We start from the raw sequence: 55118 nt of genomic DNA on the forward strand, positions 1-55118 counted from the left end.
GACGCCGAAGCCGTTGGCCTGCAGCCTGCGCATCAGCCCAAGGGCCAGCTGGTCGTTGTAGGCAAGCACTGCGGTGGCCTTGCCCGTGGCGACCTTGTCCGCGGCCCGCGCCCCGCCGTCCATGGTGGGTGCGGCGGATTCGACCTTGGTGATCCGCACGTCGAGCTCCAGGCCCGCCTGTTTCACGGCCCCCCAGCGCATGGAGTCGGCCCAGGAGGCCTCGGGGCCCGCGAGGTAGGAAACCTCTTGGTGTCCCAGTTCCCTGAAATGCTCGATCGCCCGGCGCACCCCGCGCACGTTGTCGGTGATCACGCTGGCCACGCCCTTGACTCCGCGGTTCATCACCACCGTGGGCTTTTGCTTGGCCATGGCGCGGATGGCCGCATCGGACATGCGCGAGCTGCTGAGCACGATCCCGTCCACGATGTCCATGGACCGTTCGATGGCCTCGCGCTCGATGACCCCGGATTCCCGGGTGTGGGCCAGAAGCATGGTGTAGCCGTTCAGGGCGGCCTCCTCCTCGGCCCCGCGGATCATCTCGAAGTACACCGGGTTGGAAATGTCGGCCACCACCAGGGCAATGGTCCCGCGCCGGCTTCGCCCCTGGGCCATGGGGCGGCGCACGCTCACCGACTGGTAGCCGATCTCGTCGGCCACCTTCCGGATGCGTTCGGCCGTGGCGAAACTGACCCGCCCCGGGCGGGCAAAGGCCCGCGAAACGGTCGATGCTGAAACTCCCGCGATGCGCGCAACATCGTAGATGGTTGCCGGGCGGGGTTCTTCGGGTCTGGGGATCACACCCCTATCCTTGCGCGCCCGGCCAATAGTTGAAAGTCTGTGGCAACTAGTGGCAACAATTGGCTCCCCGCGCGCTGTGGCGTACATCATCAATGCAACCGTCAATGTGGCCGGGAGGTGCCTTTGCAGGCACCGCCTCGCAAGGGCAATGGGGCAACGTCGCCTCCTCGCCGGCCGGAAAGTAGCCTCCAGAGATGAAACTTCGCTTATTGCGAGCCGTCGCCCTGGCATCAGCAGCCGTACTTGGCCTAAGTGCGTGCACCGCTGGTATCTCGGGCACCGCAGAGGAGGGGAAGACCATGGTCCTTTCCCTCAACCAGTCAGAAACCCACCCGTCCTACATTGCCCTGACCGGCTTCGGCGAACGACTGAAGCAGGCCACCGACGGCCGCTGGGACATCAAGGTGTACCCCAACGAAACCCTCGGCGCCCAGCAGGAAGTCATCCAGCTCGTCTCCGACGGCGCCGTCGACATGCTCATCGCCTCCGGCACCCAGCTGGAAAACCTGAACCCCGAGTTCGCGACACTGAATCTCCCGACGGTCTTCAACAGCATCGACCACCAGATCTCCGTGCTGCGCAACCCGCAGATCGTTGGCGAGCTGTTCTCCTCGCTCGAGGAATCCAAGAACCTCACGGTCCTGGGCGGACTCACCCAGGGCGACAGGAACCTCTACACGGCCCAGGGCCCCATCAGGACGCCGGAGGACCTGGCCGGCATGAAGATCCGCGTCCAGGAATCCGACATCCACATCGCCATGCTCAATGCCATGGGTGGTTCGGCCACCCCGATGTCCTACGGCGAGGTCTACACGGCAATGCAGTCGGGCGTGCTGGACGGTGCGGAAAACAACGAGGTCTCGTACACCACCCAGAAGCATAACGAGGTTGCCAAGTACGTGGCCCGCACCCGTCACCTGGTGGGCCTTGACTACATGCTCATCAACTCGGAGCTCCTGGAGACGATGAACCCGGAGGACCGCAAGATCCTGGAAGCCGAATGGCAAAAGACCGTTGACGAGCACGTCAAGCTATGGCTGACGGACACGCAGGGGGCCATCGACAAGGCAACCGCGTCCGGATCCAAGTTCAACGACGTCGACGACGAGGCATTCCGCAAGGCCTTGGCCCCCGTGGTCGAAGGCGCCCTGAAGGGCGAAAAGGCCCACGCGCTGTACGAGGACATCAAGGAGGCCGGCAAGTGAACGCAATCAAGGCAGTTCTCGATGTCACGCTGAAGTGGCTGTGCGTCATTCTCTTCAGCTTCCTCGTGCTGGTGGTCTGCTGGCAGGTCTTCAGCCGCCAGGTCTTGCACGACCCGGCCACCTGGACCACGTCACTGGCCCAGTACCTCTTTGTCTGGCTGGCCCTCTTCGGTTCCGCCTACGTCTTTTCCGATCGAGGCCACATCGCCGTGGACTTTCTGGTGCGCGCCCTCAAGATCAACGAGAAGCGCACCACCGAGGTCTTCGTCCAGGTCGTCATCCTGCTCTTTGCCGTGTTCGTCCTGGTTTACGGCGGCATCCGCGGCGTGGACCTGACTTGGTCCCAGAAGATCTCCGGGCTGCCCCTGAACATCGGCGCCATGTACCTGGCCCTGCCGATCTCCGGGGTCGTTACGGCCTTCTATGCCATCTACCACTTGGTTGAGGCGCTGCACGGACGCGGCCTGCCCAACGACAACGACGAAGAAATCCGGGAGGCGATCTAGCTTTGGATGCAGCACTTGTAGCAGGCATTGTCCTGGTTGTCGGCATCGCCGTGCTCTTGCTGGCACGCGTCCCGATCGCCGTCGCAGTCGGCATCTCGGCCTTCCTGGCCGTGGCCGCGGTCATCGGCGTGGAAAAGGCAGCCTTCGTCTCCGCGCAGCGGATGTTCACCGGCATCAACTCCTTCACCCTCTTGGCCATCCCGTTCTTCATCCTGGCCGGCGTGCTGATGAACAACGGCGGCATTGCCGGGCGCCTCATCGATGCGGCCAAGGTCCTGGTCGGCCGCACCCCCGGCTCCCTGGCCCAGACCAACGTCGTGGCCAACGCCCTCTTCGGCTCGGTTTCCGGTGCCGCCGTTGCCTCGGCCGCAGCGGTCGGCGGAGTCATCGGCCCGCGCCAGCGCAAGGAAGGCTACGACAGGAACTTCTGCGCGGCCGTCAACATCGCCTCGGCACCCTCGGGCATGCTGATCCCGCCGTCGAACACCCTGATCGTTTACTCGCTGGTCTCCAGCACCTCGATCGCCACGCTCTTCGTGGCCGGCTACATCCCGGGCATCCTGTGGGCCCTTGCCTGCATGCTGGTGGTTTGGCTCTACGTGCGCAAGCGCCCTGAGCTGAAGAACCATACCAAGGTCGCGCTGCCGGTGGCACTGTTGACCATCTGGCGCGCGGTGCCCTCGATCCTGATGATCGTCATCGTCATCGGCGGTATCCTCGCCGGCGTCTTCACCCCGACGGAGTCGGCGGCCATCGCCGTGGTGTACTGCCTGATCCTGGGCTTCGTCTACAAGGCCATCAAGGTCGCCGACCTGCCGCGCATCCTCATCGATGCCACGATGACCACCGCCATCGTCATGCTTCTGGTCGGCGTTTCCACGATCATGGCCTGGGTCATGGCCTTCTCCGGCATTCCGGGCGCCATCTCCTCCGGGCTGCTAGGCCTGACTGATTCCCCGACCATGATCCTGATCCTGATCATGGTGATCCTACTGATCGTAGGCACCTTCATGGACCCGACCCCGGCGATCCTGATCTTCGTGCCGATCTTCCTGCCGATCGTCACCACCTTCGGCGTGGACCCGATCCACTTCGGCATCATGGTCACGTTCAACCTGTGCCTGGGCACCATCACCCCGCCGGTGGGCAACGTGCTCTTCGTGGGCGCCCGGGTGGCGGGCCTGCGTGCCGAGCCTGTCATCAAGGCCTTGGTGCCGTTCTTCCTGGCCCTGGTGGCGATGCTCTTCGTCGTCACCTTCATCCCGCAGCTGTCCATGTGGCTGCCGGACGTGCTGGGCCTGCTGGCCGAGTAACGACGAGCGCTTCAACCGCCTTGGCGCCGATGCGGTGCCGGAACCATTTACAGGTTCCGGCACCGCACTCTTTTAAGCCCGGATTGCGTCAAGGAATTGAGCCAAGACCTCCCCGGTCGTCGGGGGTTCTCGGCGAAACCGGCGGCGGGTTTCCGGCGCCCTTTCGGGCTTCGGCCTTGCGCGCCGGTTAAGGCGGCGCAGCATGTCAAAGTCGCTTTTCCGGAGGCCGACCGGCGCTTTTGGCAGGCGGAAGCCCCGTGGATCGAGGGCAATATATGGCAACCACGTGCACTTTCGCAGTGATTCACGTCACAGTGGATCTGCATCCAATGGCGGGCGTCACAACGGCCCCGTCATTGGTCCTCGGACCCTGACTCAACGGAGAGCTCACCATGACTCGAATGTTCCCGCCGTCTTCGAAACGGCGCCGCACCGCGGCGGCCCTGGCACTGCCCCTAATACTCACCCTGGGCGCGACGTCCGCAAGCGCACTGCCGCCGCAGGAGGGCAGTGGCAAGCCCGCCCCCATGGCGGTTGAAAAGAATGAAGGCAACCACGGCAAGCCGCCGACGATCGGTGTCCGCGTCAAGGACACCATCACGGTCAAGGGCCGCACCTTCAAGGACCTCAACGCCAACGGCAAGCTCGACGCCTACGAGGACTGGCGGCTTTCCGCCGGCGAGCGCGCGGCGAACCTGGTGTCGCTGATGACGCTGGAGGAGAAGTCCGGCCTCATGCTGATCGACACGCTCAATGCCGCCTGCGACCCCGTCACGAAGGAGCGTGGCGCCCTTGACCCGGCGGCGGCCGGCTACATCAACGACCAGAAGATGCACCGCTTCATCTTCCGCAACACCGTCACCAGCGAGGACAAGGCCGTCTGCGGGGCAACCGGCGACGGCTTCCAGGCCAGCACGTCCCTCACTCCGCAGGAAGCCGCCACGTACATGAACTCCATCCAGGAGCTCGGCGAGGCCACCCGCCTGGGCATCCCGATGCTCTACAAGTCCAATGCACGCAACCACATCGACCCGAACGCGCGGGCCGGCATCAACGAATCCGCCGGCGCCTTCACCGCCTTCCCCAAGGAGGCGGGCATCGCCGCCGCGGCACTCGGCGCGGAGGCCGCGAGCACCGGGCAGGCACCGACCACCGGAGACATGTCGGTGGTCGAGGACTTCGCCAACGTCATGGGCGATGAATGGGAGTCCATCGGGCTGCGCGGAATGTACGGCTACATGGCCGACCTGTCCACCGAGCCGCGCTGGTACCGCGCCCACGAAACGTTCACCGAAGACGCGGACCTCAACTCCAACATCATGTCCACGCTCGTCCAGTCCCTGCAGGGACCGCTCGACGCCGAGGGCTCCTCGCTGAGCCCTGACACTTCCGTGGCGCTAACCATGAAGCACTTCCCGGGCGGTGGACCGCAGGAGCTTGGCCTGGATGCCCACTATTCCTTCGGCAAGACCCAGGTCTACCCGGGTGACGCCTTCGCCGAACACCTCAAGCCCTTCGAGGCGGCCATCAAGGCCGGCGTTTCCTCGATCATGCCGTATTACGGCGCCCCGGTGGAGGTCACACACAACGGCGTCACCTACGACCAGACCGGCATGGCCTTCTCCAAGCAGATCGTCAATGACCTTTTGCGCGACGAGCTCGGATTCAAAGGCTACGTCAACTCGGACACCGGCATCATCAACGACCGAGCCTGGGGCCTGGAGGACAAGTCCGTTCCCGAGCGCGTTGCAACTGCCATCAACGGCGGCACCGACACCCTGTCCGGCTTCCACGACGTCAAGACGATCACCGACCTGGTCGATTCAGGGCTGCTGACCGAGGAGCGCATCACGCTCGCCGCCACGCGATTGACCGAACCGATGTTCAGCATGGGCCTGTTCGAGAACCCATACGTCGGTGAAGCCGCTGCCGGCGATACTGTCGGCAGTGCCACGAACCGCGAGGTGGGCCTGGACCTGCAGCGCAAGTCCGCGGTCCTGTTGCAGAACAAGGAAACCGCCGACGGGGACAAGGTCTTGCCGCTGAAGCCCGAGTCCGACGTCTACGTCCTGGGAGACATCTCCGCGGACAAGGTCGCAGAGTACGGCTACAACGTCACCAACGGCAACACCAAGGACCCCGCGGCCCGGCCCAGCGCCAAGGACAGCGACGTGGCCCTGCTCAACATCACGGTGAACAACGCCAACACCGGCTCCTACGTCAGCAACAGCCCAGAGTCCGGCATGAACCCCGAGCACATCAACCCCTCCGTGCTGGAGGGCGTTGAAGGACTCGACGGCCAGAGCCCCTACGGTGCGGCGGACGCCTGCGTGACCCAGGGAGCACCGACCTGCACCGATGACGGCCTGCGCTTCGGCGGGTCGCTGCCCTGGGAGTCGAGCATCCTGGACTTCACGTCCATGGCCGAGTCCGAGTCGTGGAAGATCACCCCGTCGCTGGACACCATCAAGCAGGTCATGAGCGAGGTCGAGGATCCGTCCAAGGTGGTCCTGCACGTGTACTTCCGCCAGCCCTTCGTCATGGACGAGGCCAGCGGGCTGCGCGATGCGGGCGCGATCGTGGCAGGGTTCGGCATGAGCGACACCGCGCTGATGGACATCCTCTCCGGCAAGGTCGCCCCGCAAGGCCGGATGCCGTTCGCGCTGGCCGGAACGGCCGAGGCAATCCGCGAGCAGTACAGCGACCTGCCCGGCTACAAGGAGACCGCGGACGGGGAACTCTACCCGTTCGGCTTCGGCCTGGGGTACTGATCCCCATCGAGTAACCAGTCACCACGATGGATGGCGTTCGTCCCCCGGGGCGGGCGCCATCCGCCATGTGCACGGCACGGCAGACGGACCTCCGTCCACAGGCTGCCCCGGCGTGCGGCCGGCCGCTAGTGCTCGGGGTGCAATTCCGAATGCGGCGCCTGCATCTGGTGCAGCAGCCGATGGACCTCGGGATGGGTCAGGGTCCAACGGCGGTAGCGGCCGTCGGCACGCACGCTCACCACGCCCGCCTTGTGCAAGGTGGCCAGGGCTTGGGTGACGGTGTTCGCGCCCAGCGCCGTGGCGGTGGCCAGCTGGCTCACCGAGGAGTCCGGGGCGGCGTGCATGGCGATGAGGATCTTCATCCGCGTGGCATCCGCAACCAAGGCAAAGACATCGATCCACTCGGGCATGTTCGGTTCCGAGGCGGCCACCGCGTCCGCCCCGATCTTGCTGCGTTCCGTTTCCGGCACGTGGTCCCCTCCTTCCCTTCGTTGCGGGCTGGTGCCCAAGCTCACCGGACCCATCCCCCGAACCCTTCATCTGTCTGCCCAGACAGATGTACAGTAGGGGCGTTGCCGCATCCCGTTTGCCCGCCGGCGACCCGGATGAAAGGCCCAAACCCCGAACGTGCGAAATCCACAACGCCTGACGACGCTGGCCTTTCTTGCCTCCATTCTATTGGCCGTGACCGCATGCGCGCCCGCGGCACCCGGGACCGCCGGTGCGGAGCCCGCCGGGTCCTCCCTGGCACTGCTCACCGCGGCCTTGCCGGAGACGCTCAACCCGCTGGCGGGGTTCGACAACAACGGCACGGGCAAGGTCAACGAATCGCTGTACACCCTGGCCGGTTCCCCCGACGAGTTGCCCCGGATCGTACCGCTGTTGGCCGCGGCGGAACCGACGGTCTCCGCCGACGCGCGCACATGGACGGTTCCGCTGCGCCGAGACGCCCGGTTCAGCGACGGGACCGACTTTGATGCCGCCGATGCGGTGGCAAGCTACAAGGCCATCATGGATCCGGCGAGCGCCTCGCCGATCTTCGGCAGCCTATCGAACCTCCGGCGCGTGGAGGCGCTGGATTCGCACACTGTCAGGTTCACGCTGCACGAGTCCCAGGTGTCCTTCAAGTCGGCCATGCTCGTCGGCATCGCCCCCTCCGAGGCCATCGTGCCCGGCCAGCGTGTCGAGGAATCGGCCTTGAACCGTGCACCCGTGGGCACCGGCCCCTACCTGGTGGACTCGATCGGCCCTTCGCGCCTGGTCCTGTCGGCCAACCCGGATTACCGCGGTGGTGAAGTCGCGCTCAAACGTGTCACCTACGAGGCCGCACCCGATGACAACGCGCGTGCCCAACGCATGCTGGCCGGGGAATTCGACGGCACCACACTTCCCTCGCGGCTGGCCCAGACCTTTGCCGCGAACTCCGAATTCGATCTGGTCACGGCCACCTCCGCAGACTGGCGCGGGCTCTCACTCCCGGCGGACAATCCTCTGACCGGCGACCCGAAGGTGCGCCTGGCGCTGAACCTTGCCGTGGATCGGCAAGCGCTGATCGACGGCGTCCTGGCCGGTGCCGGGCGACCGGCACACACCTTCGTGCCCGCCGAATACGGCGATGCCTTCGATCCCGGGGCCGTCTTCGCCCGCGACCCACAGCGCGCCGCAGAATTGCTGGATGAGGCGGGCTGGGCTGTCGGCGAGAACTCGATGCGCTCCAAGGACGGGAACCCGGCCGCGTTCACCCTCATGTACAACCCCGGGGACCAGTTGCGCCGCGACCTGTCCCTGGCGTTCTCCGCCCAAATGAAGCAGCTCGGCATCGATGTCTCGGTCGAAGCCGCGACCTTCGACCAAGCCGAGCCCCGGGCCGGCACCGACGCGATCATGCTCGGCGGCGGGGACACCCCCTACGACGTGGACACCCAGCTGTACAAAATGCTGCATTCCTCCTATCCGGCAACCGGTGCTTACTACGACAACCCGAGCAGGTATGCCGACCCGGCCATGGACCGAGCGCTGGAAACCGGGCGCACCACCCTAAATGCGGCCAAGAGGGCCACCGCGTACCGCGAGGTCCAACGGCTGTACACGAGCGAACCGTCCATGGTCCTGCTCGCGTTCATCGACCACACCTACGTCCAACGCGCCGCCGTCGCAGATACCTGGCAGGGCACCGGGACCCTGCTGGAGCCCCACGACCACGGCACCGCGTGGGGCCCCTGGACCAAGATCGGCCAATGGGTCCCCCGGCAATGAGCATGCAGGCACCGCCGGCGCTCCTGACCCTGGGGCGCATACGTGCCCGCAAGGTTCTCTCCCTGCTGGGGCGGCGCACGCTCGTGGCGGTTCCGGCCACGGCCGGGATCACCGCCGCGGTCTTCTGGCTCGCCTCCCTCGCCCCCTTCAACCCGCTGGCCCTGTACATGGGCTCGCAATACGAACACGCGACCCCGGCGCAACGCGGTGAACTGACCGCGCAGCTGGGGCTCAACGATGCCTGGTACGCGATCTGGTGGCGCTGGGTTTCCGGCATCTTCCGCGGGGATTGGGGCACCTCCCGGGTCTTCGGCCAGCCGGTGGCACAGGTGGTGTCCGAACGGCTTCCCTACACCGCCTTGCTGGTGGCCTCGGGGCTGCTCGTGGCCATGGCGCTCTCGGTGGTGCTGGCGGTGGGTGCCGCCCGCCGACCCGGCTCGGCCGCTGACGCCGTCGTGCTCGGCCTCGTCCACCTTGCCCAGGCCATCCCGCCGTTTGTGCTGGGACTGGCGGCCATCGCCGTCTTCGCGATCGTCCTGGGGTTGCCGGCCGGAGGCGCCGCGTCGGGAGGGGTGGACCCCACCCTCGGCGACATTGCACTGCACCTGGTCCTGCCGGCGGGCGTGCTGGCGGTGACCCTGCTGCCGTGGCTGGTGTTGAACTTGCGGGCCTCGGTGCTCGAGGCGCTGGATTCCGATGCGGTGCTGGCCGCGCGCGGACGCGGGCTGGGCGAGTTCACGGTCCTGCGCACCCACGTGTTGCCGGTGGCACTGCTGCCGTTCATGACGGTGGTGGGTTCGAAGCTGGGCGAACTTGTCACCGGGGCGCTACTCGTCGAGGCGGTGTTCTCCTGGCCGGGCCTGGCCTCGGCCACGGTGTCCTCGGCGATCGCGGGAGATTTCCCCTTGCTGGCCGCGGTCACCGCCCTGACCAGCGCGGCGGTATTTGCCGGGTCCGCGCTGGCAGACGCCTGCTACCTCTTCCTCGATCCGCGGGTCAGCGATGTCTAGGCCCCGCCTGCTTCCCCTTGCCCTGCTCGGCCTGGCCGTCAGCTATGCCGTGTTGGTCCCGTGGCTGCAACCGCTGGATCCGCGTGCGGTGGACCTGTCCGCGGTGCTGCAGGCACCCTCGGGCCAGCACTTCTTTGGCACCGATACCTTGGGCCGGGACGTGTGGACCCGTTCCGCCCAGGGCCTGCGGATGTCCCTGTTCCTGGCCCTTTTGGCCTCGGGGTTCTCCACCGTGCTCGGGGTGGGCGTCGGGCTGTTGGCAGCGTGGCGCGGCGGGCTTGTCGACCGCATTGCCATGCGCTTGGTTGATGCGACGAATGCGTTGCCGCACCTGTTGCTGGCGGTGGTGATTGTCGCCTTGTGGCGCGGGCAGTGGTGGGCGATCGTGCTGTCCATTGCATTGACGCACTGGACGCAGGTGGCACGGATCGTGCGTTCGCGGCTGCTGGCCGAGCGCACGGCAGACTACGTGCAGCTCGCCCGGGCCTCCGGCGCGGGGACACCCTTCATCTGGTTCACCCACCTGCTTCCTGCAGTGGCACCGCAGGCCGCCATTGCCCTCGTGCTGCAGCTGCCCCATGCCATTTGGCATGAGAGCTCGCTGTCCTTCCTGGGCGTTGGGCTGCCGCCCGAATCCGCATCGCTGGGCCTGCTGCTGGACGACGCCCGCGGCGGGCTCCTGGCCGGCGCCTGGTGGCTTCTGGTCTTCCCCGCCGGGATGCTGGTCCTGGTCAGCTGGTCCACCGCCGCCCTGGCGGGCACGGCCGGAACGCGGCGCCTGCGCAGCGGGCCGGCCCGTGCCTTCAGCAAAGGCTCCACGACGCAGCCGGCAACGGCCCCGGCCGTTGCGCGCGCAATCCCCCACACCGATCCGGACCAATCCCTGGACGGCTCGGCAATCCGGGTCTCCGGCCTGGGCCTCCGGATCCCCTCGACCACCGCCCCCGGGGCAGCGTCCCTGGTGCTCAAGGGGATCGACTACCGGGCCGAGGCCGGGCGCATCAATGTCATTATTGGCGCCTCCGGGGCGGGAAAGTCCCTGCTGCTGCGCACCCTGGCCGGGCTGCCGCCCGCCGGCGCAAGTTTCACGGGCAACATCACGGTCGGCGGACGCACGCTCGACGCGGCGGGGCTGGCCGCGGTGCGGGGCACCGCAACCGTACTGGTTCCGGGCTCGTCCGGCACCGCACTGAACCCCGTGCGGACGGTTGCCTCACAGATGCGCCAAACGCTCAAGGCCGCCAAGAGGCCATCTTCCTCCGCCGATGCCCTCGCGGCACTGGCGGCGGCGGCCATCGACGGATCCTTGGCCGCACGCTACCCGCACGAGCTTTCCGGCGGGCAGGCGCAGCGGGTTGCACTCGCCCTGGGCGTTGCCGTCGGCGCGCGGATCCTGCTGGTGGACGAGCCCACCAGCGCCCTGGATTCCGACACGGTTGGCCACGTGGAAACGCTGCTGCGGTCCCTGGCCGCAGCGGGAACCACCATCGTGATGGTCACCCACGACCTCGAGCTGGCCCGCCGCATCGCGGACCACCTGGCGGTGGTTCAGGAAGGGCTGGTCGTTGAATCGGGCCCCGCCTCGGAGGTGCTCGGCAACCCGGCGCATCCGGCGACCGATTCGCTGCTGGGGGCGTTGGCATGAGCCTGGAGCTCGCGGACGTTTCCTACACCCACCCCGGCACCGCACCGACATCCGGGAAGCTGCTCGAGGCGTTGAACCTGCGGGTCGGAGCAGGCGAAATCACGGGGCTTGGCGCCCCCTCTGGGGCGGGCAAATCGACGTTGCTACGCATCGCCGCGTTGATGACGCCCGCGGCTTCCGGGGCCGTGCTCGTTAACGGCCAGGCATTTGCACCAGGTACCCCGGTCCCGCCTCGGGTGCGCCAGTCCATTGGCATGGTCCTGCAGTCCCCGCGTGCCGCCGCCGATCCTCGGCTGCGCCTTGACGCATTGATTTGCGCCCCGCTGGCCATCCGCGACCGCACCCTGCGCCCGCAACCACGTCGCCATGCCAAACTGCTGGCCGAGCTGGCCGAGGCGGTGCAATTGGATCCGGCACTGCTGCGGCACTATCCGCACCAGGTCTCGGACGGGCAACTCCAGCGGGCCATGGTGGCCCGTGCCCTGGCACTGGATCCGGAGGTGCTGATCTGTGACGAGCCAACCGCCCAACTCGACGCCGGGACCAAAGCCGTCATCCTGGAGTTGTTGTCCGTCCGCGCCGCGGCCGGCGCCGCCGTCCTCATCGCCTCGCACGACCGCGCCGCGCTGTCCAGGGTTGCCCACACCATGGTGGACCTCGCAGACGTCAACCACGCCGGATGCCCTTCCTGACGGGCACGAGGCTCAGGGCTTGTCGGCGGTCGATTCCGACTCGTTCCTCCCGGGATCGGGACCAGCCACCCGCACCGGCAAGGGAGCCTGCCAACGCCGGGAGCCGGGCCCGGCGTTCCGGGCGGGGTCGCCAACCGCCTTCAGAAGGAGCTTCACGTCCGTGCTCAACGCCTCGTAGAACGGAACCTCGATCCATCGCCGAACGGCGCCCAAAGCACCAAGAACGACAAAACCAGTCAACAATTTGTCGGCCAGGGAATGAACCAGGTTCGACCCCAAGACGGCAAGGTACAAGGAATTGCCCATCGCCGCGAGATTCCGGGTTGTCGACTCCGATGCGTGGCCGGTTCCGCCGTTGAACAGCAGGACCAGCAAGGCGGATGCGACCAGCGAACAGCTGAGGGCAACGAGGACATTGAGCAACACGTACCTGGGGAAGGTTTGGCACAGTCGAAGGCGCCGCGCACCGTATCCCCACACCAAGGCGCCGGCAATGTTGACCAGCGCGAAGGCAATCGACGACGAGTCGGTGATGGCCAAGCCAATCGCGTTGGTGGTCAGCCCCACGGCCACGCCTGCCCAGGGGCCAAGCACAATGGCGACGATGGCCGTGCCCACCATGTCGAAATAGAGCGGCAACCCCAACCAGGCCACCAGCGTGAATCCCAGGACGTTCAAGCAAACACATGCCAGAAGAAGCATGAGTTTCCGACGTCGCGCCGGAACCGCCGCCTCAGCCACGGCCGACTGCGGAGTTGCTGGTTCCGCTTCGGCGTCCGGCATCGCGGCGGGAACTTCCCGCGGGTTGCGCCTGGCATGAAGGCAACGGTGTTCCCACTGGGCGACCTCGGCTTCGGACGCCCCCAGGACGCGCGCAATTTCACCGACGAGCTGTGGGTTGACTCGCGTTCGCCCGGTCCGGAATGCGTCGTAGACCGTGGTGCGGGCGGGACGGGCGTTGCCGGCATCCACGCCGCCGAGCTCCCTGTGGGCCGCAATCCGGCGGACTATCTCGGCATAGGAAATATCACCGGCGGCGAAACGCAATACCTGCAAGTCATGGGCGATTTCATCGTATGAGCTCGCCGGGCGCTCCGCTGCAGGGGGTTCGTCAATCATTCAGTCCTCTTTAGCTACCGCCGCGTGCATGCCGCACAAGGCCCCACCTGAATATTAGGCACCCGGTGACCCCAGCCGGAAAGCCGTTACGTCCCGTTCGGAATATCCGGCTTTGTTCGGGGTTGTTCGAGAACTCGCTGGCCGCGCTTTTCCACTTGTCGCGTCAGCTAGTTTGGTACTTGATGGGGGCACCCGGGCACAGGTGCCGCCCGCCCTGCGGCCCGAAGCCGTGCATCCGGCTCGTTGGACTTCCCGTTGCAGCCTTGGGGGCAGCAGGGGGGATCGGCGCCACCAAGGAAGCAAATCACGCAGTGCACCACGGAGGGGCGATCATGCTTGTTGTCGCGGATCTTGCGGGGTGGCTGGCCCTGGCCAACGGCAGCCGGGGAGCATCCTCGAATATTCCACTTTTCGATATATTCCCCACGTGGAATTTGCCGTTCTGGCGATCGAGCACCAACGTCCGGGTGCCGATATCCACGGCAGTATTCGATGACGGGGAACGTGTGGCCACTAACCGCTTTGAAGCGGCTCGGGTTCAGACCTAAGACGGTCCCGTGACCGTTACCTCCGTACTCGGCACGACCAAACTTGGGGGCGTGCCGAGCACAGAGATGACGATTTTCGACAGGTAGGCGGCCTCCGGGACGGGTTGGGATACCTGGGCGCATACCGCCACGCAGGACGCGCGTTGCCTGCACCGCAAACGCACAGGTGGGGCACGCCCCTAGTACTTGCGCAGGTTCAGCGGCTTTTGGCCCCTCAGGTGGTGGCGCAGCTCGTCGACCACGGACATCAGGACCGCAGTGATGGCCTCGGTGGAGTTCGACAGGGCACGCACGGCGACGCCCGGGCCCGGCACCTTGCTGATCCCCAGATGCACCTCGGTGCGCTGCGCCTTCCCGGTTCGGTAAGCCAGGTCGCGGATGCGCTCGACGTCTCCGGAACCGATGTTCGCATCGATGGCCAGCAGCATTCCCACGTGCGTGTAGTCCTGCAGGAAGAGCAACGAATCCAGCGAGTCCGCTCCCGGGCGCACCAGCAGGTTGTCCAGCACCGCCAGGCGGCCGTCCACGCAGACCTCGGTTCGCAGGCGCACCTCGTCGTAGCGGAAGAGCTTCCCGTCCGGGCTCCACCCCGGGGTGAGCACCTCGCAGAAGAGCAGGCTGGAATCCCGGTGCATGTCCACCGTGGTGAACTGCCGGTAGTCGGCCCCGCGGTAGGCGATGAGCTGGTCGGGCACGTATTCGAGCACCGCCCCGGCGTCCAGGCGCACCACCAGGTCCTGGCGGGCAAAGGTGCCGGGGGTCTTGTACACCTTGGTGGCCGACTGGGTGGTCAGCAGCAGCGAGGCGCCTTCGTCCACAGAGACCTCGATGCCGTAGTTGTCCCCGCCGAGGTAGCCGCCGCCGGGGTTCACGATGGTGTAGCAGACCTGTGCCGTGTCATCAAGGTAGTGCGGCCGCAGGATCCGCAGGGCGCCCTGGTGGTACTGCCGGGTGGCGATCGCCTTTCCGGCGCGGTTCCCCACCTGCAGGCGCAGCTCGCCCACGAGCTTGGTTCCCGCGAAGGGCGAGGGCCCCAGCTCCTTGATGGCTGGCTGCTCGGGCATTCTCGGTGCCATCCTCCCTAGCCCAGGTCCAGCATCAGCACCTCGTGCTTGAGCCAGTCGATGACGGTGTCCAGTCCCTCGTCGGTCTTGAGGTTGGTGAAGCAGAACGGCTTGTCCCCGCGGAATTCCTTGGAGTCGCGCTCCATCACCGACAGGTCGGCGCCCACGTAGGGGGCCAGGTCGGTCTTGTTGATGATGAACAAATCGGACTTGATCATGCCCTGTCCGGCCTTGCGCGGGATCTTCTCGCCCTGGGCCACGTCAATGATGTAGACGGAGAAGTCCACGAGTTCCGGGGAGAACGTCGCGGAGAGGTTGTCTCCCCCGGACTCGACGAAGATGACCTGCAGGTCCGGGTGCTTGGCCTTCAGTTCCTCGATGGCCGCGGAGTTCATCGAGGTGTCCTCGCGGATCGCGGTGTGCGGGCAGCCGCCGGTCTCGATGCCGACGATCCTATCCAGCGGCAGCACGCCGTTGGCCGCCAGGATCTTGGCGTCCTCGATGGTGTAGATGTCGTTGGTGATCGCGGCCATCGACACCTCGTCGTTCAGCCTGCGGGTGATCCGCTCGATCAGCTGGGTCTTGCCCGCTCCCACGGGTCCGCCGATGCCAATGCAAATCGGTTCCATCATGCACTCCTTCTGTCGTAGGTTTCTCGCGCCGCATGTCACTGCCGGTCAGGACATGAACATGCGGGCGCGCAGGTGTTCGTGGCGCATCTGCGCAATTTCCAGGCCAGGGGCAGCCGCTCCCAGGTCCTGGAGGTCCAGGGCGAAGATCTTCTCCACGGCCGCCAACACCGGGGCGTGCATGGCACGCAGCACCCGCTGCCCGGCGTTCTGCCCAATGGGGATCCCGCGGATCGCGTTCTGCGTCAGCGAGGTCACGGTGGAGAACAGGTAAGCCGCAACGGTGTCGGCGCACGGGGCGCCGGCGCCGCGCGCGCCCAGGGCAAAGGCGATGCCCGGGTGCCCGAAACAGGTGCCGGAGGCCACCTGCTCCCGGTAGTCCTCGAGCTCCTTGGTGGGGAAGACGCTGGTGGCCACGTGCAGCATGCGCGCGCCCATCTTCACCCCTGCCTCGCGGATCTGCCGCGGCACGGCCGAGGCATGGACCAGCGCATCAATCCGCGCCAGCTCCTCTCCCCCGGCAGCCTCGTGGGCCAAGCGCACCGCCAGCCCGTCGGTGTAGGCCAGGGACTGTGCGATGAACTTCTCGAGCCACAGCGTGAAGCTGGCCTCATCGTGCACGGTCCGGGCGTCCAGGTAGCTTTCCAGGCCCAGGGAGTGGCTGAAGGCGCCGGTGGGCAGCGCCGAGTCGGTCAGCTGCAGCAGCGTCAGCAGGTGGCCCGGCCCGGGGCTAGTGGGTGTGTTCGGCATGGCGGAACGGCACCGGCATCACGCGTTCCTGGCGCTGGAACGGCGTCTTGTGGTGCTTGAGGAAATCCTCGACGGTGTGGTCGTATTGCACCACCATCACCGCCGCGCCATAGTCGGAATCGGCGTCGAAGAACTGCGCCTGCAGGTGGCGGTTGCCCAGGGCGTGCGCCACCTGCCCCATCTCGAAGACGCTGCCCGGGGCAATGACCAACACGTCGGTGGGAAGCACCGAGACGGTGATGATTTCCTTCTCGTTGCGCAGCAGGATGTCGCCGTCCTGAAGGTCCGCGCCCGGGGCCAGGCGGATGCCCAGCTCCCGGCCGTGGTCGGTGGTGACGCGCTGGATGCGCTTGACCAGGGCTGCGGAGGGCAGCACGACTTTTTCCTCGTGCAGCTTTGCCAGTTCGGCCTCGGGGACATCGCGTTTGTTGCCCGAAAGCTGCTCGATGATCATGGAACTCCTTTGAAATGCTCGACGTCGGCTTAGAAGAGGAAGTAGCGCTGGGCCATGGGCAGCACGCTGGAGGGCTCGCAGGTGGCCAGCACCCCGTCCACGGTGACCTGGTAGGTCTGCGGGTCGACTTGGATGTCAGGGGTTTCCCCGTTGAACTTCAGGTCGGACTTGGTCAGCGTCCGGATGCCTGAAACCGGCCGGATGACCTTGCGCAGCCGCAGGCGCTCGGGCACGCCCTCCTCGATGGCCGCCTGGGACAGGAAGGTGATCGAGGAGTGGTGCACCGCGGTGCCCAGCGCGCCGAAGTTGGCGCGCAGCGTGCGCGGCTGCGGGGTGGGGATCGATCCGTTGGAGTCCCCCATGAGCGACTGGACGATCAGCCCGCCCTTGATGACCATGTCCGGCTTCACCCCGAAGAACGCGGGATCCCAGAGCACCAGGTCGGCGAACTTGCCTTCCTCGATGCTGCCGATGGAATCGGCGATGCCGTGGGCGATGGCCGGGTTGATGGTGTACTTCGAGATGTAGCGCTTGAGCCGGAAGTTGTCTCCCACCTCGGGGTCGCCCTCCAGCTTGCCGCGCTGGCGCTTCATGGCGTCGGCGACCTGCCAGGTGCGCAGCACCGTCTCCCCGACGCGTCCCATGGCCTGGGAGTCGGAGGAGGTCATGGAGAACACGCCCATGTCGTGCAGCACGTCCTCGGCCGCAATGGTCTCGGCGCGGATGCGCGAGTCGGCGAACGCTACGTCCTCCGGGATGTCGGCGTTGAGGTGGTGTGCCACCATGAGCATGTCAAGGTGCTCGTCCACGGTGTTGTTGGTGTACGGCAAAGTGGGGTTGGTGGAAGCCGGCAGCACGTTGGGCAGCCCCGCCATGCGGATGATGTCCGGTGCGTGGCCGCCACCGGCACCCTCGGTGTGGAAGGTGTGGATGACCCGCCCGTCGATGGCCGCGATGGTGTCCTCCACGAAGCCGCACTCGTTCAGCGTGTCGGCGTGGATGGCGATCTGCACGTCGAATTCGTCGGCGATCTTCAGCGAGTTGTCGATCGAGGAGTGGGTTGCTCCCCAGTCCTCGTGGATTTTCAGGCCGATGGCGCCGGCGCGGATCTGTTCGGCCAGCGGGCCTCTGGCGCTGGCGTGACCCTTGCCCAGGAATCCGATGTTCATGGGCAGGTTTTCAACAGCCTGCAGCATCCGGGAGAGGTGCCAGGGGCCCGGGGTCACTGTCGTTGCCTTCGAGGCATCGGAAGGCCCGGCGCCGCCGCCGATCATGGTGGTGACCCCCGAGGCCAGGGCCACCGGAACCTGGTCGGGGCTCACAAAGTGGATGTGGGTGTCGATGGCGCCGGCGGTCAAGATCTTGTGCTCGCCCGCAATGATGTCGGTGGCCGCGCCGATGGTGATGTTCACCCCGTTGGTGATGTCGGGGTTGCCGGCCTTGCCGATCTTGAAGATGTGGCCGTCGCGCAAGGCGACGTCGGCCTTGTAGATCCCGGTGTAGTCCAGCACCACCACGTTGGTGATGACGGTGTCCGGGATGTCCTGATCGCGGGTCATCTGGCCGTTTTGGCCCATGCCGTCGCGGATGACCTTGCCGCCGCCGAAGACGACTTCGTCGCCATAGTTGGTGTAGTCGTGCTCGATCTCGGCCAGCAGCTCGGTGTCGGCCAGGCGAATGGCGTCGCCGGTGGTGGGTCCGTACATCTCCGCATAGTGCTTGCGGCTCATTTCAAAGCTCATGCTTGGTCCTCCTCCGGGGTCTGATCCTTCGAGGCCGCATCGGCCTCGGCCTTTTCGCTTTCCTCGGTGGCGCGCCGAACCTCTTCGGGGTGCGGCGGAAGCGATTCGTCCACGGGGTCCACGCCGAAGTCGGTGTGGAAGCCCACCGATTCCCCGCCCAGGTTGGGCAGATCGATGTCGTAGTCGGCGACCAATTCCGCTTCGGTGACCGGGTTGATGCCGGCGGAGCCGCCGATGGCCTCGGTCTCCACGGCCGGGATGGTCTCGCCGACCGGGCCGTTCACGCGGTCCTGGAACCCATAGACGTGCCGGCGCCCGGCGAATTCGACCAAGTGCACGGTGCGTGCATCGCCGGGTTCGAAGCGGACGGCGGTGCCGGCGGGGATGTCCAGACGGAAGCCGCGGGCGGCCACCCGGTCCAGGTCCAGCTGCGGGTTGACCTCGGCAAAGTGGTAGTGCGATCCGACCTGGATGGGACGGTCGCCGTGGTTCACCAGGTTCAGGATTCGGGTTTCGAGCTCCGAATTGCAGAGCACGGGTTCGTCACGCAGGATGTATTCTCCCGGTTTCATGTTCTTCTCTCCCTTGCCTAGCGAATCGGGTTGTGGACGGTGACGAGCTTGGTGCCGTCGGGGAAGGTCGCCTCGACCTGCACGTCCGAAATCATGTCGGCGACCCCCTCCATGACCTGCTCCCGGGTCAGGATGGTAGTTCCGTAGCTCATCAAATCCGCCACCGTGCGCCCGTCCCGGGCGCCTTCAATCAGTTCATAGGTCAGGATGGCCACGGATTCGGGATGGTTGAGCAGCAGTCCGCGGGATTGACGTCTGCGCGCCAGGTCGGCGGCAACAACCACCATGAGTTTTTCGTGCTCACGCGGGGTCAAATGCATCTAGGGCTCCAGTTCTCAACAGCGGTAATAAAATGCGCCACCCGTTATCTTCAACCGGCGGGCAGATGCGCCGGGAGGTCCGTGGATAGGGCAAGAATAGCAGAAGAAAACCGACACCTATCTACGACTTGTGGTAGCGCGGCAGCATGGCGTTCCACCCCCGGTTTCGCGAGCGTAAACCGTAAGTTGACCAGCCCGCATTCGGTCTAACGTAGATGTAGCGATTCGCGTCCGGGAAGCAGGTTGCGCCGAACCCTGCCCGAGGCAAGCAAAACCTCCATCTCCGGGCCCGCAATAAACACTTGCCTCAGGGCTCAGCCCGTTCTGCGGCCAGTAATCGTTCCAGTCCGTCAGCCCAGCGCAATTGGAAGGCACTGGTGTGGCGCGTCCGGAAGCGGTCAATCCCATCGTGTACCTGTTCCGAATCCCACGTTCCGGTCCGGAGCAGGCCCAAAATCTGTCGATCGATACGGTCCTCGCTGGCCGGATCCAGCTGCCAGTCCAGCGCGGCGGCGCCCAGGGAGGGCCTGACTTCGGCGTCGAAAAGCCTCGGCAAGGTAATCGCGGCCAAGGCCGGAGCTGCCGCAAACAGCGCCGCGCGTTCGCGCGGCTTGCTCCAGCGAAGGGTAAAGAGCAGGTGGTTCACCGTGCCGTCACCGGTGGGAGCGGGGGCGAGCCCGCAAACGACCCAATCAAACATCACCCCGTAGGGACTGATCTTGTCCCAGTTCTTGGGAGCGCGCTGGTAGTTCTCTCCCAGCCTTTCGAGGATCGCGGGCAATTCTTCCGGAAAGATCCTTGGGTAGGCGTTCTTGAGTACTTTCCGCGGGATAGCGACCAGGTCGGCTGCCCGCATGGGGCCGATGCATGCTGCATGGGCACACACCACCGCGTCGACGTGCTTGCCCAGTTCACCGGTCCAGTGCCCCTCGGGCGAGGTGGCCAACCCCGGGGCGCTCATCATCAAGCGGTACAGCGCCGCGACGGGACGCTTGGCCGCGAGCACCCCGGGGCGGTCGGACTCGATAAGTGCCAGGACTGCCCCGGGGTCTCCGCGGCGCACTGCACGCAGGACTGGCGCGTCAGCGGAAGTCACAAGTGGCGGGCTTAGAGGCCCAGCTCGTCCTTGCCGAAGGCATAGAGGTAGGGCACACCCGCCTCGGCCTCGATGCGTTCCTTGGATCCGGTGTCGCGGTCAACGATCACTGCCACCGCCACGACGTTGCCGCCTGCCTTGCGAACGCCCTCGACGGCGGTCAGTGCGGAACCGCCGGTGGTGGAGGTGTCCTCGAGGACCACGACGTTGCGTCCCTCGACCGAGGGGCCCTCGACCTGTCGGCCCATGCCGTAGGACTTCTGGGCCTTGCGGACCACGAACGCGTCGATGGAGCGTCCGGCGTGTCCGGCGGCGTGCATGAGCGCGGTGCCCACCGGGTCCGCACCCATGGTCAGGCCGCCGGCATTGGTGAACTCGATGCCTGCCTCGTCGAGCATTTCCAGCATGACGGAGCCCACCAGCGGGGCCGCCTCGTGGTGCAGGGTGATGCGGCGTAGATCGATGTAGTAGTCGGCCTCCTTGCCGGAGGAAAGGATGACCTTGCCGTGGACCACGGCGAGTTCCTTGATGAGTTCGAGCAGGCGGGTGCGCGCGGCAGTGTTGGTCATGAGTTCAATTCTAGTTTGGTCGACGGCATACCTGTGATCGCAGCGAGTGTGTGTCATTGAGAAGCCGGCATCGCCCGCACTGCCTTCCCTCACTCGCTGCGTGGCCAACCCGGCTACAGACAGGCAGGTGGTCCCCGGGTTAGGGTGGGGTCATGACCGATTCTCGCCCTTTGGGTTACTGGCTTAAATTGGTTGACTCGCTCATCTCCGAGCAGTTCGCCAACTCCCTCGAAGAGCACGGCGTCACCCGCCGGCAATGGCAATTGCTCAATGTCCTGACGCGCGGACCCGCCACCGGAGGCGAGCTGACTGCAGCCCTTGCCCCGTTCTTCGGGGACGTCCAGATCGAAGACGAACCCACCAGCCCATCCGAGCATCTGGCCGAGCTCGTTGAATCGGGTTGGGTTGCCGAGGAAGGGCACACCTTTGCACTCACCGAGCAGGGGTCGGTGTCCCTGAACCGTCTCACAGAGATCGTCGATGCGATGCGCGAGGAATCAAGCGCCGGAATCACGCCGGAGGAGTATTCCACCACGGTCTCATCCCTGCAGAAAATGGCCACCAACCTTGGATGGGATCCCAACCGGCCTCCCGCGGACGCGTAGGACGAATCCGCCATGGTTGGGTTCCCTTGACAGGTTAGGCTAGGGACATGCGCGAACTACAGGCTGCCATCATCAAGGAAATGGGTGTCAAGCCCCGGATCGACCCCGCCGCGGAGGTCCGTGCCCGCATTGATTTCCTCAAGGAATACCTCACCGCCACGCACACCAGCGGGTTTGTGCTTGGCATCTCTGGCGGCCTGGACTCCACCCTGGCCGGGCGCTTGGCACAACTCGCCGCGGAGGAGCTCCGGGCTGCAGGAACCGACGCCAAGTTCGTCGCCGTTCGACTTCCCTACGGAACCCAGCTCGACGAGGACGACGCGCAGGCCGCCATGGAGTTCGTGGCCGCAGACGTGGAACGGACCTTCAACGTCAAGGCGGGTGTCGACGGACTCGAAGCCGCCTTCCACAAGGCTGTGGGCACACCGGTCTCGGATTTCAACAAGGGCAACATCAAGGCGCGCATGCGCATGATCGCCCAGTACACCTTGGCCGGCGAGGAAAACCTTTTGGTCCTGGGCACCGATCACGGCGCCGAATCGGTCACCGGATTCTTCACCAAGTTCGGAGACGGCGGGGCCGACCTCCTTCCGCTCTTCGGTCTGAACAAGCGCCAGAACCGCGAGCTGCTGCGGCATCTGGACTCCCCGAGGCAATTATGGGAAAAGGTCCCCACGGCCGATCTGCTCGACGGCCAGCCTCTACGCACCGACGAGGATGAGCTGGGCATCACCTACGAGAACATCGATGACTACTTGGAGGGACGGGAGATCCCGGAGGCCGCCGCAACCCTGATCGAGGGCAAGTTCCTGCGGACACGGCACAAGCGCACCACTCCCGTCACGATCTCCGACACGTGGTGGAAGTCCTGATCGGTTCCACTACCGCATAGGCTGGAACCCGTGGAAAGCAGCCTGAACGAACCATCCCCACGTCCCGACGCACCAGAGAGTCCGGTCGAGGAATTCCCTGAACCGACCGGCGAGCTGGTGCAGCCCATCATCTTGCTGGTGGATCGCGAGGAACCCTGCCCCGAGGACGAGGGCATCGCCGTCGCGGCGCTGGCCTCGGTCAGCGCCTTGCTGGCAGATCCGCGCCACCCGTATTGGCGGCCATGGGCGCAGGGAGCGTTTGCCAAGAGCGTCCGCCGGGCGGATGCCAAGATGTTCGCCAAGGTCGCCGAGGAATTCCCCGCCCACGCGCTCGCGCAGATTGGGTCCGCACGGGCCATGGGTTTTGCCCCGATGCAGGCCGACTCCCTGCCCAAGCGCCTGGCCAAACTGCAGGTCTCGGGAACCACCTTGCCTCCGGGCGCGCCCATGGTCCCGACGACGGTTCGCATTGGGTTGAACGATTCATTGGGAATGAGCACCGGGAAGGCCGCCGCGCAGGCAGCGCACGCGTTGTTCGCCTGGGTACTGGAGGGAAAGCCCGAGGAGCTCGATGCCTGGCGTGCGGCCGGCTGCCCGCTTTCCATCGAACGCCTTGACTCCAGGGCGTTCAGGAAGAACGCCCGCACTGCCCACGGCCCGGTGATCCACGATGCCGGGCGCACCGAAATCACCCCCGGTTCCGCGACCGCATTCGTCAGTGTCGGCTGACAAACGCCGAGACGCCGGTGACGGCCCGGCCGACGATCAATGAGTTTATTTCGTAGGTGCCTTCATACGTGTAGAGGATTTCAACGTCCCCAAATAGCTTGGCCATCTCGTAGTCGCTGGTGACGCCGTTGCCTCCCAAAAGGGCACGTCCCTTGGCCGCGGACTCGCGTGCCAGGCGGGTGGTGGTCGCCTTGGCCATGGCGGCCTGGACCATTTCGAGATCCCCGGTCCCCTGGATCCTGGCCACGTCCGACATGAGTGAGAGGCTTGCCATGGCGTTGCCCAGAATCTCGGCCAGCGGCAACTGCACCAACTGGAAGCCTGCGATGGGCGCACCGAATTGCGTGCGTGCCAAGGCGTAGTCCCTGGCGATGTCGAAGATCCCCAGTTGGACGCCCGCCGCCTGCCATCCCACCCAGGCACGGGAGTGCTTGAGCAGTTCGTTGGCCGCCGCGAAGTTCTTGGCCCCGGGCAGCCTGTTGGTTTCCGGAACACGTACAGCGTCCAAACGGATGTCCGCGTTTTGCATGATGCGCAAACCGACCTTGTTGGAGATCTTGGTGGCGCTGAAGCCCGGACAATCGGACTCGACGATGAAGGCCTTGACCGTATTGTCTTCGGTGTCGCGTGCCCAAACCAGGGAAAAGTCGGCCATCGTGGCCGCGCCGATCCAGCGCTTGGCCCCGTTGATGACCCATTCATTCCCGTCGCGAGTCGCCGTGGTGGCGAGCCCTCCGGCGATGTCGGAGCCATGCTCGGGCTCGGTCAGGGCAAAGGCACCCAGTGCAGTGAATTGGGATAGTCCAGGCAGCCACTTCTTTTGCTGTTCCGCCGATCCGAGTTCCCGGATCATGCCGACGATAAGTTCGTTGTGGATGCCAACGAGGGCCGAGAGTGAGACATCGGCGCGTGCCGCCTCGACATAGACCAGGCCCTTGAACAATTCGCTGCTGCCATCCAGCTGGATTCCTCCGAGGCCGTGGGCTGCCATCTCGGGCAGGAGGTGGTGCGGAAACTCCTCGCGGTTCCAGTACTCGAGGGATTCCGGGCGCACCCGGTCCTGCAGGAAAGTGCGGATATCCCGCAAGCGTCGACGTTCGGACGGCTCCAGCAGCTGCCAGATGTGCATGAGGTCCACGTCCGGAAACGGGAGTGAAGTGAAGCTTCGTTCGGTGTCGGCAACGGCGATTGTTGCCTGGTTCTCACTCAATGGCATGAGAGGGGTAACTCCTTGTCCGGTGAAATGTTTGGCTCGATGTTTGCGAGCTCTTCCAAACCCTTGGATATCCAAGTATATTTGCCAGTGACTCAAATCACTAGGGCTTCCTACTAATTGGGTGTCCGGGCGAAAGGACGGCAATGACAGTTACCGAAGAATTCCGTGCAGCACGCGACCGACTCCTGGAACTGCGGACCGATTACGACGGCGCCCGCAAGGAATTTCGCTGGCCCGAGTTCACGGAGTTCAATTTCGGCCTCGACTGGTTCGACCAGGTTGCCAAGGATCCACTGCGCGCCGACACCAATGCACTGGTCATCGTCGAAAAGGACGGAACGTCCACGCGCCGCACCTGGGCCGAACTATCTGCCCGCTCCGGACAGGTCGCCAATTGGATGCGCTCGATCGGCATGAAGCGCGGCGAAAAGATGATCGTCATGCTTGGCAACCGCGTGGAACTCTGGGAGATCATGCTGGCCGGCATCAAGCTGGGCATGGTCATGATCCCCACCACCACGCAGATGAACCACGTCGACCTGCAGGACCGGGTTGAGCGGGGCGGTGCGCGCTGGGCGCTGGCCGGGCACGGCGACACCGAAAAGTTCTGCCGGGTCGCCGGCGACTACACGGTGATCCACGTGGACGGCGACGCACCGGTGGGCGCGGTGGACTACACCGAGAGCACCGGGCATCCCACCGAATTCGTGCCCGAGGTGGCAACCAAGGCCGATGAAACCCTGCTGCTGTATTTCACCTCCGGCACCACTTCCAAGGCCAAGCTGGTGGAACACACCCATACCTCGTACCCGGCCGGGCACCTGAGCACGATGTTTTGGATCGGTCTGGAGCCCGGTGACGTACACCTGAATGTTGCATCCCCGGGTTGGGCCAAGCACGCGTGGAGCAACTTCTTCACCCCCTGGATTGCCGAGGCAACCGTCTTCCTCTACAACTACGAACGCTTCGACGCCAAGGCGCTCATGGCCCAGATGGATGCCGAATCCGTCACCAGCTTCTGCGCCCCGCCCACCGTGTGGCGCCTGCTGATCCAGGCCGACCTGACGGCACTGAAGAACCCTCCGGCCAAGCTGGTGTCTGCCGGCGAGCCGCTGAACTCGGAGGTCATCGACCAGGTCAGCCGCGCCTGGGGGCAAACGATTCGCGACGGCTTCGGACAGACCGAAACCACCGTGCAGATCGCCAATCCGCCGGGGATGCCCATCAAGATCGGTGCCATGGGCAGGCCCATGCCCGGCTACGACGTGGTCCTCATCGACCCAGCCACCGGAGCGGAGGGGCGCGAGGGGGAAATCTGCCTGCGGCTGGATCCACGCCCGCTGGGGCTGATGAAGTCGTACTACGGGGACGGGGAGAAGACCGCGGATGCCTTCCGTGACGGCGTCTACCACACCGGAGACATGGCCGAGATGGACGAGCAGGGGGTCATCACCTACGTGGGCCGCGGCGATGACGTGTTCAAGTCCAGCGACTACAAGCTCAGTCCCTTCGAGCTGGAGTCGGTGCTGATCCAGCATCCCGCCGTCGCCGAGGCCGCCGTCGTGCCCTCCCCCGATGCGCTCAGGCTCTCGGTCCCCAAGGCCTTCGTGGTCACCGCCGCGGGCCATGAGCCTTCGGCGGAGTTGGCCGAAAGCATCCTGGGCTACTGCCGGGAACATCTGGCTCCCTTCAAACGGATCCGTCGACTCGAATTTGCCGAGCTTCCCAAGACCATTTCCGGGAAGATCCGGCGCGTGGAACTGCGGAACAACGAAGCGGCACGCCACGACGCGGCCCCTGGGCTCCAGCCCCAGGGCATCGAGTACCGTGACGACGATTTCCCGTCCCTGAAATCCTGATGCACGGAGAGGCTTGGATAAGCTGGGGCACGAATTCTATCCGGAGGGAACATTGAGCCAGCCACTATCGCGCGACCCGATCCTGGAAGCGCAACGCAATTGGGAACGCCGGGGGTGGGAGGACGTTGCCGAGCCCATGGCTGCGATCACGGCCCTGATGAGGACGCAACAGATCCTGTTGCAACGCGCGGAAACGGTCCTCAAGCCATTCGGCCTCACCTTCGCCCGCTATGAGATGCTCGCTTTACTCAGCTTTGCCCGTGAGGGCTCGCTGGCCATGAATCGGGCAAGCGCCCTGTTACAGGTCCACGCCACCTCGGTGACCAACGCCGTGGACCGGCTGGAGAGTGCCGGCCTGGTGGCTCGCACCAAGCATCCGACCGACAAGCGCACCACCCTCATTGCCCTGACGCGGCAGGGCCGCGAACTGGCCGCGGCCGCCACCATCGAGCTTAATTCCCAGGTTTTTGCCGACTCCGGGTTTTCGGACCGCGACATCTCCACACTGATCCGGATCTTCAGCAAATTCCGCCGCGAAGCCGGGGATTTCTCCGGGGACGAGCCGGCTTCCGAGTAGCGGAGGGAAACGGCCCGCCTATTTTCGGCGGTCTAGACGCCGACCAATTCCGGGAGTCCGAGCACGCCGTCGCGCATTGAGGCGACGGCATCGGTGAGCGAGATGAATTCGGTATCGTGCGTGACCATCACGGTGGCCACGGAGAACTCCTTGGTCACATGGGCCAACAGCCGCACAATGGACTCGCTGCGCGTGTTGTCCAGTGCCGCGGTGGGCTCGTCGACCAGCAACACCTTTGGCTCTCCCATCAGGGCGCGGGCGATGTTCACGCGCTGGCGCTGACCGCCGGAAAGCTGGTGCGGGCGCTTCTTGGCGCTGTCGGCCAAACCAACGATTTCCAGCAGTTCCAGGGCCCGGGCCTTCGCGGGCTTCAGCGGCTTGCCGCGCAAGTGGTCGGAAATCATGAGTTGCTCGACTGCCGTCAGCGAGGCCAACAGGTTGGGCTGCTGGAAGATGATGCCGACCTTCTCGCGACGCAAAGTGGTCATCTGGGCATCGTTCAGGTCGCTGGCGGTTGTCCCGTCGATGATGACCAGCCCGCTGGCGGGGCGGATCAATGTTGCCGCGGCCGCCAGCAGGGAGGACTTGCCCGACCCCGAGGGACCGATGAGCGAGAGCATCTGGCCGGCACCGACGCCGAGGTTGACGGCGTCCAGGGCCTTGACGGTGCCCTGCCCGTCCGGGTATTCCAGGGTCAGGTCGATCAATTGCAGGGGCATGTTGGCGGTTGCGGTTATGCCGGTGGCGGCGGTGTTCATTCAAATCCTTTGCGGGGAAGGTGGGGGCAGACGTTGGGAAAGACGCGCGGACGTCATCGTGGCCTGTGGGGCTAGTTGCCGCCCAGGGCGATGAGCGGATCGACCTTGGTGACGCGGGAGACGGCGAGCGCTGCCCCGGCCAGGCCGAGCACAAATACGCCGAGGATGGGTAGCACCGTGGTGGCGGGGCCGAGCAGGAAGGGCGCGGCGCTGGCGGCGAGGGAGCCGCCGAGGATGCCGATGCCGCCGCCGATCCCGGCACCGAGCAGCAGTACGATGCTCGCCTGGGTGATGGCGTCCCGAAGCACATACCCACCGGAGCCGCCCAGGGCCTTGAGCACGGCAATGTCGCGGGTGCGTTGCACGGTCCAGACCGTGAGGAAGGCCAGGATCACCAGGGCGGAGATCCCGTAGAGGAAGCCCTGCATCATCAGCAGCGAGCCGTTTTCGCTCTTGTAGGAGCCCAGCGCGGCGTAGGAGCCGGCGCGGGTGGTGCTGACGGTGCCCGCGGCGGCGTTGGCCGCCTCGCTATCAACCGTTGCCCCGTCCCGGTTGGTGACGGCGATGACGGTTCCGGCGTGGGTGGCGTCTCCCAGGTGGGCGAGGCCGGCCCAGGAATCGAGGTCCGTGTAGGCGACAGAGGTGTGCGAGTACCAGTTGTCCGCGGCAATCCCGCCGACGACCAGGTCGATCCCGGCCATGGAGACGGTGTCCCCGGCCTGAAGCGCCAGGTCCTCGGCCACCGATTCGCCGATGACGACCTCTCCCTCGGCAACCGGCAACGGGGCCAGCGAGCTGCCTTCCGGGATGCCGAAGACCGCGACGTTGGTGGTTCCGGTGCTGGTTTCCGACCCCGCGGCCGAGCCCTGGAAGCGGGTCTGGGTGATGCCGATGGCTTCTGCCGATGCAACACCCGGGCGGCTGCCCCAGACGTCAACCTGTTCCGCGGTGACCTGGCTTTCGGTGAACGAGGCCTTGGGTTCGTTGCCGCTGGCGGCGCCAAAGGCAAGGGTGTCCACCGGGGTGGTCCCGGAGCCGAGGTTTTTCAGGGCAGAGGTTGACTGGTCTCCCAGACCGGCGGTCAGACCGGAGAGCATGACCAGCAGCAAGGTAATGAGCGCAACCACCGAGCCCATGAGGGCGAAGCGGCCCTTGGCGAAGCGGATGTCGCGGATTGCAAGAAACACGGTAGGAGGTTCTCTCTCAGTGGATGGTGCGGGGGGCCTTGCGACCGGCAATTTCCCCCTTCTTATCTCCCATCCTCCGTCTGCAGCCTCCCTTGCACATCGACCATATGGTCGATTGGTGCAGGCTGTCCCATTATTCGGGCATATCCCCATTGACCCACGATATGTACCGGCGCAGCGTCCGTTTGACAGCGGTGTGGGCGTCCTGTTCCAATACGCCGAAGGCGCTGTACATCCGAGTGAACGCCAGTGGCATCACGATGCCAAGGATGCGTTCAACGGCACTGGCGGGCAGCGGGATGTTGTTGACGTAGCTGCGCATGGCGTTTGCCGATGTCCTGTCACCCCCCACGGCAATGGTGTCCCCGCTGACCAGCACCCCGGCACCATTCTGCCCGGCCGGCCAGTGCACGACGCTGCTTCCGGCGAAGTGGCCGCCACATTGGTACATCCAGAGGCCGGGGAGCATCTCGACTTTTCCTTCCCAAAGCCTGATGACCGGATCCGGGCGCCGGATCCACTGCTCATCTGCCGCGGCAACGTACACAGGGACATGTCCGAAGCGATGGCTGTACTGGATCGAGGATCCGGTCAGGTGCGGATGGCTGGAGGCAATGGCCGCCACTCCGCCGAGCTCGTCAATACGAAGTGCACCGGCCACATCGATGAATCCGGGCGGCTCAAAAAGCAGGTTGCCGTCGGGAGTGCGGATCAGCAGCCCGCGATGCCCGATGCCCAGTCGCGGTGTCGTGGTGACGGAGTAGAGGTCGGGTTCCAGTTCCTCGACCAGTATTTTGTACCCCTTGGATTCGAGCTCATCACGGGTGGTCCAGGCCTGGCCCGTCGCGGGCACGTATTGGCGTTCGTCCTCGCAGATCGCGCAGCTCTTGGGCGGGCCGGCGCCATCGCCGTGTTCAATGGCGCAGGTTAAGCAACTGAAGATGGTCATCAGGGCCCCTTTCCCCTCGGTTTGCAGGTCGTGGTCACATCCCACGAACCTCAAGGTGCGTTGAGGTCAAGTCCCCCGGGTGCGGGCGCGTCATAGACGCTCCCGCACCCGGGCGACCTTGCCGCGCTTCGGCTTGCCGGCCTGCCTAGCCTCCCGATTTGTCCCGGATCTCGGTGATGATGCCGGAAAAGTCGCGGCCGGCCCCGCCCTCATCGGCGAACTTGCGGTAGATCTGTGCGGCCATTGGGCCCAGTTGCGCGGCAACCCCCGCAGTCTCCACGGCGTTCAACGCCAGGCCAAGGTCCTTGGCCATCAGTGCACCGGCAAAACCGGGGACATAGTCGCGATTGGCAGGGGAAGCCGGCACCGGTCCGGGGACCGGGCAGTTGGTGGTCACCGACCAGCATTGTCCCGAGGCCGTGGAGATCACGTCGAACAGCGCCTGGTGGGTCAGGCCCAGCTTCTCGCCGAGCACGAACGCCTCGGCGGCGCCGATCATGGAGATGCCCAGGAGCATGTTGTTGCAGATCTTCGCGGCTTGTCCGGCGCCGTGTCCGCCGCAGTGCACCAGCTTCTTGCCCATGACCTCCAGCAGCGGGGTGATGTGCGCGAGATCGCCCTCCTCGGCGCCGATCATGAACGTCAGGGTCCCGGCTTCGGCTCCGACCACGCCACCGGAAACCGGGGCGTCTGCCGACCGGTGCCCGGCGGCCAGCGCCAGCTGCGCCGCCTCGCGGGCCTGGGCCACGTCGATGGTGGAACAGTCGAGGAACAGGGTATTCGGCGGGGCGCTTTCCAGCAACCCGGGTTCGCCCACGCCCCGGTAGGCATCGAGCAGGATGTCCCCGGAGGGGAACATCGTCAGCACGATGCGTGCGCCGGTGGCGGCCTCGATGGCCGAGGCAGCACATGGCACGCCCGCCCCGACGGCGGCGTCAACGGCCGCGGGGACGACGTCGAAGCCCACCACGTCGAAACCCGCCTTGATGAGGTTCACGGCCATGGGCTCGCCCATGTGCCCGAGCCCCAGGAATGCTATCCGGCCCGCGGAGGCGGGCGATTGTTCAGACATGTTCTTCCTCCAGCGTTATTCGACCGCGTCGCTCAGGGCGCGTGGGTTGAGTTTGAGTTCGCGCTCCCCGAGCGAGGCGAAGCAGGCATCAAGGTCTTCCTGCCGCACTTGGGCCAGGGTGGGGGGATTCCACGCCGGGGCGTAGTCCTTGTCGATGACCTGGGCACGAATGCCCTCGGGGAAGTCCCTGGACTCGAGGCAACGCAACCCGACCCGGTATTCCTGCTCCAGCGTCTCTTCGAGGGATCCCAGGTCCCTGGCGCGGCGCAGCGAGGCCAGGGTGAGCTTGAGCGCGGTCGGCGATTTCTTCGCCAGCGTCGCCACGGCGTACTGGGCCTCAGCGTTTCCGTCGTCTGCCAGTTCCTGGAGCGCGGAGACGATTTCCTCGACATCCTGCCGCGCATAGACGTCATCGAGCCAAGGCCGCCAGGCCTCCAGGTTCGAGGCCGGGACGGGCAGGAGGTATGCCGGCAGCACTTCGTCAACCGGCCTGCGCTCAAGTTCCGCGAAGAGCTCCTCGGCGCGGGCGAAGTCGATGAGGTGGTCCGCCAGTCCAAGGTAGAGCACCTCGGCCGCGCCCAGGTGCTCGCCGGTGAGCGCGGCATGGGTGCCGGTTTCCCCGGGGGCACGGGAAAGCAGGTACGTGCCGCCGACATCCGGGACAAAGCCGATGGTGGTTTCGGGCATCCCGCTGCGGGTTCGGCTGGTGACCAGGCGGTGGCTTCCGTGGGCGGAAATCCCGACTCCCCCGCCCAGGACCAGACCGTCCATGTAGGCGATGTAGGGCTTGGGATAGGCATTGATCAGGGAATTCAGCCGGTATTCGGTCGCCCAGAAGGCTTCGGTTTCCCTGCCGCCTGCCGCGATGTCGCGGTGGATCGCCACGATGTCGCCGCCGGCGCACAGCCCGCGATCGCCTGCCCCTCGCACCAGCACCTGGCTCACCGCCGGGTCGCTGGCCCACTCGCCGAGGGTCTGGAGCATGGTCGCGGCCATGCCAGCAGTCAGGGCATTGACGGCGCGCGGTCGGTTCAGCGTGATCACGCCGAGGGATCCGCGCACTTCGGAAAGGATCTGCGGCTCGTCCACGTCGCTTAGCTACCTTCCGGCATGACGAAGCTCGCGCCCTCGCGGATGCCCGAGGGCCAGCGCGTGGTCACGGTTTTGGTCTTGGTGTAGAAGCGGAAGGCGTCGGCCCCGTGCTGGTTCAGGTCCCCGAAGCCGGAGGCCTTCCACCCGCCGAAGGTGTAGTAGGCGATCGGGACCGGGATGGGAACATTGACCCCGACCATGCCGACCTGGACGCGCGAGGTGAAGTTCCGGGCGGTGTCGCCGTCGCGCGTGTAGATGGAGACGCCGTTGCCGAATTCGTGCTCCGAGGGCAGGCGCAGGGCCTCCTCGTAGTCCTTGGCCCGCACCACGCAGAGCACGGGTCCAAAGATTTCCTCCTTGTAGATGCGCATGTTTTCGGTGACGTTGTCGAAGAGGGTGGGGCCGACCCAGAATCCGTCTTCGTGGCCCGAAACGCTCAATCCGCGGCCGTCGACCAGCAGCGAGGCGCCCTCGTCCACGCCGACCTGGATGTAGTTCTCGATGCGTTCCTTGGCGCTTTGGGCCACAACGGGTCCGAAGTCGGATTCCTTGTCCATGCCGTCGCCGACCTTGAGCCCGGCCACGCGTTCCTTCAGCTTGGACACCAGGGCGTTGGCGGTGGCCTCGCCGACGGGGATGGCAACAGAGATGGCCATGCAGCGTTCGCCTGCCGATCCGTATCCGGCGCCCATGAGGGCATCGGCCACCATTTCCAGGTCCGCATCGGGCATGATGACCATGTGGTTCTTGGCCCCGCCGAAGCACTGGGCGCGTTTGCCGTTGGCTGCTGCGGTGGCGTAGATGCTTTGGGCGATCGGGGTCGATCCCACGAAGCCGATGGCCTTCACCCGCGGGTCCTCAAGCAAGGCGTCGACGGCTTCCTTGTCACCGTTCACGACGTTGAAGACACCGTCCGGGAGCCCGGCCTCGGTGAAGAGCTCGGCGAGCCGCAGCGGGACGGAGGGGTCGCGCTCGGAGGGCTTGAGGATGTAGGAGTTGCCCGCGGCAAGGGCCGGTCCGGCCTTCCACAGCGGGATCATGGCGGGGAAGTTGAACGGGGTGATGCCTGCGACAACGCCCAGTGGCTGGCGCAGGGAGTGCACGTCGATGTCGGTTCCGGCACTGTCGGAGAATTCGCCCTTGAGCAGGTGCGGGGCGGCGGCGCAGAACTCGATGACTTCCAGGCCCCGCTGGATGTCTCCCTTTGAATCGGGGAACGTCTTGCCGTGCTCGCTGGTCAGCAGCGCCGCCAGCTCATCCATGTTCGCGTAGACGAGCTCGACGAACTTGCTAAGGATGCGGGCCCGGCGCTGCGGGTTGGTCTGGCCCCATTCGACTTGTGCGGCCTCGGCGACGGTGATGGCGTCTCGGACTTCGCCGGGCGAAGCCAGTGGGAGCCTGGATTGCACGGCTCCGGTGGAGGGGTTGTACACATCGGAGAAGCGACCGGAGGTTCCTTTGGCGTGGGCGCCGCCCACGTAGTGGGTCAGTTCACGGGTCATGTGATTGATGCTCCTATGCAAGATTCGCCTGAACGCGGCAGCGGCCTGTGATGCGCACCACGCCTGTTACCCAAAAATATACTCGGACTTCCTACTAAATTGCTAGGTCTTGGCCACCCTCGCCGGCACCCCATGGCCGCACACCGCCCGTGCGCCGGGGCACGGGCGGTGTTCATCAGGGCGGCAACCCGCTGTCGCGCAGAACTGACCGCCGTGATGAGAGTTGATAGGTTGGGTATGTGAAGATTGCTACCTGGAACGTGAACTCCCTTCGTGCCCGTGCCGACCGCGTCGAGGACTGGCTGCGCCGCTCCGACGTCGATGTCCTGGCGATCCAGGAAACCAAGTGCAAGGACGAGAATTTCCCTTGGGAGTTGTTTGAAAACAACGACTACGAGGTCGCCCACTTCGGCCTCAGCCAGTGGAACGGCGTGGCCATCGCCTCCCGAGTGGGCCTTGACGACGTCGAGCGGACCTTCGCAGACCAGCCGGCCTTCGGCAAGGGCGGCAAGGACCCGGTGCAGGAAGCGCGCGCGATTGCCGCAACCTGCGGCGGCGTGCGCATCTGGAGCCTGTATGTGCCCAACGGCCGCGCCCTGCAGGACGAGCACATGCCCTACAAGCTCGATTGGCTCGCAAACCTCAACGCCCAGGCCGCCGGCTGGCTGGCCGAAAACCCCGAGGCGCAGGTTGCCCTGATGGGCGACTGGAACATCGCCCCGCGCGACGAGGACGTCTGGGACATCGACTTCTTCATCGCCAATGAACTCACCCACGTCTCGGCCCCGGAACGCGCGGCCTTCGACGCCTTCCTGCAGACCGGTTTCGTCGACGTGGTCCGCCCGCATACCGACACCCCCAAGACCTACACCTACTGGGACTACACCCAGCTGCGGTTCCCCAAGAACGAGGGCATGCGGATTGACTTCACGCTGGCCTCCCCCGCGCTGGCCTCCCGCGTGATTGGTGCCGAGATCGACCGCAACGAACGCAAGGGCAAGGGCGCCTCCGACCACGTCCCGGTGATTGTGGAGCTGGACTAGGCCATGGTGCAGGTCAACGGAACCAACCGACGGGCCCTCCCGCCGACCTCGTACCTGCGCATTTTCGAACCACTTCGGGCCTTTTCGGATGCCGATCAGCGGCTGGCCGTGGCCAGCGGCCGAATCAACCGCGAAACCATGGAGGACGCCAGCGCCTGCGCGGCATTGCAGCGCCTGACCCGCCCGGCTTCCGACCCGTTCCCGCACCGGCACACCGAGACCTTCCGCAAACTGGTCACCACCACCTGGGACGGCACCGTCAACACCCTGTATTGCCCCGACCAGTTGGCCACCCGCACCATCCTGGCCTCGGAACAGCTCGACGGCTCCATGCGCCCCCAGCTCCTGGAGCTGCTGGTTCCCGATGCCGCCCGGGCGGCCAATGCGCTGCGCGTGGACCGGCAACGCTTCACCGACGACCTGGCACACCTGCACACCCGCACTGCGACCTGGGGCATCCCCTTTGGCTGGCTGATCCTGGTGCACGAGGACGACGAGGTGGATGTCATTGAGGACGGGGAGGAACTGCTCGCCAGCCGCATCTACACCCCGCTGCCCCAGGCATTGGACCGGGTCCGCTATGCCGCGGCAACCCTGGCCATCCATGCCCCGGAAATGGACCTTCTGGACGAGCTTGCGGCGCTGAGCGAATGGCTGCAGCTCTTTGACAAGGAGTCGGTGGTCGAGCTCGACTACGGACGCATTGCAGCGCTCGTCTGGCCCGACGATTCGCCTCACGACCTGCGCCTGGGCATCGAGTCGCTGGCCGAATCCGACATGACCGGCGCCGCTGCTTCCTATCGCCGACTCTCGAACCGGTGGCTGGCCGTCCGCCAGCTCGCGCGGGCCAACTAGCCTGCAACCCCATGCGGGGGCACCGTGCGGCCTTGATAGTCTCGGACAGTGTTCCTTGTCCCAGCGTTGCTGCTTATTTTCCTGTACTTCTATCTGCGCCACCGCGACCGCCGGATGCTGCGCAACGGTGTGGTGTTGGTGGCTGCCTGCTACCTGGCATTGATCGAAATTGGCAATCTGCTTTCCCGCTGGGTCCCTGGCATGTCCTACGTGTTCCTGGGGATCTTGGCCCTGGCTCCACTGTCGGTCCTGGCACTGGCAGCGACCCTGATTCGGAACGGGGTGGTGATGTCCAAGTCCGAGGGCCGGCGGCTGGGCAACCTGTTGTTCCTTGTGGCAGGGCTGCTGCTCATCGCCTTGCCTCCCCTGGCCCTGTTGCTGGTGCTCACGCTAAAGCCGATGGCGATCGGGCTGGCGGCCCTGCTCTTCTTCCTTTGCAGCTACTTCGGCGTGGCTTTCGTGGTCTTTCTTGCCTACGCAGTCGCCTACGGGCGCAGGACCTTTACAGGGATCCCGCAGGGAATCGTGGTGCTGGGCTCGCGGCTGGACGACGGTGGAGTCCCGCCACTGCTGCGCAACCGGCTAGACAAGGCACTGCAAATCTACCGGTGCACCACACCTCGCCCGCTGCTGATCCCCTCCGGCGGACAGAGCCCTGACGGGGTCCTGGCCGAGGGCACGGCGATGACCGACTACCTGGTTGGCGCCGGGGTGGCTCGCGAGCATGTCGTGGTGGAGAAAAATGCCGTGAACACGGAGGAAAACCTCACGTTTTCCGCGAATCTCTTCCGGGAATCGGGAGGCTGCGGACCGCTGCTAGTGGTCACCAACAATTACCACGCACTGAGGGCCGCACTGCTGGCACGTCGGCTGGGGGTCGATGCCGAGGTGGTTGGCTCGCCGACCGCCAAGCACTATCTGCCCGGTGCCTTCCTGCGCGAGTATGTGGCGGTACTGGTGGAACACAGATGGTTGCACGCGCTGTTGTGCCTCCCCTTCATGGCATTCACTGCGCTGCTGGTCATGGCCGTCATGAAAAGCCAGGGCTAACCGAGAGCGGCTACAGGACGCGTTCAACCCGGGCGAACCGGGAGCGGGTGCCCACAGCCAGGTAAACCACCACGGGCCCGCTTACACCCATGGACTGCTGGACCAGCTTCGCGGCCCGGGCAACATCCCGGCCCAGCGGGCCCGGAGCCGTGCCCTTGCGGGGCTGGATCTTGATCCGCAGCCCGGCCTCCGGCTCCAGAACCCAGACACTGACGCCGATCGAAATGATGTCGTGGCGCCGCCCCAGGACGTGCCGAAGCGCCTGCTCGACAGCGTTTTGGGATATCTCCACCCGGCCGGGCAGCGGTTCGTCGTCAAAATAGGCCGAAACATAGTCGCCTCCCCTGCCGCTGCCCTGCACCGCAATCCACCACAGCGTTAAGAGGATGAAACAGATCAGCAACGCCGAAATGAGGATCCACATCCAGGATTCCCGCTGTCCCGGCAGGGTGGTGGCCTCCAGCACCTCGTTGGTGCGCGCACCCAGCTGGCCGGCGACCTGTCGCCACCCATCGGCATAGCCGGGTGAAAGGGCAGCCAGCACCATGTGCGCGCCGCACACCAGCAACGCCAGACCCAGGACGGCCAGCAGGATCCGGTTGAGCAGACGTGGCGTGCGGTTCATTGGCCGATCACCCCGCGCTCGGCAACCCTGACAAAGACCTTCGGCAATGGAGTCACCAGGTTGGTTCGCAGCTCGTCCTCCAGTCCGGCAACGACACGTGCGGGGTCGACGGGTATTCCCGAGGTTGGGCTGAGCTGCACCTCGACACGGTCCCGGTGCACCGTGACCAGCGCCTGTCCACGGCCAACGCCGGCTTCCGCGCGGGCGCGTCGGGCCAGCCCCGCGGCCAGCACCTGGTCATCGACAATGAGGACCCCGTCCTCGCAGGCCAGTGCGTGGCGGGCACGTCGCCCGCGGCGCAGCCCGTGCGCCAGCAGCACGAGGCCAAAGACCATGACGCACAGGCCAACGGCCACCTGCCCTGCGATTTCACTTCCACCGGGTAGCGCCGACGCCCGGCTCCACCAGGTATCCGGGGCGGCAAGCAAGGGTTCCTGCCCCAGGGCCTTGAGCGTCGTTTCCAGCAGGACGTATATGCATGTCAGCAAGATCAGCAACGCGACGGTGACGGCCGCCGGCGAACGGCCGCTGGTGAGCTCGCGCTCCCTGATGTCCGTGTGCTCCTGTCCCATCAGTGCCTCCGTTCCGCGGCGGAACCCACGATCCCGGTGACCCGTACGTCCACCCTGCTGACCAAGGAGCCGGTCAGCCCGCTGAATTGTTCGCCAATCTCCGCGCGTCGGTCGCGAACCCTGTCCAGGACGGTGGATCCGGCAGTGCCTGAGGTGCCCGACAGCGGCAAGGGCAGGTGGACTGTCAGCGCGAGGTAGCCCGCGTCATCACGGAGAAACGCCCGCACCAGGCCGGCCTCGACGCCAAAGACGCTGGCAGCCACAGCGCGTGCAGTGGCGGTGAGTGCCTGCGCATTGACCCGGGTGTGACCCGCGCGGGGAACTGACCCCGCATCCTGAACCGGCGAAACGGCACTCTGGCTCATGACGAAGATCGTCGTCCGGTCAGGGCATCAAGGATCGCGCGCATGTCGACGCGCCCGCCCACGGTCCTGGACGCCAGCGCACCGACCGCCATGAACAGCGCCATCAGAAGGAAACCCCCCAGGCCGTGTTCCAGTGCAGCCCAGGCCAGGATGGCCCCCAGAAGTGCGCCAATGAGTGTTGCCTTCATGCCGGTCCTTCCCCTGCAGAGTTGCGTCGCTTTTCAGAGTCGGGTTCGGAGGCGGAAATATGCACGTCTCCGATTTCAATATTGACCTCGATAACCTCGAAGTCCGTGAGGTCCTGGACGGCTCTGAAAACCGCCTCGCGCACCGCCGTCGCGAGATCGTGAAGGCGATAGCCGAATATGGCGGTGAGGACCAGGTCTATGGCAACCTGCCGCGATCCGACTTCCACGCTGACGCCATGTGCTGGTTCCGTGGCGGAACCCACGGCGCCGCGCAGGGCGCCGAACGCCCGCGAGGTTCCCAATCCCAGCGAATGCACTCCCGGAATGCCTCGGGCGGCGGCGGCGGCAACCTTCGCCACGGCAAGATCGGTGATCCTCGTGGTTCCGCTGGCTTCGGTTTCGGGCAAGCTATGCACCGAAAGTTCATGATCCATGGGTCCGGTCCTCTCTGCGCTCGCCTCGTCATGCTCGGCGTACGCCACCAGCCTACAATCGAATGTGATGGACATCGCAAGAATCGGCAGGTGGGCAAGGGTTCCGGGAACTATTCCAATGCCTTTCGCCAAGAATCGGAAGACCTTGGCAGGCCCAGGCCCGACCCAATTTCTTGCCCCTATTTGGCCCACACAAGTCGGGCTTCAACATTCGCGTGGACAAAGCAAAAACCCCCCTTGTTTCCAAGGGGGGTTTTAGATGGTGGCTCCGACCGGCGTCGATCCGGTGACCTTTCGATTTTCAGTCGAACGCTCTACCAACTGAGCTACAGAGCCTGGCATCATCAGGCTAGATGATCACCCGATCTTCCGGCGAACCGAAAAACCTAAGCGACCCTGACGGGACTTGAACCCGCGACCTCCGCCGTGACAGGGCGGCGCGCTAACCAACTGCGCTACAGGGCCTTATTCGCGAAGTCTCCCTCGCTCACAAGACAAGAACTCTACCAGAGCATTTCGCTCGAGCAAAATCCAGATTTCGTGCGTACCCCCAACGGGATTCGAACCCGTGCCGCTGCCGTGAAAGGGCAGTGTCCTAGGCCGCTAGACGATGGGGGCCAGGAACCTCTGCCGTGGATTACTCCGCCGCAGTGGACTCAAATAACTATAGAGGCAAACTTCCCTCCGTGCAAAACCGGAAACGCGTGACAGTCGACACAACCCCGTTTGCGGCTCATCCCGCCCCTTCGAGTCGTCGAACGGCCGCCGGAAATCAGGACGGCAGCTAGGTAGAGTGCAACGCATGGGGTACGAAATGACTGACGACGAGTTTGAACTGGTGGCCGAGCGTGCCCTGGATGAAATCCCCGAGGCCCTCCTTGCCATGATGGAAAACGTCGCCATCTTCATCGAGGATGCCTACAGGCCCCTGCCCAGCGAAGACCCTGCGACTAAATTGCTGGGTCTTTACGAGGGGACATCACTGACGGAGCGCGATTCGGGATGGGGCGCCGGGGCCATGCCCGACCGCATCACCATTTTCAAGAATGCAATTCTCGAAATCTGCTCCACCGAGAAGCAGGTTGTTGAAGAAGTCGGCATCACGATCGTTCACGAGATTGCCCACCACTTTGGCATCGATGACGAACGACTGCATGAACTTGGCTGGGGTTAGGGCGCTACACCTCGCGGGGGCCGGCTAGTACCGCGCACGCTAGGCGCACCGATCAAGGCGGACATCGCTCCGTAGTGGAAAGCCGGGTTCCTTCGCCTGGGGCAACAGGCCCCTGGTCCTGTATGGGCGGATGTTCATCCGGGCCTAATCCATCCCCGAAGCGCTTCCAACGCCTCCATCGCTTCGTGACGATGATGCAACACTCCGGCCTGACCTGCCTCTATTCCTGCGGGTTAACGAGTTCGATTCCAAAATTTCCAAAATGCCGCGCAAATTGACGAATAATTACACTGTTGTAATTGCCGTTATTGAAGTGACTGGTGTTGCCAGTGTGAATAGTTTTCCCATAGGGTGCTATAGGAAGCAGCGATCTGGCCGCACCGTTTCGGCCGTATTTCCCGCGCCTGTTGCGAGACTTGCTAACCGATCGCCGAGGTAAGGAACATCAAGGCATGGCAATCAGGGAAACACTCGGCGTCGCCGCCTGCTCATTTGCATTGGCTGCCACATGCTTCACGGGCGCACTGCCGGCAGCAGCGGCACCAATCGCTCCGAGCGCCCTCACCATCGTGGCGGAGCCCGGCACCTCCAGCATCGCGCTCCCTACCCGAGCGCAGTTGGACGCGGCTAAATCTGACCCGGCGGCGCTCAACTCCCTGGTCGAGCGACTCGAAGCCCAGATCGAATCCGGCCGCCAAGGAATCATCTCTGCCGAGGCAGCCGCATTGCATGCCCAGGACAACCTGCTGGCCGCTGATGAATTGCTCGCCGAACGCACCGAGGCCGCTGCGGAAGCCGCCGCGGAAGCGGACAAGGCCACCGAATACCTGCTCTCGAGCAAGAAGGATGTCGGGGAACTGGCATCCAACCTTTACCGCAATGGCGGCATCAATCCCGGCGTTATGACCTTGCTGGAAGACTCAGAGGACAACGATGTCCTCTACAAGGCTTCCACCATGGACGCACTGAGTGCCAACCGCACCCTGACCGTCAGCAACGCCGAGGACGCCGCAGCTCTTTGGACTGCCTGGCAGGACTATGCCGCCGCAGCGGCCAAGGCCGCCGACGAAGCAACCAGCGCCCAGCAAACCGCCGCGGCAGCGGCCTCATCGACGCTTTCGAGCTTCCAAGACTCCGTTGCTCCCCAGGAAAAAATCCGCGAAGAGCTCATCGGCCAGTTGGCGTACCTGCACGAGGTCGACGCCAGCGAGGAAACCGAGCGCATTGCCGCCAAGGAAGCTGCTGCGGAAGCCAAAAAGCTCCAGGAACTGATCGAGAATGAGCCCCAGTCCGCACCCCCAGAGGTCGAGCTGAGCAAGGCACCCGAGATCAAGCCGCTGGCGGCCCCGCCGAAGGTCCCCACTGAACGCCCGCAGGGCAACTCGCTGGTTCCCAAGCCCTCCGCGCCCAAGCCTCCACAGCTCTCCGTAGCGATTCCCCAGAAGGATGATCCGGAGCCATCCAAGTCCGCTCCGAAGCCTGCTCCCGAACCCCAAAAGCCAACGGAAACCGCCAAGCCGGCTCCCGAGGCCGAGAAGCCGAAGGAAACCGCCAAGCCCAGGCCCAAGCCGGCTCCCGAGGCCGAGAAGCCGAAGGAAACGGTTAAGCCCAAGCCCAAGCCGGCTCCCGAGACCGAGAAGCCGAAGGAAACGGTCAAGCCCAAGCCGACGCCAACACCGAAGCCGACGATCGCTCCGCAGGCCCCGAAGCAGTCAATCAAGCCAAAGCCGGAACCCAAGCCCGAGCCCACCAAGGAGCCCGAGGCGCCCCAGTCGTCACGCAGCTACAACGCGGCCTTCTCCTGGGGCCACATGATCGCCAACGACGAATCCAAGCGATACAGGTACGGCGCCAACGGCCCGGACTTCTACGACTGCTCGTCCTTCACCCAAGCGGCATATGCCAAGTCCGGCATCAACCTGCCGCGAACCTCGTCGCAGCAATATGCGGCCGCGCCGACCAAGGTCCCGCTGAGCCAGCTGCGCGCGGGCGACTTGGTCTTCTCCTCCTCCAATGGAGGCAGCTCGTTCTACCACGTCGCCATTTACCTGGGCGGCGGACAGGTCCTGCATGCACGCAACCCCGCTAGCGGCATCTCAGTCACCTCTCTGGGTTACATCAACAACCTGCACCCCTACGCGGGACGTTACTAAGGATTCACCGCACCTAGATCAAATGGGTGAGGGCCGGGCAACCATTGGTTGCCCGGCCCTCACTCATTTGGTGGTCAAGGAAGCCTAGAGCCCCCCGTTGGCCCTGTCCTCGAACTCCTGGCGGGAGGCCAAGCGCGGGTCATCCCCGTCGGGGACCACCATGACCGGACCCTTGGAGTGGTGCAGCACGCCCTGGCTGGTGGAGCCCAGCAGCATCCCGGCAAAACCGCCGCGACCGCGGGAGCCGGTCACCAGCAGCAGTGCGGTCTCGGATTCGCGGATCAGGATCTCCACCGGAGCGCCGTCGATGACATCGGTTTCAATCTCAAGGCCCGGGAACAGGCTCTGTAGCCAAGCCTTTCCGATGCCCATCTGGTGGCGCACGTCGGCGGTGACCGCTTCCTGGTCAACTGTTGCCGGCATCCAGGCCAGCGCTCCGCTGATCGGTGCCAGGGCACACACCACGCGCAGCGTCAGGCCGCGGGTGGCTGCCAGCTCGGCGGCCACCAGTACGGCCAGGCGCGCCCGGTCGGATCCGTCGACACCGACGACAACCCGGTCCTGGACCTGGGTGTCGTGCTCGTCGCGCTTGGATACGCACAGTGGCACCACGACAGTGGGGCACTTGGAGTGCGCCGGCAGCGCACTGGATACCGAGCCGAGCAGCCTTCCCACGAAGCCGCCGCGGCCACGGGTGCCGACCACGACGAGCTCGGCCTGACGGCTTAGGTCCAGCAGCACCCCCGCCGGGTCGCCTGACTCGATGTAGGTGCGCACAGTGATGTTTTCGTCGGTGATGGTGGCCCGCGCCTGGCGGACGACTTCCTCCGCGCCGTTGCGGATCAACTGGTCATCCAGCGTGGCGTAGCCGGCGTCCATGGAGGAGGCGGCGAAGACCGGGATCGTATAGGCGGTCACGATATTCAGGACGCTTCCGCGCCTCTTGGCTTCCTGCGCCGCCCATTTCAGGGCACAGAGGCCCTGGTCTGAACCGTCGACACCAACAACGATTCCTTCGATGACCTCGGCGTCACCCTGGGCCTTGTTGTTTTCGCTCATCGTCTTCACTCCTACGTGTCACGGTCTGAGTCCTCGCGGGCTTCCCCGTACGAGGTCCCGTACTCCCATTGTCTACCACAGTGTGACGTGGGTCTATCTGCCGTTGAGCGTGGCGCATTTCTCCCCTGATTTTTCGCCTAGGGGCGTAAAGCCGAACTATAATTCCCACATGTCCCCTCAGGAAAAGACCCTCCCCCCAAGGACCGACGTGTCACGTCTGGACCGGTATTTCAAGATCACCGAACGCGGCTCGAACTACTCGCGGGAGATCCGTGGCGGCTTCGCCACCTTCTTCGCGATGAGCTACATCGTGGTGCTGAACCCCCTCATTCTTTCCGGCGCCGACTCCAACGGAGACTCGCTGGGCTCGGCCCGCGTCGCCGCGGTCACCGCCCTGGTCGCCGGCATCATGACCATCCTCATGGGCGCGTGGGCCAAGCACCCCTTCGCCATGGCCGCGGGCCTGGGCGTCAACGCCTTCATCGCCGTGACGGTTGCCGCCAACCCGGGACTCACCTGGCCCGACGTCATGGGACTTGTGATCATTTCCGGTGTGACCATGCTGGTGCTGGTGCTGACCGGATTCCGGACCGCGGTGTTCAACGCCGTGCCAACCAGCCTCAAGTCGGCCATCGTGGTCGGCATCGGCATGTTCATCGCCCTCATCGGCTTGGTCAATGCCGGTTTTGTGCGCCGCGTCCCGGATGCCGCCGGCACCACGGTCCCGGTGGGCCTTGGGTTTGACGGCTCGCTGACCGGTTGGCCGATCCTGGTCTTCATCGTCGGCCTGCTGCTCACCATCGCCCTGGTGGTGCGCCAGACCAAGGGTGCAATCCTCATTGGCATCGTGGTCTCCGCGATCCTGGCCAACATCCTCGAGGCCGTGTTCGACATCGGGCCCTCCTTCGATGCCGCCACCGGGACGGCCAACCCGCAGGGCTGGTCGCTGGTGGCCCCCTCGATGCCCACCTGGGCGCTTCCTGACCTGTCCCTGGTGGGCCAGGCCAACGTCTTCGGTGCGTTCAGCACCCTGGGCGCCACCTCCGCGCTGCTGCTGGCCTTCGTGATCCTGCTGTCGATCTTCTTCGACGCCATGGGCACGATGGTGGGCCTGGCCAACGAGGCCGGGACGGTGGACAAGGACGGGAACATCCCGGACGTGGACAAGGTGCTGCTGGTTGACGCCATGGGCGCAGTGGTCGGCGGCGGGGCCTCGGGCTCCTCCAGCCAGATCTACGTCGAATCCGGCGCGGGCATCGGCGAGGGTGCCCGCACGGGCCTGGCCTCCATCGTCACCGGCGTGCTGTTCCTGGCCGCCATGTTCCTGACCCCGTTGATCCACCTGGTGCCTTTCGAGGCAGTCGCCCCGGCCCTGGTGGTCGTCGGATTCATGATGATCTCGCACGTTTCCAAGATCGACTGGAACGACTGGGGCGTTGCCATCCCGGCGTTCCTGACGTTCGTGTTGATGCCCTTCACCTACTCGATCGCCAACGGCATCGGTGCGGGCTTCGTGGCCTTCGTCTTCATCCGCTCGATCCAGGGCAGGGCCCGCGAGGTGCACCCGCTGATGTGGGTCGTCGCGGGGGCCTTCGTGCTGTTCTTCGGTATCGGCGTCATCGAGCAGGCCATCGGCATCTAGGCACGCGCGAAAACCAATGAAGCGGGCAGGGGACGAAAGTCCCCTGCCCGCTTTGCTGCCCCCCCCCCGTTGGCGGGAAATGGCTACTTGACGCCGAGTTTCCACAGCGAGGTGACCTCGCCCGAGCGTTCCACGTGAAACGGGTCTGAGGTATCGGCCGCGCGCCCATGGGACGGGACGGTGTCCTCGCGTCCCAGCACCGCCAGGCCGGCACCCTCGATCCAGTGCAGCAGCTCCGCGCGCGTGCGCAGCCCCAGCCGCTCGGCCAAATCCGAGATGACCAGCCACCCCTGCCCATCCTTCGCCAAATGGTCGGGCAACCCCGCAAGGAAGGCCCGCAGCATCGCCGACTTGGGGTCGTAGACCGCGTAGTCAAGCAGTGTCTGCGGGGTTCCCGGCAGCCATGGCGGATTGCACACCACCACATCGGCCCTTCCATCGGGGAACATGTCCTGCTTCACTGCGCGTGCCCGCTCCCCCAGCCCGAGCGAGGCGAAGGTCGCCTGCGCGCAGGCGACGGCGCGCTCCTGCGAGTCGGTGCCGATGACCTCGGTGACGCCGCGCTTGGCCAGGATGGCCGCAAGCACGCCGGTGCCCGTGCCGATGTCGAACGCCCGGCCGAGGCCGGGGAGCTCTGCCCGTGCCACCAGGTCCAGGTATTCTCCGCGCACCGGGGCGAATGTACCGTAGTGCGGGTGGATCTTCGCATCCAGCGCGGCGACGTGCAGCCCGGTGGTGCGCCATTGCTGGGCGCCGATCGCGCCGAGCAGTTCCTGCAGGGAAACCACCACGGGTTCGGCCACCTGCCCAAAGGCATTGGTCCAGGCCTCGGTGACATCCGGGGCGCGGCGCAGTGCAACGACCGGGCCGGGGCCCACCGGAACCAGCAGCATCGACAGGATCCGCGCCCGGTGCGTGCGTGCCTGGCGGTACTTGTAAAAGCGCTCAGCGGTCGTGGGTGCCGCGGCGGTGCGCTTGGCCTTGCCTCCGGCGGGAATGCGGCGGGCGATGGCGCTGAGCAGCTGGCGGGCGTTGTGGTAGTCCCCGGTGAAGAGCATGCCGGTGCCGTTGGTCGCCATCCGGTAGGCATCGTCGGCTCCCAGTGAGTCGTCGACCTCAACGATGGCCTTGGGCGGCGGAACGTCATTGGCCGAGGACCACAGCGCCGCCTTTTCCAGGCCGTCGTGTGTCCAGGAGACTGTTGCGGGGGTGTTCATGGCGGTGCTGGCGCTCCTGCTCAACGTGGGTGGGGGGTGGATACCGCGGTAGGCAAAAGGCCCTGTGAACCCCAAGCCTATAGCGGCCGGCGGGCACCCGTTGCCGCACCAAGCGGGCTGCGGCCGCGCTACACCGCGGTGGCGTGGCGCGCGAAGGCGCGCACCGTGGCATCGTCCCAGTGCTGGGCAGGGACTCCGCCGCCAAGCAGTTCCCGGATGAACTCCGGACCCGCGGGGATCGGCGCGTTGGAACCGGCGATGATGACATTGCCGTGTCGCCTGCCCTTGAGCATGGTCGGGTCGGCCACGATGGCCACGTGCTTGAAGACCGCGCCGATGGTGGCGGCCTCGCGCCGGGCATTCTCCAGTGCCGGGGTGTCCCCGCAATTGACGATGTACAGGCCAGCCTCATCCAGGACCCTGGCGGCGTGGGCGGTGAAGGCCAGGGTGGTCAGGTCCCGGGGGGTCTGGTCCCCGGCGAAAACGTCGCGGATCACCAGGTCGCGCGTGGCGTCGGTGAGCGTTGCCAGCACGGCTCCGGCCTCCCCGACGCGGATGCGCAACAGCGGCGCGCGCGGCAGGTCGAACCAGGCGCGCACCAAGGCGGCGAGCTTGCCGTCCAGCTCCACCACGACTTGGCGCGCGTTGGGGTAGGTCACCGACGCCCAGCGCGCCATGGAGCAGGCGCCGCCGCCCAGGTGCAGGGCGCGGAGCTTGTGCCCGTTGGCCTCGATCTGCCCGGGGTTGAAGCGGGAGCGGATGAGTGCGGCGATCCAGCGCATGTACTCGAAGTCGAGATGTCCGGGCACGGCAAGATCCACGTGCGAAGACGGCACGTCGTTGATCCGCAGCAGCCAGCCGGTGGGCGAATAATGGTCGCGTTCAAGTTCCGCGGTGCCGGTGTCGATGGGGTAGATCCCCTCGACGGGGCCGTCCTGCGGTGCAGCAGGCGTGTTGGCCGTTGCGGTGGCGAGGTTGCCGCCGCGCTTGTTCCTGCCCTTAGCCACGGTGTGCGCCACGGCGGACCATGCGGATTTCGTTCAGTCCGCTCCAGTCGTCGGCCAGCGGTTCCATCCGGCCGTCGGCATCGAATCCGTGCTTGGCATAGAAGGCCTGGGCGCGCGAGTTGTGCTCGAGGACCCAGAGCACGGCTGCGCGTTCCCCCAGCACGGTGTCAAGCAGCCGCCGGCCCAGCCCGGTGCCGTGTTCGGCGGCCAGGACGTAGAGGAGCTGCAGCTCGATGTCGATCCCGGTGTCGGCATCGTCCTCGGCAGCCGGCCCGCCTCCGGCAATTCCGACGATGTCCCCGGCGGGGTTCGTGGCGATCCACAGCTCGGCGCCCTGGGCCAGTCCACGGATCCACCAGTCGCCCTGCTGCTCGAGGGAAGCGCGGGCGTTGGCAAAGAAGGATTCCGGACGTTGGCTGCCGTAGGTCTCTTCCCACGCCTGCAGCTTCATCTCAAGGGCAGCGGGGATGTCTTCGGGTACGGCAAGTCGAATGGCGTAGGGCTCTGTAGTCACAGGGGCAAGCCTATGTGCTTCGGGGGCCGGGGGACGAAAGCCGTGATGCACATCAACGGGCGCCACCGGGGATGACGGCGCACCGGGACCTGCTAGCGGATGATCCCCACGGCAAAGCCGTCCCAGCCCTTGACGCCCACGGTCTGCAGGGCCGTGGCATCCACGCGCGGATTGGAACCCAGCACGTCGATCCCCCTCCGCACGCCGTTGACCAGGCGCCCGGCATCGGTGAGGGGGTCCCCTTCTTCCAGCACGGCGCCTTCGCGCACCACGTTGTCCACCACGATGACGCTGCCGGGACGGCCCAACATGATCGCCAGGTCGATGTAGTGCGCGTTGTTTTCCTTGTCGGCATCGATGAAGAACAGGTCAAACGGCTCCCCGTCCTCGGCCAGCAGGGAGTCGAGGGTGTCGAGGGCTGCGCCGATGCGGATCTCCACCCTGTCCTCTACCCCGCTGGCTGCCAGGTTGTCAGCGGCCACCCGGGCATGCAGCGGCTCGTATTCGCAGGTGGTCACGTGCCCCTCGGGGCCGACGCCGCGCGCCAGCCAGGTGGTGGAGTAGCCGCCTAGCGTGCCGATTTCCAGCACGCGCTTGGCACCGGCGATCTGGGTCAGCAACATCAGGAACTTCCCCTGCACCTCACTGACTTCAATGTGGGGCAGCCCGGCCTCGTGGGCACGCCGACGTGCCGCCGCCATTTCCGGCTCCGGTGCCAGCAACTTTTCCACCAGGAACTTGTCGACGTCGACCGGGTTGGCGGAGGTCGCGGAGGTGTCCATGCTTGCTACTCCTGCTCGTTTATGGCCTTTTCCAGACGCTCGATCTTTCCGGTGATCTCCCCGCTGTAACCGGGGCGGATATCGGCCTTGAGCACCAGGGATACGCGCGAGCCATAGGCTGCCACGGCTTCCGTGGCGCGCTTGACCACATCCATGACCTCGTCCCATTCGCCTTCCAGCTCGGTGAACATCGATGAAGTGGAGTTGGGCAGGCCCGATTCCCGGACCACCTTGACGGCGGCTGCCACCGCATCGTGGACCGACCCGTCGGTGTTGTCGGTACTGGGGGCTACGGAAAAGGCAACAATCATGGTTCCACTTTGCCACCGAGGCCCCGACATGTCACTTGCCTGCACCGCAAAAAGACTTTCAGGGCAATCGGTAGGCATTTTCCTTGCCAAGGGCCAACGGCTCTGCAAGGCTCGATCCACGTGACAAAGCTTGGGGGACCGGATCTTGGGAAAACTCGTACGGATCGGTGCGGCATTGTGCATGCTGGGCGTCGTGTGCGGATGTTCGGCGCTACCCGCACCACGGTCGGTGGCCGCGGGTGCTCCCGAACTGGATGACCTGTTGGCGGTGGTTCCGGGCGAGGCCCGGGTGCTCATGGGCATGGGTTCGACCGACCATGCGGAGGTCATGGCCACCGCGGAGCTTGGTGACTACCGTGCAACCCGGCTGACCGTGGTGGCAGTTTGCCAGGGCGAGGGCGAATTGCAGCTCTCCCTGGACCATGGCGGCGCAGTGGCGCTCCCCTGTGACAAAAAAATTGCCACTGTCGACATCCCCGTCACCTCCGGAGCACGTCCCAGCAAGGTGTCAATCGTGCTCGATCCGGGCAACACCTACTCGACGCTCGTCTATGCCGCGGACCCGCCACAGTAGGGCGTGGACCCGGGGATTCGCTCAGCCCCAACCCAGGTAGCGCGCCAAGGCCGCCGCGCCCGCGCCGGCAATGACCACGACGAGGAACGGCGCCCGCAACAGCAACGCAACGCCGGCGGCGGCCAAGGCGGCAAGCCTTGCATCGAATTCCACGCTGGTCCCGCTGGCGACGGTGTTGACGATGGTCAACGAGGCCAGCAGCCCAATGGTCAGGGTGCCCGCGGCGCGGGTCACCTTCTCGTTTTCGAGGATTTTCTCCGGAACCAGGTACCCCAGGAGCTTGATCGCGTAGGCCGCGGCGCAGCCGGCAAGGACCCACCACCACAATTCATTCATCGCTTGCCCTTCGTGCTGTTGTGCGGCTCGACATCTGGTTCGAGTCCTTCGGTGGCCGGTCCGCGGCCAAAGTAGCCCCAGACCCCGGCGACGACGGCGGCCACCAGGATCGGCACGCCCGGCGGCACCAGCGGGATCGCCAGGACTGTGGCCAGCGAACAGACCGCTGCGATGGCCACGGGCTCCGCTGATTTCAGGCGAGGCCACAGCAGGCCCAGGAATGCGGCAACGGCGGCACCGTCAAGACCCCAGGCCTTCGGGTCGCCCAAGGCGTCGCCCAGCAGTGCGCCCACCACCGTGAAAATATTCCACAAGACGTATACGCCAATTCCTGCCACCCAGAACCCGCGCCGCTGCTCGCCGGGTTCCGTCTGGCCGGCGGCGGTGGCGGTGGATTCGTCGATGGTCACTTGCGCCGCAGCCAGCTTTTTCAGTCCACGCGGCCTGAGCATGGCCTTGACCTGCATGCCGTAGACGGCATTTCTCACGCCCAATAGCGTGGCCGCACCGAAGGCAGGCCCGGGGCCGCCGCCACCGGCAATCACGCCGATGAAGGCAAATTGCGAGCCACCGGTAAACATGAGCAGGCTCAGGGCCACGGTCTGCCAGAGATTCAAGCCGGCGGCAATGGCCAAGGCACCAAAGGAAATCCCGTAGAGACCCGTCGCCACGGAGATCGAGAGAGCCGTCTTGGTGGCAGGAGTCAGTTGCAGTGTCACGGTATCAAGCCTAGTCGCGAGCGCAGCTCCGCACGATCCGTGCCCCGCAGTTGCGCCCTCCGGTCCCGGCTCAGCCATGGGTCGCCTCGTAGCGAACCTTGAGCGTTCCTCGCTTGATCTTGGCCTCCAGTATCCGGGTGCCCCGCAACGCGGCCAGATCGCGGACGTGCGTGCCGCCGCACGGTTCCGCGTTGACCCCGGAGATCACCACAGTGCGAATGCCGGTCTCGTCGATGCTACTTGTGACAGGAGCCCCGGTGGCGACCAGCGCGTCCACACTTTCCTGGATCTCGGCGATGACCGGCTCGCGAGAGGACGCGGTGGAGAGATCCTCGGGAACGGAATCGGGATGGAAATCCAGCCGAGCCTGACCCGGGAAATGGCTGTGGCCGCTGTGCCGCCAGCCCCGCTCCTCGCCCAGGAATCCCACCAGGTGCCCGGCAGTATGCAATGCGGCGTGCAGAAGCCGCGTTTCCGGATCAACCGCTGTGCGCACGACCGCTCCCACGTCGTATTGCCCGGCACCGGTGAGGACCACCATCCCGTCCGCGATGCGCGTCACCGCGACCGCGCGGCCCTCCACCGTTCCGGAGTCTTCCATCTGCCCGCCTCCACGCGGGTGAAAGATATTCGGACTGACAGCAATCCAGGGCTCGCCCTCATCATCACGCCCGGCGGCAATGACGGCGGCTGATGCCTCAAACAGGTAGGTATCGGAAAAATACGCATTCACTTGTTGTTCCACGCCGCGAGTCTACGCCTGTGCGTCCCCGTGCTCGGCTCCACCGCGCCCTTGTCCTAGGCCAGGCCGAGGTGCGCCTTGATGAGGGCCGGAACGTTGCTGGTCAGCTGGGCGACGCCCCGGTCAACGAGATATCTGGCGTCCTCGGGATCATCCACCGTCCACACCCGGAATGTTGCGCCGCGGGCCAGCCATTGACTGGTTACCGTGGGATGCTTGCGCATGTAGGCGACGCCGGGTCCCGCCAATTGCGGAACCCCGGCATTCAGCAACTCCACCCCCTCGGTCATGGCCTTGGCCAACACGGCCGCCACCCCTGCACGGTCACTTTCCCCTGCCTTGACCAGCTCGTCGATCCAGTCCTCGTCGACCTCGGTGACCAGTTGACAGACATGCGCCGGTGGGATCCGCTCCATCAGGTAGCGCACCGATCCGGGGTCGAAGCTCATGAACGAAATGTAGATGTCGTCCACCATGGATTGTTCAGGTTGCCACCCCATGTCCGACAGCTCGGCGATCATCGCTTCTTCCAATTGCCGCCCGTAGGGACTCGGATGCTTGATCTCCACGGCGAGGCCCACGGGGCGATCGGCAGCCTGCAGCAGCTCCACCAATTCGCGCAGGGTCACCAACTGCTCATGGATCTTCCCATGGGATGCGGGAATCCGCGGGTTCTTCCATGAGGAGAAATCAAGTGACTTCAACTCGGCGAGGGTCTTGTCCCCGACCCTTCCGTTGGAGTCCGAGGTCCTGTCCACTGTCGGGTCGTGATGGCAGACCACAAAACCATCGGAACTCAGGTGGATGTCGCATTCGATGCCGTCCGCCCCGTCCGCCAGAGCCTGCACGTATGCGGCACGCGTGTTTTCGGCATAGGCCTTCGATGAACCTCGGTGGGCGTAGACAAGGGTTCGCATGCCTTTTACGCTACCGCCGTCCCCGAAGCCCGCGCCGCTTGCCGCGCCCGTTGCAGGGTGAACTATCGTGGAAACCTGTTCCATCCACATGTCCAGGCCAAGGGAGCCGCAGTCAATGTCGTCAACCGGATTCAGCCTCGCCCCCGTGAACGACGCCGCCAAGGCGGTCGCGCTGCGCAAGATGAAACGACTCGCCACGGGGTTGCTGGTCATCATGGCGGTGATTTTTGCCGTGGCCTTCGCCCTGCAGCACCGCTATCCGTGGCTCGAGTATGTACGGGCAGCCGCCGAGGGGGGAATGGTCGGCGCGCTGGCCGACTGGTTTGCCGTCACGGCACTGTTCAAGCACCCCATGGGGCTGAAGATCCCGCACACGGCGATCATCCCGCGCAAGAAAGACCAGATCGGCGAGAGCCTGGGGCAGTTCGTGCAGGAGAACTTCCTTTCCCGGGATGTCGTCGGCACAAAGTTGGAGCAATTCGATGTTTCGCGCACTGTCGGCGGCTGGCTGGCCAAGGAGGACTCGGCCACCCGGGTGGCCCAAGAGGCCTCCACGGTGATCGGGGCGATGCTCGAGGTCCTGGACGACCGTGATGTCCTGGCGCTGCTGGAATCCCTGGCCAAGAAGCACATGCTTGCCCCCGAATGGTCATCGACCTTGGGCCGGATCATGGAGCGGGTGGTTGCCGACGGCCACCACAAGCCGGCAGTGGACCTTTTGGCCGAACGGGCAGGGCAGTGGGTGGCGGACAACCGCGAGATGGTCGTTTCCCTGGTCGCCGAGCGCTCGCCCTCATGGGTCCCGGCGATGGTTGACACGCTGCTGGGTGAAAAGCTTCACCGCGAATTGCAGAAGTACGTACAGTCGGTGCGGAGCGACCCGCACCATTCCATGCGCTCGAGCATCGATCGGTGGCTGGAGAGGTTTGCCGCGGACATGCAGTCCGATGCGGAAATGATTGCCAAGGTCGAGGCGATGAAGCACTCGCTCCTTGGCGATGCGCAATTGCGCGAATTGGCCGCCACCAGCTGGTCATCCATCAAGGCCGCACTCGTCGATGCGATGGAAAACCCCGGTTCCGAGCTGCGCAGGTCCATGATTGCGGCAATCCGCGACTTCGGCGCGAGGCTGCGCGACGATGCCCGGCTGGCAGCCAAGGTCAACGGGTGGGTGGCGAACGCCGTGGTCTATGTCGTGGAAAACTACAGCGGGCAGATCACGTCTTTGATCACCGACACCGTCGCCCGCTGGGACGGCAGGGAAACCAGCGAAAAAATCGAGCTTCAGGTCGGACGGGACCTGCAATTCATCCGCATCAATGGCACCGTGGTTGGCTCCCTGGCCGGCCTGGCCATTTTCACCTTGGCCAACGCCCTGCTGCGTTAGCGTTCCTCGCCGGCCTCAAGAATGGTTCCGCGTCGCCGACGTTCGGCTTCGATGCCGGCTTCGACCTCGGCGTGCGCCTCGAGACGCTCCCCCTCGCTGACCAACTGGCCGGGGATGGTCGTGGGCAGGGTGCCAAAGGCAAGGGAGGCCGCTTCGATGACCTTCCTGCCCAGGAACCGGTTGCCGAATCCGCCCACCGCCGCACCGATGCCAAAGGGAACCGCCCGCCCCAGCATCGAAGCCCCCTGGGTGGCAAGCATCTTCTTCAGGAACGTTCGTTGCATGGTTTTCTGCATGGTCACCCACAAGCTGGAGGGCTTGTTGGCCCCGAACATTGCTGCCCATCCCTGGACGGGTCCGGCGCCGCGTCCCGCAACCTGGTGCGTCAGGGCGGAAATCATCGAACTTCCCTCGTCCCCCATGAGTATCGCCATGACCAGCAGCCGGGCCTTGTCCGGGTCCTCGGTGGTGATGCCGTGCAGTTCGGCGAGCGACTGCGCATAGAGCGCGCTCGCCTCAAGGAAACCGATGGTCGCAGCCGCGGAGAAGCCCAGGGCGGCGACGGTTCCGACACCGGGGATGGCTGCCGTCGCACCAACTGCCGCACCGGATCCGGTGATGGCCAGCAGGTAGTCGCGTTCGACGAGCTTGGCCAGCTCCGCCGCGGTGTGGGCAGGGTATTTGCGGCGCAGGCGGCGCAAATAGGCCAGGACCAACGGGCGCTGCACACTGACGGCCTTAATGACGGCGCTCTGCACCCCGGGCTTGGGCTTGCCGTCCGGGCCGATGACACTGGAGGTAATGGGGTTCTTTTTCATCCTGTCTCCCACTCTATGGGTACAGGGCTGTCGACGTAAGCAAATCGCCGCTGGGCGTATGCCGTAAGAAGGAGAGGCTGAGGCTTCTTGCGGAAAAGGGGAAGTTTCGGAAACCGCAATTGCACGCCATTTCCATGGCTTGGCGGCGGATAGCGATCTGGCTCGACGCAGTTCAAGATCCGGAAGACCAAGGCAGGACGGTCGCATCAGGGGGCCACTGCGTCCAGTCATGGCGTGTCGCTGCGCCGGCAGTAAATGTTCCGTCGCGCCCCGGGGCGCAGGTGCCCGCCTTGATTCGGCTAGCGCCCGGCGAGCGCCGGCGCGGCTGACCCGGCGGTTTCAGCGGCCTTGAGGGCAGCCCGCAAGGCAACAAACAGGACGATGACCGCAGCGGTCAACGAGATGTGCCCCAGGCCGGCAATTCCGGCGAAGGCCGCCGAGCTCGCGTCCTTGCCCAACACCACCAGCGTCCCCTTGACGAGCATCATGCCGCCGGTCACCGCAACGCCGGTCGTCCACATCCAGTAGAACCAGGTGAAGGCCCGCGGAGCGGCGGCGGAAATGGCAAAGAGCCGCTCCAACGCCAACACGATGAGCAGGAACACGAAGCCAAGCACCAGCAGGTGGGTGTGCACCAGCGGCAACTGGGATGCCGAACGGTCAGCGACGTCGCTGGCCTTCGTCAGCTCACGGTAATAGAGGCCCGAGAGCACTCCGGTGATTCCAAAGACAAAGGCGGTGTACATCAGGCGCATCATGGCGTTGCGGTTCCTTTCGCTGGTGCCCGGGCAAACGGCGGTTGTGCCGGCAGGGCCCTCGGGCACGAGGCCTTGCCGCATCTCACCATCCACTGTGCCCGGATGCGCCCCCGGCCGGATCAACCATCCGGTTGATTGTGCGTGCAGCGGGAGGGAATCACGCCGTTGGCTTGGCCGCGAGGTAGTGCCGGTAGAAGTTGCGCACGTCGCGGCGTTCGTCGGCACCGAAGCCATGCCCCATCTCCGGGTAGGTGCGTGACGTCAGGGCCGTGTGTTCGGCGAGCCATTGTCCCGCATAGGCAACGGCATCGGGGTTGATCACCAGGTCGAAGGGGTCCCTGCCCCAGAAAAACGGAACCGCTTCCCCGGGCTCCGGAACGATGTCGGTAAGCGAAAGCA

At 65.4% G+C, this 55118-nt stretch carries 57 protein-coding genes, 3 tRNA genes and 1 pseudogene (2 of these 61 only partly in view); 21 read left to right on the forward strand and 40 right to left on the reverse strand.

The window, feature by feature from the left end; all coding sequences use genetic code 11:
- Nucleotides 1-798: the 5' portion of a LacI family DNA-binding transcriptional regulator gene (locus tag Q2T94_RS05740; protein ID WP_302263224.1), read on the reverse strand. 219 nt of this gene lie to the left of the window's left edge; only the first 798 of its 1017 coding nucleotides appear in the window; it begins with the start codon at nucleotides 796-798; its stop codon lies off the left edge, out of view.
- 299 nt (nucleotides 799-1097) lie between these two features.
- Between Q2T94_RS05740 and Q2T94_RS05745 the strand changes: the two genes are divergently transcribed.
- From Q2T94_RS05745 to Q2T94_RS05760, 4 genes are all read left to right on the forward strand, one after another.
- Complete coding sequence (locus tag Q2T94_RS05745; RefSeq protein WP_302263225.1) at nucleotides 1098-2003, forward strand: TRAP transporter substrate-binding protein; 906 nt, start codon at nucleotides 1098-1100, stop codon at nucleotides 2001-2003.
- Nucleotides 2000-2509 (forward strand): TRAP transporter small permease, encoded by a 510-nt coding sequence (locus Q2T94_RS05750; RefSeq protein WP_217388896.1) that lies wholly within the window; start codon nucleotides 2000-2002, stop codon nucleotides 2507-2509. Before Q2T94_RS05745 ends, Q2T94_RS05750 begins: the two co-directional genes overlap by 4 nt.
- Before the next feature lie 2 nt (nucleotides 2510-2511).
- Nucleotides 2512-3822: a TRAP transporter large permease gene (locus tag Q2T94_RS05755; protein ID WP_302263226.1), complete on the forward strand. Its 1311-nt coding sequence runs from the start codon at nucleotides 2512-2514 to the stop codon at nucleotides 3820-3822.
- A gap of 392 nt (nucleotides 3823-4214) precedes the next feature.
- Nucleotides 4215-6593, forward strand: a complete 2379-nt coding sequence (locus tag Q2T94_RS05760) for a glycoside hydrolase family 3 protein (protein WP_302263227.1) — start codon at nucleotides 4215-4217, stop codon at nucleotides 6591-6593.
- A 125-nt stretch (nucleotides 6594-6718) separates the two neighbouring features.
- Here Q2T94_RS05760 and Q2T94_RS05765 read toward each other — a convergent pair whose 3' ends face one another.
- Nucleotides 6719-7063, reverse strand: a complete 345-nt coding sequence (locus tag Q2T94_RS05765) for an ArsR/SmtB family transcription factor (RefSeq protein WP_302263228.1) — start codon at nucleotides 7061-7063, stop codon at nucleotides 6719-6721.
- Nucleotides 7064-7220: 157 nt separating this feature from the next.
- Between Q2T94_RS05765 and Q2T94_RS05770 the strand changes: the two genes are divergently transcribed.
- The 4 genes from Q2T94_RS05770 to Q2T94_RS05785 are packed head-to-tail and all read left to right on the forward strand — an operon-like array spanning nucleotide 7221 to nucleotide 12196.
- Nucleotides 7221-8849 (forward strand): ABC transporter substrate-binding protein, encoded by a 1629-nt coding sequence (locus Q2T94_RS05770; RefSeq protein ID WP_302263229.1) that lies wholly within the window; start codon nucleotides 7221-7223, stop codon nucleotides 8847-8849.
- Nucleotides 8846-9859, forward strand: coding sequence for an ABC transporter permease (locus Q2T94_RS05775; RefSeq protein ID WP_302263230.1), 1014 nt, complete (start codon nucleotides 8846-8848; stop codon nucleotides 9857-9859). The genes Q2T94_RS05770 and Q2T94_RS05775 overlap by 4 nt, the downstream gene beginning before the upstream one ends.
- Complete coding sequence (locus tag Q2T94_RS05780) at nucleotides 9852-11504, forward strand: ABC transporter permease subunit (protein ID WP_302263231.1); 1653 nt, start codon at nucleotides 9852-9854, stop codon at nucleotides 11502-11504. The genes Q2T94_RS05775 and Q2T94_RS05780 overlap by 8 nt, the downstream gene beginning before the upstream one ends.
- The gene (locus Q2T94_RS05785; protein ID WP_302263232.1) at nucleotides 11501-12196 is read left to right on the forward strand and encodes an ABC transporter ATP-binding protein; all 696 of its coding nucleotides are present in this window, start codon (nucleotides 11501-11503) and stop codon (nucleotides 12194-12196) included. The genes Q2T94_RS05780 and Q2T94_RS05785 overlap by 4 nt, the downstream gene beginning before the upstream one ends.
- 12 nt (nucleotides 12197-12208) lie before the next feature.
- On the opposite strand, the gene Q2T94_RS05790 is transcribed toward Q2T94_RS05785, so the two are convergent.
- The 10 genes and pseudogenes from Q2T94_RS05790 to pyrE form a co-directional block, all read right to left on the reverse strand.
- The gene (locus Q2T94_RS05790) at nucleotides 12209-13315 is read right to left on the reverse strand and encodes an ECF transporter S component (protein ID WP_302263234.1); all 1107 of its coding nucleotides are present in this window, start codon (nucleotides 13313-13315) and stop codon (nucleotides 12209-12211) included.
- Between the two features lie 727 nt (nucleotides 13316-14042).
- Nucleotides 14043-14927 carry an urease accessory protein UreD gene (locus tag Q2T94_RS05795; RefSeq protein WP_264270552.1) on the reverse strand — a complete coding sequence of 295 codons (885 nt, stop codon included), beginning with the start codon at nucleotides 14925-14927 and terminating at the stop codon, nucleotides 14043-14045.
- 17 nt (nucleotides 14928-14944) lie between these two features.
- On the reverse strand, nucleotides 14945-15559 hold the full coding sequence (ureG, locus tag Q2T94_RS05800; RefSeq protein ID WP_264270551.1) for an urease accessory protein UreG: 615 nt from the start codon (nucleotides 15557-15559) through the stop codon (nucleotides 14945-14947).
- Between the two features lie 45 nt (nucleotides 15560-15604).
- Nucleotides 15605-16306 carry an urease accessory protein UreF gene (locus tag Q2T94_RS05805; RefSeq protein WP_302263235.1) on the reverse strand — a complete coding sequence of 234 codons (702 nt, stop codon included), beginning with the start codon at nucleotides 16304-16306 and terminating at the stop codon, nucleotides 15605-15607.
- Nucleotides 16287-16760 carry an urease accessory protein UreE gene (ureE, locus tag Q2T94_RS05810; RefSeq protein WP_302263236.1) on the reverse strand — a complete coding sequence of 158 codons (474 nt, stop codon included), beginning with the start codon at nucleotides 16758-16760 and terminating at the stop codon, nucleotides 16287-16289. The genes Q2T94_RS05805 and ureE overlap by 20 nt, the downstream gene beginning before the upstream one ends.
- Nucleotides 16761-16789: 29 nt before the next feature.
- Nucleotides 16790-18502 (reverse strand): urease subunit alpha, encoded by a 1713-nt coding sequence (ureC, locus tag Q2T94_RS05815; RefSeq protein ID WP_264270548.1) that lies wholly within the window; start codon nucleotides 18500-18502, stop codon nucleotides 16790-16792.
- Nucleotides 18503-18732: 230 nt separating this feature from the next.
- A pseudogene (locus tag Q2T94_RS05820) lies at nucleotides 18733-19074 on the reverse strand (urease subunit beta); the annotation flags it as partial.
- Nucleotides 19075-19091: 17 nt separating this feature from the next.
- Nucleotides 19092-19394 carry an urease subunit gamma gene (locus Q2T94_RS05825; protein ID WP_264270547.1) on the reverse strand — a complete coding sequence of 101 codons (303 nt, stop codon included), beginning with the start codon at nucleotides 19392-19394 and terminating at the stop codon, nucleotides 19092-19094.
- Between the two features lie 307 nt (nucleotides 19395-19701).
- Entirely contained in the window at nucleotides 19702-20490 is a 789-nt protein-coding gene (locus tag Q2T94_RS05830) for a hypothetical protein (RefSeq protein ID WP_264270546.1), read from the reverse strand.
- A gap of 11 nt (nucleotides 20491-20501) precedes the next feature.
- Nucleotides 20502-21059, reverse strand: a complete 558-nt coding sequence (pyrE, locus tag Q2T94_RS05835; protein WP_264270545.1) for an orotate phosphoribosyltransferase — start codon at nucleotides 21057-21059, stop codon at nucleotides 20502-20504.
- Between the two features lie 152 nt (nucleotides 21060-21211).
- On the opposite strand from pyrE, the gene Q2T94_RS05840 reads away from it, so the two are divergent.
- The 3 genes from Q2T94_RS05840 to Q2T94_RS05850 are packed head-to-tail and all read left to right on the forward strand — an operon-like array spanning nucleotide 21212 to nucleotide 23265.
- The gene (locus Q2T94_RS05840; RefSeq protein ID WP_264270544.1) at nucleotides 21212-21664 is read left to right on the forward strand and encodes a MarR family winged helix-turn-helix transcriptional regulator; all 453 of its coding nucleotides are present in this window, start codon (nucleotides 21212-21214) and stop codon (nucleotides 21662-21664) included.
- Between the two features lie 47 nt (nucleotides 21665-21711).
- Nucleotides 21712-22536: an NAD(+) synthase gene (nadE, locus tag Q2T94_RS05845; protein WP_264270543.1), complete on the forward strand. Its 825-nt coding sequence runs from the start codon at nucleotides 21712-21714 to the stop codon at nucleotides 22534-22536.
- 30 nt (nucleotides 22537-22566) lie between these two features.
- Nucleotides 22567-23265 carry a peptidyl-tRNA hydrolase gene (locus tag Q2T94_RS05850; protein ID WP_264270542.1) on the forward strand — a complete coding sequence of 233 codons (699 nt, stop codon included), beginning with the start codon at nucleotides 22567-22569 and terminating at the stop codon, nucleotides 23263-23265.
- On the opposite strand, the gene Q2T94_RS05855 is transcribed toward Q2T94_RS05850, so the two are convergent.
- Complete coding sequence (locus Q2T94_RS05855) at nucleotides 23252-24394, reverse strand: acyl-CoA dehydrogenase family protein (protein WP_264270586.1); 1143 nt, start codon at nucleotides 24392-24394, stop codon at nucleotides 23252-23254. The genes Q2T94_RS05850 and Q2T94_RS05855 overlap by 14 nt on opposite strands.
- Nucleotides 24395-24624: 230 nt before the next feature.
- On the opposite strand from Q2T94_RS05855, the gene Q2T94_RS05860 reads away from it, so the two are divergent.
- Both Q2T94_RS05860 and Q2T94_RS05865 read left to right on the forward strand, forming a co-directional pair.
- Nucleotides 24625-26340 carry an AMP-binding protein gene (locus Q2T94_RS05860; RefSeq protein WP_302263238.1) on the forward strand — a complete coding sequence of 572 codons (1716 nt, stop codon included), beginning with the start codon at nucleotides 24625-24627 and terminating at the stop codon, nucleotides 26338-26340.
- A 52-nt stretch (nucleotides 26341-26392) separates the two neighbouring features.
- Nucleotides 26393-26917 carry a MarR family winged helix-turn-helix transcriptional regulator gene (locus tag Q2T94_RS05865; protein WP_264270540.1) on the forward strand — a complete coding sequence of 175 codons (525 nt, stop codon included), beginning with the start codon at nucleotides 26393-26395 and terminating at the stop codon, nucleotides 26915-26917.
- A 32-nt stretch (nucleotides 26918-26949) separates the two neighbouring features.
- Here the strand turns inward: Q2T94_RS05865 and Q2T94_RS05870 are convergent, their stop codons facing one another.
- From Q2T94_RS05870 to Q2T94_RS05895, 6 genes are all read right to left on the reverse strand, one after another.
- Entirely contained in the window at nucleotides 26950-27675 is a 726-nt protein-coding gene (locus tag Q2T94_RS05870; protein ID WP_264270539.1) for an ABC transporter ATP-binding protein, read from the reverse strand.
- A gap of 71 nt (nucleotides 27676-27746) precedes the next feature.
- Nucleotides 27747-28862 (reverse strand): ABC transporter permease, encoded by a 1116-nt coding sequence (locus Q2T94_RS05875; protein WP_302263240.1) that lies wholly within the window; start codon nucleotides 28860-28862, stop codon nucleotides 27747-27749.
- A gap of 133 nt (nucleotides 28863-28995) precedes the next feature.
- A complete protein-coding gene (locus tag Q2T94_RS05880; protein ID WP_264270537.1) occupies nucleotides 28996-29811 on the reverse strand; it encodes an MBL fold metallo-hydrolase in 816 nt (271 codons plus the stop codon).
- Nucleotides 29812-29956: 145 nt separating this feature from the next.
- On the reverse strand, nucleotides 29957-30883 hold the full coding sequence (gene mmsB, locus Q2T94_RS05885; protein ID WP_302263241.1) for a 3-hydroxyisobutyrate dehydrogenase: 927 nt from the start codon (nucleotides 30881-30883) through the stop codon (nucleotides 29957-29959).
- A gap of 15 nt (nucleotides 30884-30898) precedes the next feature.
- Complete coding sequence (locus Q2T94_RS05890) at nucleotides 30899-31972, reverse strand: enoyl-CoA hydratase/isomerase family protein (RefSeq protein ID WP_264270535.1); 1074 nt, start codon at nucleotides 31970-31972, stop codon at nucleotides 30899-30901.
- Between the two features lie 5 nt (nucleotides 31973-31977).
- Nucleotides 31978-33477 (reverse strand): CoA-acylating methylmalonate-semialdehyde dehydrogenase, encoded by a 1500-nt coding sequence (locus Q2T94_RS05895; protein ID WP_302263242.1) that lies wholly within the window; start codon nucleotides 33475-33477, stop codon nucleotides 31978-31980.
- 239 nt (nucleotides 33478-33716) lie between these two features.
- Here Q2T94_RS05895 and Q2T94_RS05900 point away from each other — a divergent pair, with 239 nt between their 5' ends.
- The 3 genes from Q2T94_RS05900 to Q2T94_RS05910 are packed head-to-tail and all read left to right on the forward strand — an operon-like array spanning nucleotide 33717 to nucleotide 36425.
- On the forward strand, nucleotides 33717-34520 hold the full coding sequence (locus tag Q2T94_RS05900) for an exodeoxyribonuclease III (protein ID WP_264270533.1): 804 nt from the start codon (nucleotides 33717-33719) through the stop codon (nucleotides 34518-34520).
- A gap of 3 nt (nucleotides 34521-34523) precedes the next feature.
- Entirely contained in the window at nucleotides 34524-35375 is an 852-nt protein-coding gene (locus Q2T94_RS05905; RefSeq protein ID WP_264270532.1) for a DUF8083 family protein, read from the forward strand.
- Nucleotides 35376-35423: 48 nt separating this feature from the next.
- Nucleotides 35424-36425 (forward strand): YdcF family protein, encoded by a 1002-nt coding sequence (locus Q2T94_RS05910; RefSeq protein ID WP_302263243.1) that lies wholly within the window; start codon nucleotides 35424-35426, stop codon nucleotides 36423-36425.
- Nucleotides 36426-36435: 10 nt separating this feature from the next.
- On the opposite strand, the gene Q2T94_RS05915 is transcribed toward Q2T94_RS05910, so the two are convergent.
- The 8 genes from Q2T94_RS05915 to Q2T94_RS05950 all read right to left on the reverse strand — a co-directional run bounded on the left by Q2T94_RS05915 (nucleotide 36436) and on the right by Q2T94_RS05950 (nucleotide 39227).
- A complete protein-coding gene (locus Q2T94_RS05915) occupies nucleotides 36436-37050 on the reverse strand; it encodes an Asp23/Gls24 family envelope stress response protein (protein ID WP_302263244.1) in 615 nt (204 codons plus the stop codon).
- Entirely contained in the window at nucleotides 37047-37622 is a 576-nt protein-coding gene (locus tag Q2T94_RS05920; protein ID WP_302263245.1) for a hypothetical protein, read from the reverse strand. The genes Q2T94_RS05915 and Q2T94_RS05920 overlap by 4 nt, the downstream gene beginning before the upstream one ends.
- On the reverse strand, nucleotides 37622-37987 hold the full coding sequence (locus Q2T94_RS05925; protein ID WP_302263246.1) for a hypothetical protein: 366 nt from the start codon (nucleotides 37985-37987) through the stop codon (nucleotides 37622-37624). The genes Q2T94_RS05920 and Q2T94_RS05925 overlap by 1 nt, the downstream gene beginning before the upstream one ends.
- The gene (locus Q2T94_RS05930; RefSeq protein WP_302263247.1) at nucleotides 37984-38175 is read right to left on the reverse strand and encodes a hypothetical protein; all 192 of its coding nucleotides are present in this window, start codon (nucleotides 38173-38175) and stop codon (nucleotides 37984-37986) included. Before Q2T94_RS05930 ends, Q2T94_RS05925 begins: the two co-directional genes overlap by 4 nt.
- Entirely contained in the window at nucleotides 38172-38609 is a 438-nt protein-coding gene (locus tag Q2T94_RS05935) for an Asp23/Gls24 family envelope stress response protein (RefSeq protein WP_302263248.1), read from the reverse strand. The genes Q2T94_RS05930 and Q2T94_RS05935 overlap by 4 nt, the downstream gene beginning before the upstream one ends.
- Before the next feature lie 260 nt (nucleotides 38610-38869).
- Nucleotides 38870-38945 (reverse strand) — tRNA-Phe (locus tag Q2T94_RS05940).
- A gap of 55 nt (nucleotides 38946-39000) precedes the next feature.
- A tRNA-Asp gene (locus Q2T94_RS05945) sits at nucleotides 39001-39074 on the reverse strand.
- A gap of 80 nt (nucleotides 39075-39154) precedes the next feature.
- Nucleotides 39155-39227: transfer RNA gene (locus tag Q2T94_RS05950), tRNA-Glu, on the reverse strand.
- A gap of 184 nt (nucleotides 39228-39411) precedes the next feature.
- Between Q2T94_RS05950 and Q2T94_RS05955 the strand changes: the two genes are divergently transcribed.
- Nucleotides 39412-39783, forward strand: a complete 372-nt coding sequence (locus Q2T94_RS05955) for a metallopeptidase family protein (protein WP_436836816.1) — start codon at nucleotides 39412-39414, stop codon at nucleotides 39781-39783.
- Nucleotides 39784-40235: 452 nt separating this feature from the next.
- Complete coding sequence (locus Q2T94_RS05960) at nucleotides 40236-41936, forward strand: NlpC/P60 family protein (RefSeq protein ID WP_302263250.1); 1701 nt, start codon at nucleotides 40236-40238, stop codon at nucleotides 41934-41936.
- 84 nt (nucleotides 41937-42020) lie between these two features.
- Here Q2T94_RS05960 and Q2T94_RS05965 read toward each other — a convergent pair whose 3' ends face one another.
- Entirely contained in the window at nucleotides 42021-42995 is a 975-nt protein-coding gene (locus Q2T94_RS05965; protein ID WP_264270523.1) for a universal stress protein, read from the reverse strand.
- Nucleotides 42996-43164: 169 nt separating this feature from the next.
- Between Q2T94_RS05965 and Q2T94_RS05970 the strand changes: the two genes are divergently transcribed.
- On the forward strand, nucleotides 43165-44637 hold the full coding sequence (locus Q2T94_RS05970) for an NCS2 family permease (protein WP_302263251.1): 1473 nt from the start codon (nucleotides 43165-43167) through the stop codon (nucleotides 44635-44637).
- An 83-nt stretch (nucleotides 44638-44720) separates the two neighbouring features.
- On the opposite strand, the gene Q2T94_RS05975 is transcribed toward Q2T94_RS05970, so the two are convergent.
- The 5 genes from Q2T94_RS05975 to Q2T94_RS05995 form a co-directional block, all read right to left on the reverse strand.
- Nucleotides 44721-45854, reverse strand: a complete 1134-nt coding sequence (locus Q2T94_RS05975; protein WP_302263252.1) for a class I SAM-dependent methyltransferase — start codon at nucleotides 45852-45854, stop codon at nucleotides 44721-44723.
- Nucleotides 45855-45982: 128 nt separating this feature from the next.
- Entirely contained in the window at nucleotides 45983-46861 is an 879-nt protein-coding gene (locus Q2T94_RS05980; RefSeq protein WP_372342927.1) for a spermidine synthase, read from the reverse strand.
- Nucleotides 46854-47375, reverse strand: coding sequence for a GNAT family N-acetyltransferase (locus Q2T94_RS05985; RefSeq protein ID WP_264270520.1), 522 nt, complete (start codon nucleotides 47373-47375; stop codon nucleotides 46854-46856). Before Q2T94_RS05985 ends, Q2T94_RS05980 begins: the two co-directional genes overlap by 8 nt.
- 92 nt (nucleotides 47376-47467) lie before the next feature.
- Nucleotides 47468-48157, reverse strand: coding sequence for an O-methyltransferase (locus Q2T94_RS05990; protein ID WP_264270519.1), 690 nt, complete (start codon nucleotides 48155-48157; stop codon nucleotides 47468-47470).
- A gap of 5 nt (nucleotides 48158-48162) precedes the next feature.
- Nucleotides 48163-48468 (reverse strand): thiamine-binding protein, encoded by a 306-nt coding sequence (locus Q2T94_RS05995; protein ID WP_264270518.1) that lies wholly within the window; start codon nucleotides 48466-48468, stop codon nucleotides 48163-48165.
- Nucleotides 48469-48613: 145 nt separating this feature from the next.
- Between Q2T94_RS05995 and Q2T94_RS06000 the strand changes: the two genes are divergently transcribed.
- On the forward strand, nucleotides 48614-49042 hold the full coding sequence (locus Q2T94_RS06000; RefSeq protein ID WP_264270517.1) for a hypothetical protein: 429 nt from the start codon (nucleotides 48614-48616) through the stop codon (nucleotides 49040-49042).
- A 21-nt stretch (nucleotides 49043-49063) separates the two neighbouring features.
- Here Q2T94_RS06000 and Q2T94_RS06005 read toward each other — a convergent pair whose 3' ends face one another.
- From Q2T94_RS06005 to Q2T94_RS06020, 4 genes are all read right to left on the reverse strand, one after another.
- Entirely contained in the window at nucleotides 49064-49378 is a 315-nt protein-coding gene (locus Q2T94_RS06005; RefSeq protein ID WP_302263253.1) for an AzlD domain-containing protein, read from the reverse strand.
- Nucleotides 49375-50097 carry an AzlC family ABC transporter permease gene (locus Q2T94_RS06010; protein WP_302263254.1) on the reverse strand — a complete coding sequence of 241 codons (723 nt, stop codon included), beginning with the start codon at nucleotides 50095-50097 and terminating at the stop codon, nucleotides 49375-49377. The genes Q2T94_RS06005 and Q2T94_RS06010 overlap by 4 nt, the downstream gene beginning before the upstream one ends.
- A gap of 70 nt (nucleotides 50098-50167) precedes the next feature.
- Nucleotides 50168-50842, reverse strand: a complete 675-nt coding sequence (locus Q2T94_RS06015; RefSeq protein WP_302263255.1) for an alanyl-tRNA editing protein — start codon at nucleotides 50840-50842, stop codon at nucleotides 50168-50170.
- A gap of 53 nt (nucleotides 50843-50895) precedes the next feature.
- On the reverse strand, nucleotides 50896-51756 hold the full coding sequence (locus tag Q2T94_RS06020) for a glycerophosphodiester phosphodiesterase (protein WP_302263256.1): 861 nt from the start codon (nucleotides 51754-51756) through the stop codon (nucleotides 50896-50898).
- Nucleotides 51757-51871: 115 nt separating this feature from the next.
- On the opposite strand from Q2T94_RS06020, the gene Q2T94_RS06025 reads away from it, so the two are divergent.
- On the forward strand, nucleotides 51872-53143 hold the full coding sequence (locus tag Q2T94_RS06025) for a DUF445 domain-containing protein (RefSeq protein WP_302263257.1): 1272 nt from the start codon (nucleotides 51872-51874) through the stop codon (nucleotides 53141-53143).
- On the opposite strand, the gene Q2T94_RS06030 is transcribed toward Q2T94_RS06025, so the two are convergent.
- The 3 genes from Q2T94_RS06030 to Q2T94_RS06040 form a co-directional block, all read right to left on the reverse strand.
- Complete coding sequence (locus Q2T94_RS06030) at nucleotides 53140-53961, reverse strand: hypothetical protein (RefSeq protein WP_302263258.1); 822 nt, start codon at nucleotides 53959-53961, stop codon at nucleotides 53140-53142. The genes Q2T94_RS06025 and Q2T94_RS06030 overlap by 4 nt on opposite strands.
- A 299-nt stretch (nucleotides 53962-54260) precedes the next feature.
- On the reverse strand, nucleotides 54261-54719 hold the full coding sequence (locus Q2T94_RS06035; protein WP_302263259.1) for a DUF2871 family protein: 459 nt from the start codon (nucleotides 54717-54719) through the stop codon (nucleotides 54261-54263).
- A gap of 157 nt (nucleotides 54720-54876) precedes the next feature.
- Nucleotides 54877-55118 carry the end of an alpha/beta hydrolase gene (locus tag Q2T94_RS06040; protein WP_302263260.1) on the reverse strand. The gene runs 397 nt beyond the window's last position, so the window shows 242 of its 639 coding nt (coding positions 398-639); its start codon lies beyond the right edge, outside the window; it ends in the stop codon at nucleotides 54877-54879.

Origin of the sequence: Paeniglutamicibacter sulfureus (genome assembly GCF_030512175.1) — a bacterium.
In the GTDB taxonomy this organism is placed as follows: domain Bacteria; phylum Actinomycetota; class Actinomycetes; order Actinomycetales; family Micrococcaceae; genus Paeniglutamicibacter; species Paeniglutamicibacter sulfureus.

What these genes read in the sequence shown, in the direction of transcription:
- Q2T94_RS05745 (WP_302263225.1), top strand. Translation starts at nt 1,098, where the DNA reads ATGGTCCTTTCCCTCAACCAGTCAGAAACCCACCCGTCCTACATTGCC.
- Q2T94_RS05760 (WP_302263227.1), top strand. Translation starts at nt 4,215, where the DNA reads ATGACTCGAATGTTCCCGCCGTCTTCGAAACGGCGCCGCACCGCGGCG.
- Q2T94_RS05775 (WP_302263230.1), top strand. Translation starts at nt 8,846, where the DNA reads ATGAGCATGCAGGCACCGCCGGCGCTCCTGACCCTGGGGCGCATACGT.
- Q2T94_RS05780 (WP_302263231.1), top strand. Translation starts at nt 9,852, where the DNA reads ATGTCTAGGCCCCGCCTGCTTCCCCTTGCCCTGCTCGGCCTGGCCGTC.
- Q2T94_RS05785 (WP_302263232.1), top strand. Translation starts at nt 11,501, where the DNA reads ATGAGCCTGGAGCTCGCGGACGTTTCCTACACCCACCCCGGCACCGCA.
- Q2T94_RS05790 (WP_302263234.1), bottom strand. Translation starts at nt 13,315, where the DNA reads ATGATTGACGAACCCCCTGCAGCGGAGCGCCCGGCGAGCTCATACGAT.
- Q2T94_RS05795 (WP_264270552.1), bottom strand. Translation starts at nt 14,927, where the DNA reads ATGCCCGAGCAGCCAGCCATCAAGGAGCTGGGGCCCTCGCCCTTCGCG.
- ureG (WP_264270551.1), bottom strand. Translation starts at nt 15,559, where the DNA reads ATGATGGAACCGATTTGCATTGGCATCGGCGGACCCGTGGGAGCGGGC.
- Q2T94_RS05805 (WP_302263235.1), bottom strand. Translation starts at nt 16,306, where the DNA reads ATGCCGAACACACCCACTAGCCCCGGGCCGGGCCACCTGCTGACGCTG.
- ureE (WP_302263236.1), bottom strand. Translation starts at nt 16,760, where the DNA reads ATGATCATCGAGCAGCTTTCGGGCAACAAACGCGATGTCCCCGAGGCC.
- ureC (WP_264270548.1), bottom strand. Translation starts at nt 18,502, where the DNA reads ATGAGCTTTGAAATGAGCCGCAAGCACTATGCGGAGATGTACGGACCC.
- Q2T94_RS05825 (WP_264270547.1), bottom strand. Translation starts at nt 19,394, where the DNA reads ATGCATTTGACCCCGCGTGAGCACGAAAAACTCATGGTGGTTGTTGCC.
- pyrE (WP_264270545.1), bottom strand. Translation starts at nt 21,059, where the DNA reads ATGACCAACACTGCCGCGCGCACCCGCCTGCTCGAACTCATCAAGGAA.
- Q2T94_RS05840 (WP_264270544.1), top strand. Translation starts at nt 21,212, where the DNA reads ATGACCGATTCTCGCCCTTTGGGTTACTGGCTTAAATTGGTTGACTCG.
- nadE (WP_264270543.1), top strand. Translation starts at nt 21,712, where the DNA reads ATGCGCGAACTACAGGCTGCCATCATCAAGGAAATGGGTGTCAAGCCC.
- Q2T94_RS05855 (WP_264270586.1), bottom strand. Translation starts at nt 24,394, where the DNA reads ATGCACATCTGGCAGCTGCTGGAGCCGTCCGAACGTCGACGCTTGCGG.
- Q2T94_RS05860 (WP_302263238.1), top strand. Translation starts at nt 24,625, where the DNA reads ATGACAGTTACCGAAGAATTCCGTGCAGCACGCGACCGACTCCTGGAA.
- Q2T94_RS05870 (WP_264270539.1), bottom strand. Translation starts at nt 27,675, where the DNA reads ATGAACACCGCCGCCACCGGCATAACCGCAACCGCCAACATGCCCCTG.
- Q2T94_RS05880 (WP_264270537.1), bottom strand. Translation starts at nt 29,811, where the DNA reads ATGACCATCTTCAGTTGCTTAACCTGCGCCATTGAACACGGCGATGGC.
- mmsB (WP_302263241.1), bottom strand. Translation starts at nt 30,883, where the DNA reads ATGTCTGAACAATCGCCCGCCTCCGCGGGCCGGATAGCATTCCTGGGG.
- Q2T94_RS05895 (WP_302263242.1), bottom strand. Translation starts at nt 33,477, where the DNA reads ATGACCCGTGAACTGACCCACTACGTGGGCGGCGCCCACGCCAAAGGA.
- Q2T94_RS05905 (WP_264270532.1), top strand. Translation starts at nt 34,524, where the DNA reads ATGGTGCAGGTCAACGGAACCAACCGACGGGCCCTCCCGCCGACCTCG.
- Q2T94_RS05915 (WP_302263244.1), bottom strand. Translation starts at nt 37,050, where the DNA reads ATGAACCGCACGCCACGTCTGCTCAACCGGATCCTGCTGGCCGTCCTG.
- Q2T94_RS05920 (WP_302263245.1), bottom strand. Translation starts at nt 37,622, where the DNA reads ATGGGACAGGAGCACACGGACATCAGGGAGCGCGAGCTCACCAGCGGC.
- Q2T94_RS05925 (WP_302263246.1), bottom strand. Translation starts at nt 37,987, where the DNA reads ATGAGCCAGAGTGCCGTTTCGCCGGTTCAGGATGCGGGGTCAGTTCCC.
- Q2T94_RS05930 (WP_302263247.1), bottom strand. Translation starts at nt 38,175, where the DNA reads ATGAAGGCAACACTCATTGGCGCACTTCTGGGGGCCATCCTGGCCTGG.
- Q2T94_RS05935 (WP_302263248.1), bottom strand. Translation starts at nt 38,609, where the DNA reads ATGGATCATGAACTTTCGGTGCATAGCTTGCCCGAAACCGAAGCCAGC.
- Q2T94_RS05955 (WP_436836816.1), top strand. Translation starts at nt 39,412, where the DNA reads ATGGGGTACGAAATGACTGACGACGAGTTTGAACTGGTGGCCGAGCGT.
- Q2T94_RS05960 (WP_302263250.1), top strand. Translation starts at nt 40,236, where the DNA reads ATGGCAATCAGGGAAACACTCGGCGTCGCCGCCTGCTCATTTGCATTG.
- Q2T94_RS05965 (WP_264270523.1), bottom strand. Translation starts at nt 42,995, where the DNA reads ATGAGCGAAAACAACAAGGCCCAGGGTGACGCCGAGGTCATCGAAGGA.
- Q2T94_RS05970 (WP_302263251.1), top strand. Translation starts at nt 43,165, where the DNA reads ATGTCCCCTCAGGAAAAGACCCTCCCCCCAAGGACCGACGTGTCACGT.
- Q2T94_RS05975 (WP_302263252.1), bottom strand. Translation starts at nt 45,854, where the DNA reads ATGAACACCCCCGCAACAGTCTCCTGGACACACGACGGCCTGGAAAAG.
- Q2T94_RS05990 (WP_264270519.1), bottom strand. Translation starts at nt 48,157, where the DNA reads ATGGACACCTCCGCGACCTCCGCCAACCCGGTCGACGTCGACAAGTTC.
- Q2T94_RS05995 (WP_264270518.1), bottom strand. Translation starts at nt 48,468, where the DNA reads ATGATTGTTGCCTTTTCCGTAGCCCCCAGTACCGACAACACCGACGGG.
- Q2T94_RS06005 (WP_302263253.1), bottom strand. Translation starts at nt 49,378, where the DNA reads ATGAATGAATTGTGGTGGTGGGTCCTTGCCGGCTGCGCCGCGGCCTAC.
- Q2T94_RS06020 (WP_302263256.1), bottom strand. Translation starts at nt 51,756, where the DNA reads ATGCGAACCCTTGTCTACGCCCACCGAGGTTCATCGAAGGCCTATGCC.
- Q2T94_RS06025 (WP_302263257.1), top strand. Translation starts at nt 51,872, where the DNA reads ATGTCGTCAACCGGATTCAGCCTCGCCCCCGTGAACGACGCCGCCAAG.
- Q2T94_RS06030 (WP_302263258.1), bottom strand. Translation starts at nt 53,961, where the DNA reads ATGAAAAAGAACCCCATTACCTCCAGTGTCATCGGCCCGGACGGCAAG.
- Q2T94_RS06035 (WP_302263259.1), bottom strand. Translation starts at nt 54,719, where the DNA reads ATGATGCGCCTGATGTACACCGCCTTTGTCTTTGGAATCACCGGAGTG.